The organism is Micromonospora sp. NPDC005171 (assembly GCF_040608575.1).
Lineage (GTDB): Bacteria > Actinomycetota > Actinomycetes > Mycobacteriales > Micromonosporaceae > Micromonospora.
In genome coordinates, this window is sequence record NZ_JBEXIM010000002.1 from 396,143 (window position 1) to 453,813 (window position 57,671).

Genomic DNA, 57,671 nt, shown 5'->3' on the forward strand with positions numbered 1-57,671 from the left:
AGCGGCTCGTACCATCGGAGCGAGGTCGCGTCCTGTTCCAGCTCGGCCCACGGCCGGAACCACGGCAGGTCACGACGGCGGAACGGCTCCGGCCAGAGGTCGGCCGCGTCCCGGCGCAGAACCTCGGCCACCGCCACCCGGGTACGCGGATGCGGGATGCGCCCCGAGGCGAGCCACCGCGCCGCCGTCTTGGGGTCGACGCGCACCTTCTCGGCCAACGACTCGACCGTCTCCCCCGCCTCGGCCATCGCCACCCGCAACGCCTCGTTCGCCACCGGATCCTCCCGCCGCTCCTCCGTGCCGTAGCTCTCACCGCCCCAGCAGGCAGGCTGCGACGTCGCTCGATGCACGTTGCGGCGGACGATAGCCACGCTGCGTGTCCGTGGCTGCGACCTACCGGCGTGTTGCGGTGGGACGTGTTGGCGCGCATCCAGGACGCCCCCCGACGGCCCCCGAACTGTCCCGCCGGCGTCCCAAGGCCCGCGTGACCCGACCCGGCCCGCGTGACCCCGACCCCCGCGCTTGATCCACTCGACTTCACCAATATCGCGGTATCAACCACGCCCGGATACCGCGATTTCAGCGAACCGGAGTGGATCAACCAGCCGGCAGCAGTGCGGATTCCGTTGCATCCGTGACGCCTGTGCGCTAAATCCGTCGCCAACTGACCGTGATACCGCCGATAACACTTGCTTCCGAGGTCGGGACTGTGCGATAACCGTTGGCAGAGCGGCCGGCCTCACCCCTTTGACCGGCCCGACGACCAATGGGGCTGACATGGCCAACGCCACCGACCACCTCTGGATGCACTTCACCCGGATGGCGAGCTACTCCGCCGGTGAGGTGCCGACCATCGTGCGCGGCGAGGGAGCGTACGTGTGGGACGCGCAGGGTCGCCGCTACCTGGACGGGCTCGCCGGGCTCTTCGTGGTCAACGCCGGCCACGGCCGCACCGAGCTGGCCGAGGCTGCCGCCAAGCAGGCAGGCGAGTTGGCCTACTTCCCGCTCTGGTCGTACGCGCACCCGAAGGCCATCGAGCTGGCCGAGCGGATCGCCGCTCTCACCCCGGGCGACCTCAACCGGATCTTCTTCACCACCGGAGGTTCCGAGGCAGTCGAGGCGGCGTGGAAGCTGGCCCGCGCCTACTTCAAGCGCACCGGGAAGCCCAACAAGTACAAGGTGATCAGTCGGTACATCGCCTACCACGGCACCTCCATGGGCGCCCTGTCGATCACCGGCCTGCCGGGCATCAAGAGCGACTTCGAGCCATTGGTGCCGGGCGCGATCAAGGTGCCGAACACGAACTTCTACCGCGCGCCCGAGCACGGCGACGACCCCGAGGCGTTCGGCCGGTGGGCCGCCGACGAGATCGGTCGGGCCATCGAGCGGGAGGGGCCGGACACGGTCGCCGCGGTCTTCCTGGAGCCCGTGCAGAACTCCGGCGGGTGCTTCCCGCCGCCGCCCGGCTACTTCGAGCGGGTACGGGAGATCTGCGACGCGTACGACGTGCTGCTCGTCTCGGACGAGGTGATCTGCTCGTGGGGGCGGTTGGGCGAGTACTTCGGCGCGGTGCGCTACGGCTACCAGCCAGACATCATCACCACCGCCAAGGGCATCACCTCCGGCTACGCCCCGCTCGGTGCGATGATCGCCAGTGACCGGTTGATGGAACCGTTCCTCACCGAGACCGGCATGTTCGCCCACGGGGTGACCTTCGGTGGTCACCCGGTCTCCTGCGCGGTGGCCCTGGCCAACCTGGAGGTCTTCGCTCGCGAGGACCTGGTCGGCCATGTACGCGCCAACGAGGACGCCTTCCGGGCCACCCTGGAGAAGCTGCACGACCTGCCGATCGTCGGCGACGTCCGGGGCGACGGCTACTTCTACGGGATCGAACTGGTCAAGGACAAGACCACCCGGGAGACTTTCGACGAGGCCGAGTCGGAGCGCCTGCTGCGGGGCTTCCTCTCCACCGCCCTGTTCCAGGCAGGCCTCTACTGCCGGGCCGACGACCGGGGCGACCCCGTCATCCAGCTGGCCCCACCCCTGATCGCCGAGCAGCAACACTTCGACGAGATCGAGCAGATCCTCCGCACGGTCCTAACCCAAGCCTGGACCAAGCTCTAACCCCCAACAGCCCCAAGTTGATCATGAAGTTATTGCCACGACACGCCGAGGCGCGGGGCAATAACTTCATGATCAACGCTGAAAGCGCGGGGGCGGGAGCGCCGGGAGAGCCGGCGCCAGCCGGGCAGGAGCACCAAGCCGGGCCCGCCGGGCCAGGTTGGGCTACGGGTTTAGTGGTTGGGGGGGATTACTCGGAGGTGGCCTCGGCGGCCGGTCTGGTGGGGGTTTTCGGGGCGGTTCTGGTCCGGCTCCGGCGGGCGAGGGGCCGGGCGGGCGGCTTCGCGGACCGCTTCGGCAAGCGCGACCAGGTCGTCCGTGGTGGGCGGCGGCGGCTCGAACTCGCCCTCGTGCCGGACGACGTCCCAGCCCCGCGGCGCGGTCAGGCTGCGGGCGTGCGGCTCGCACAGGTCGTACGTGTGCGGCTCGGCGAACGCCGCCAGCGGCCCCACCACCGCTGTCGACTCGTTGTAGACATAGGTCAATGTGGCGACCGCTTGCCGGGGGCAGCCGTTACGGGAGCAGCGCCGTGGTGACCTCACGTGCGGCAGGGTATCTCCATTACCGGGTCCAGCGCATCGCTTCGCGTTGCGACACGCCCGTCATGGTGATCACAGTCGACCGCCCTGGGCGCGCCGCGCCACGGGATCGGCGCTGCCGCTGGCCAGCCCGACACGGGCGCTACCCTTTGCCTCATGACGAGTCCGGAACACCGCCGCCCCGGCTCCGGCCGGCGTGCGCATCGTGACCGGCACGGGCGCGGCCTGCGCGGTCGGCTGGTGCCGGCCACCGTGCCGCTGGCGCGGACCAAGGCCGAGGTCTTCGACGACCTGGTTCTGGACACCGTCGAGACGCTGGAGCGTCGGTTCGCCAAGGAGCTGGCCGGGGTCGAGTTCGCGGTCGAGGACGTCCCGCCGGACCTGAACGTCTACGACTCCGATGTGCTGGAGGACGGCGAGGTCCCGCTGGCCCGGCTGCTGCCCGGTCGCCCGGGCCGGCAGGAGGTGCCGCCGCGGATCGTGCTGTACCGGCGGCCCCTGGAGTTCCGGGCGATGGACCGTGAGGACCTCGCCGATCTCGTCCATGACGTGATCATCGAACAGGTGGCGAACCTTCTCGGGGTGGACCCGGACGAGCTCGCCTGAGCTAACCCCCGAGCGGAGAGTCGGGCGGCCCCCACCGCCACGACCTCACACCGCTCAGGCGGCCACCGTCGCGACCTCGCACCGCTCGGGCCCCCACCGCCACGACGTGCACCGCTCAGGCGGCCCGCCGCTTCAACTTGCGCCGCTCCCGCTCGGAGAGCCCACCCCAGATGCCGAACCGCTCGTCGTGACCCAGAGCGTATTCAAGGCACTCGGTCTTGACCTCGCAGCGCGAGCAGATCCGCTTCGCCTCGCGGGTCGAGCCGCCCTTCTCGGGAAAGAACGCCTCGGGGTCGGTCTGCGAGCACAACGCCCGCTCCTGCCACTCCGGCGCGTTTCCGAGCAGGTCGGCCACCTCAAGCTGGCCGTCCATCAAATGCCTCCTTGTCGCGCACCGGCGTCATCGCCGCTGCAACCCCCCACGCGAAAGGCGTGCTTGTCCGTCCGGTCCCGTTTTGTTGCGTTCCGTGCGAACAACCCCATTCAAATTACACGCGTGTAATGCGTGCGCCGTCAAGCCAAACTTGATAATGGAGTCGCCCTCCCGACACCCCCGGCCGGCCACTCGGGCCGTCCAGCCTCGCAACCTGCCCTATCGATTCAGACCCCGGCCGAGTAACGCCCTCTCCGGCGAGTTGCCCGACTTTTCTGCCGTGGCGCTTCTCCGACGAGTCGCTGACCAGAAGGCACCAGAGACCTCCACCCCTAAGCTGATCTTGGTGGGGGACAGGTTAACGCGGCGCGGCGCAGACCGCCTGTCGAGCCGAGGACAGCACTCGCGCCCCGTCCACGATGTGGACGGGGCGCGGCGGTGAAACCGATGCGTCGGGGTCAGCCAGCGACCCCAGAACCGCTGCTCGGCCAGGCAAACTCGGCTATCTCTCCACCATGGACAGAGATCGTCCCGGCGGGCGTACGATCGTCCCACCAGACGGTATAAATTCCGCTCGGCAAATCCGGATAGACCGCGCTGTGCAACGAGCCGTCCCGCACCCGACGCTCGCGCACCGCCGAGTGGACCCGTCGATCATCGGCGCGACTGATCTCGATCTCCCGACCGTGCAGATCCCGACCCGTGTAAACGATCAGGGCGCCGGTGTCGCCGCCCAGATCGAGGACGACACTCCCGGTCTCCGACGGCCCGTACGCGTGTTCGTGCATCCGCTCGCTCCCCGCGCCGATCAGGACCCCGCCGGCGGGTTGTTGAACCCGTCGTACGGCGTACCCAGGTAGGGGAAGTTCCCGAGGAACGGCGCGGTCACGTCGGCGGCGCTCAGCCCCGGGGTGACCGCGGCGGCCGCCGCGTCCGGTTGGAACGTCTTGTCCACAAGCGGGACGGTGACCCCGGCGATCGCCCGCAACGCGATGCTGACCACGTCGTCACCGACCCGCCGCCCGTTCGGGAACCCGGCCAGGTCGCCGCCGAGCACCCCGAACCGGTCCGGACGCCTGGTCGGCGGGATCGCGGTGTTCAGTCGCAGCATGTCGGCCTGCACGTCGCCGGTGGCGTTGGTGAAGCCGTCGATCAGCCCGGCCGGCACACCGGTGAGCAGGATCGCCACCAGGTCGGCTCGGGCCTTCCTGGCCTTGGTGAGCTTGTCCAGGTTGGGGAAGACGTCCGGGTAGAGCGCCGGCAGCAACGCGGCCAGCTCCGGCTGCTCGACGAACTGAGCGAACCGCTTGTCCTCCGACGGCGGCAGCGAGTTCCACAGGTCCTTCTTGGACATCGGCACGATGACCTCGTTGAACAGTGGATTACCCAACCGCGAGACCTGGGTGAACGGGCCGGTGGCGGTGTCCGCCCCACCCCGGTCGCCGAGCACCCGCACCTGCCGGCGCGACGCCGACGTCCACACCCCGATCACCGATGCCCGGTCGCCGGCACCGTACCGGTTGGCGCGCCGACGCACCCGCTCCAGCGGCACCTGCACCGCGATGCTGTGCACATTCATCCGGTCAGTGGCGTTGACCGGCTCCCCCTCGGCCTTGAAGATCTTCTTCCCGGCGACGTGCAGCTGCTGGAACGGCCGCAGCGTGCCAAGGTCGAAGATCGCCCCGAGGTCGACGAAGAACCCGTCGGCGCGCTGCCCGGCGAAGACCCGCTCCCCGGTGGAGAGCGAGTAGCTGGCCTGCCGCACCAGGTCCGCGTACTTCGGGGTGGACAGTTGGCCGACGTTGCACGGCGGGCACTGCAGCTTGTGCGCCAGCCGGTGCTCGCGGCCGTCGGCCACCCGGGTCAGGCTGTAGAACTGCCGCCGGTTCCAGTTCCTGCTGTCCAGCGAATCGATCGGACCGGTGTTGTAGAGAAAACTATTCGGATTAGTGATCTCGGTGGTGAATTCGAACCGGTAGGTGACATCCGGACGACCGTCGCCGTCGTTGTCGATATGGATCTCGTACCGCACGTCGTCGCCGAACTCGAAGAAGTTCGGGCCCCCGGAAGGAAGCTGCAACGGCACGTAGTTGGCGATCAACGTGACCGTGTCGCGTGTGTCGGGGCTGACGAACGCGTACAGGTCGGAGCTGTCGGCGACCGGATCCTTGGCTATCTCCGGGGCCTCGCGGTGGGAAGACATGGCGGACCAACCTCACTGGGCGGGGACTGATGGCGGGACGAGCGGTCGGGTCAGCGCCGGGCGGCGCGTCGCAACCGGTCCGCCAGGCCGCGGTCGCGTACCTCGATCCGCGTCTCACCGACGAAGACGTCCATCGTTCCCGAGTCGGCGTGACGCAGGTGCACGACGATCGGTTCGTCGGCTCGACCGGCCGCGCCGGGGGCGTTCTGCGCGGCCGACAGGCCCGGCACGGTGAGCGCCGCGGCACCGAGAGTGGCGCTGGCCGCGGCGGTCAACGTCTGCCGGCGGGTCAGTCGCGGCCACTGCCGCTTCCGCTGATCACTGGTCATGGGCAACCTTTCCGGCGGTGGCGCGAGCGCGCCCGCGGAGACGGACGGGTCCGGTGCCGTCTCACGACGCCGCCGGGCCCCTGAGGGGACACCGGCGGCGGTCCTCGCCGCGACCGCCACCGGCACCGCGTGGTACGGCCGGTGGCGGGGAAAGGTTCGACGTCAGGGCCGAACGTGACCGTACGCAGTCGTTCGCTTGCGCGCCGGCCGACCGGCTGCCTTCGCGATGGCCCGCAACTGCTCCTCGGTACGCGCCGACCCGTTGTCGGAGCCGGCCATCCGGGAGATCGTCTCCTCCATCAGCGTGCCGCCAAGGTCGTTGCAGCCACCCTGGAGCATCGCGACTGTGCCCTCGTCACCGAGCTTCACCCACGAGCACTGGATGTTGTCGATCCGGCCGTGCAGCAGCAACCGGGACATGGCGTGCACCACCCGGTTCTCCCGCCAGGTCGGCCCCGGTCGGGCGATACCCGCCAGATAGATCGGAGCATTCGTGTGCACGAACGGCAGCGCCACGAACTCGGTGAACCCGCCCGTGCGGTCCTGCACCCCGGCCAGCACCCGGAAGTGCGCCAGCCACTGCCCAGGGTGGTCGACGTGGCCGTACATCATCGTGGAGCTGGACCGGATGCCCAGCTCGTGGGCGGTGCTGACCACCTCGACCCAGGCGGCGGCCGGGAGTTTGCCCTTGGTCAGCACCCAGCGCACGTCGTCGTCGAGGATCTCGGCGGCGGTGCCCGGGATGGTGTCCAGCCCGGCCTCGCGCAGTTGCAGCAGCCACTCACGGACCGGCACCCCGGCCTTCGCGGCAGCGGTGACGATCTCCATGGGCGAGAACGCGTGCACGTGCATCTCGGGCACCCGGGCCTTGATGGCGCGCACGATGTCGGCGTACCCGGTGACCGGCATCTTCGGGTCGATGCCGCCCTGGAGGCACACCTCGCTGGCGCCGGCCGCCCACGCCTGCTCGGCCCGGTCCGCGACCTGCTCGACGGAGAGCCGGTACGCGTCGGCGTCTCGCTCACGCTGCGCGAAGGCACAGAAGCGGCAGCCCACGTAGCAGACGTTGCTGAAGTTGATGTTGCGGTTGACCACGTAGGTGACGTCGTCGCCGACCACGTCACGGCGCACGTCGTCGGCGAGGCGGCACAACTCGTCGAGCGCCGGCCCGTCCGCGCCGAACAGCGCCAGCGCGGCGTCGGTGTGCCCGGGGTCGAGCAACGCCGCCGGATCGTCGGCGGCGAGCCGCAGCCCGGCCGTCAGGTCACGGTCCGCGCCACTCCCGGCCGGTGCCACGGGTACGCCCACCCGGCGGGCGGTCGCCTCCGGGGTGACCTTGCCGGCGACCTCGGACCAGTCGCCGTAGACGCTGTCGAAGTCGCCGCGCCGGTCGTCGGTGCGGCCGGTGGTGTCGATGGTGGCGTGCAGGTCGACCCGCCCGCCGAACAGCTCCTCCGGTTCCTGCCACGGACGCCCCTGCGGCATCGCCGACTCGACCGCCATGCCCGTCGCCGGGTCGGCCAGGGCACCGACGTGCGGCAACAGCCGTGGGTCGAGCCACGGGTCGCCCGCGCGCACGTACTCCGGGTAGATCGTCAGCCGCTCCCGCAACGTGAACCCGGCCAACTCGGTGTGCCGGGCCAACTCCTCGATCTGCGGCCAGGGACGCTCCGGGTTGACATGGTCGGGGGTGAGCGGGGAGACGCCGCCCCAGTCGTCGATGCCGGCGCGCAGCAGCAGGTCGTACTCGCCGGCGATGAGATTCGGCGGGGCCTGGATCCGGGCCTTCGGGCCGAGCAGCAGCCGGGCCACCGCCACAGTGGCGGCCAGGTCGTGCAACTCCGCGTCCGGCATGCCGCGCATCGCCGTGTCCGGCTTGGCGCGGAAGTTCTGCACGATCACCTCCTGGAGGTGGCCGTACTCCCGGTGGGCGCGGCGGATCGCGAACAGCGCGTCCACCCGCTCCGCCGGGGTCTCCCCGATGCCGATCAGGATGCCGGTGGTGAACGGCACCCCGACCCGGCCGGCGTCCTCGAGCACCCGCAACCGGACCGCCGGCTCCTTGTCCGGTGAGCCGAAGTGCGGGCCACCCGGCTCGGACCAGAGCCGGGTAGCGGTCGTCTCCAGCATCATGCCCATGCTCGGCGCGACCGGCTTGAGCCGTTGCAGCTCCGACCAGGACAGCACCCCGGGGTTGAGGTGCGGCAGCAGACCCGTCTCCTCCAGCACCGCGACCGCACAGGCCCGCAGGTAGTCAAGGGTCGAGTCGTAACCGCGTTCGTCCAACCAGGTCCGGGCCGCCGGCCAGCGTTCCTCCGGCCGGTCACCCAGGGTGAACAGCGCCTCCTTGCAACCCTGCGCGGCGCCGGCCCGGGCGATGGCCAGCACCTCGTCGCGATCCAGGAACGGCGCCGGCAGCCGATGCGGCACTGTCGCGAAGGTGCAGTAGTGGCAGCGGTCCCGGCAGAGCCGGGTCAGCGGGATGAAGACCTTCTTGGAGTACGTGACCACACCCGGCCGCCCGGCGTCCCGCAGCCCGGCGTCGCGGACCCCACCGGCGATCCGGAGCAGTTCGTCGAGCGCATCTGCTCGGGCGGAGAGCAGCGCGGTCGCCTCGTCGACGTCCAGCGCCCGCCCGTTCGCGGCCCGGCCCAGGGCCCGCCGCACGCTCGCATCGCTCGGGCCGGATTGGGTGCGATCAACCATCCACTCACCCTATGCGCAGTGCGACGCCACCCAACCAGTCCCGGCCCGCACCGTGGGAAACGGCACTGAACGAGCACGGCAGCGCCTACCGCGACGGGACGTAGCTGAGCCCGCCGGCGGCCATTCGTCTCCTGCCCGACCTCATCGATGATGGAAGTCGTGGTCGGCGACGGCTTCCGCCCATCCCCCCGCTTACCCGGCACCGTGCGATCGCCGCGCCCCAGGCCGCTTCGCCCCACAGCTGGCAATCTTGGACAATTTCCGTTAGCTCCGATGCCAGCCCCTCTCACGCCCGTCCCGGGCCCCGGGTCTGCCGATCGGGTCGGCGCTCGCGACCCCGAAAGTCGACGAGCGGGAGACGCCGACCGCGGTCCGCGCCGTTGGCGATGGCCCACGGCTGGGTCGCGCTCACCCAGTGCCGACCCGCGGTCCGCGCCGTTGGCGATGGCCCACGGCGGGGTCGCGCGCTGCCCACCGGCCGAACGTGAACCGGCCTCGTCACCAACCGCGCGGGGCTGCTGATCGTGGCGGACTCAGCGGGGCTGGTCGGGGTGGTCGTTGGGCTTGATGTGTTGGGTGCGGTCGGCGTCCGGCTCGGTGGGGTGGGAGATGACCTCGGTCGGGTCGGCGGACTGGCGCGGGATCGCCTGGGTGGGGTCGGCCGACGGCGGCTGCCCGAACGGCGGCGCGGCGGGCGGGGGCGTGGCCGGGGACGACGGCGCCGACTGCGGGGCGGGGTTCGCCGGCGGCGCGGCCTGGAACGGCGGCGCGGACTGCGGAAACGGCGGGGACGACTGCGGGGCCTGGAACGGCGGCGACGGCTGGCCGTACTGGCCAGCCTGCGGGTAACCACCCGACTGGCCCGGGGCCGGCCAACCGCCCTGCGGCTGCGGCCAGCCCGGCTGCGGCTGGCCATAGACGCCCGGCTGGGGCTTGGGTCGCGGCACGTAGTAGTGGGCGCGCCAGATGGTGTAGACCACCCACGCGGCGATCGCGAAGATCACCATCCAGGCGAACCGGGTGAGCACACCGAGCAGCGCGTCGAGCACCTCGGCCTCGGCCAACCGGCCCACCGTCCAGATCAGCATGGTCAGCGTGCCGAACAGGGCGCTGACCGCGTACTCGACGACAGCTGCCTGCGTGATCAGCTTCGCCTTCGCCAGCACCGGCGAGATGTGCGTGGCCAGCAGCACCGCCAGCAGTGGGAGACCCACCGCCTCCACCCCGATGAACGCGTAGAAGGCGCTGCCCGCCCGATCGGTGAAGGAGCTGTAGTCGTTCGGGGCGATGAGCCGGAGCAGGCCCACGAAGAGGAACACGGCGTTGGCACCCAGCAACGCGAGCGCGGCGAGCTCCCGTAGTGGCTTGGTCAGCTGGCGGGCCTGCGTCGCGTCAGCGGACGCGGGCTCGGCGGGGCTGGTCACGAGCTCCCCCTCGGGGCATGAACGGACAGGGCGACGTGAGCCTAGTCTCCCGGGCCACCGACGGATCGGAGGCGTCACGTGCGCGAGGATGGTCGACATGCGCATCGTGGTTCTGGCCGGCGGCATCGGCGGCGCCCGCTTCCTGCTCGGGGTCCGGGCGTACGCCCGTGACGTCGGCGCGGAGGTGACCGCCGTGGTCAACGTCGGCGACGACCTGTGGTTGCACGGGTTGAAGATCTGCCCCGACCTGGACAGCGTGATGTACACGCTCGGCGGGGGCGCCGACCCGGAACGGGGCTGGGGTCGGGTCGGCGAGAGTTGGACGGTCAAGCAGGAGTTGGCCGCGTACGGGGCACAGCCGACCTGGTTCGGCCTTGGTGACAAGGACATCGCCACCCACCTGGTCCGCAGCACCATGCTCAACGGCGGTTACCCGTTGAGCGCGGTCACCGAGGCGCTGGCCAGCCGCTGGGAGCCGGGCGTGCGCCTGTTGCCGGCGACGGACGACCGTCTGGAGACCCATGCCGTGGTCGAGGACGACCAGGGTCAGCGGGCGATCCACTTCCAGGAGTGGTGGGTGCGGTTCCGGGCCGACATCCCCACTCAGCGGTTCGTGTTCGTCGGCGCGGAGACGGCGAAGCCGGCACCGGGGGTGCTGGACGCGATCGCCTCGGCCGACCTGGTGCTGATCGCGCCGAGCAACCCGGTGGTGAGCGTCGCGCCGGTGCTGGCCGTACCGGGGCTGCGTGAGGCCGTGGCGGACGGCGCGGCGCCAGTGGTGGGTGTCTCCCCGATCATCGGCGGCGCGCCGGTGCGGGGGATGGCCGACCGCTGTCTGGCCGTGCTCGGTGTCGAGTGCAGCGCGGCGGGGGTGGGTGGCCTCTACGGCGGCCGGGCCAGCGGCGGTCTGCTCGACGGTTGGCTGGTTGCCGAGGAGGACGCGGGCACTGTGGTGCCCGAGGTGACGGTCCGCGCGGTGCCGCTGCGGATGACCGACGAGGCGGCGACGGCGGCTATGGTCCGCGCCGCGGTGGAGTTGACGTGAGGCTGGAGATTCTGCCGGTGCTCGGCATCGGCCACGTGACCGAGGGCGACGACCTGGCCGCGGTGATCGCGACCGCGGCGCCGTGGCTGCGCAACGGCGACGTGCTGGTGGTGACCAGCAAGATCGTTTCCAAGGCGGAGGGGCGGCTGGTCGACGTGCCGGCGGACGGGCCGGAACGGCTGGCCGCACGGGACGAGGTCCTGGCCGGTGAGACCGCCCGGGTGGTCGCCAGCCGGGGGGCGACCCGGATCGTGCAGACCCATCACGGCTTCGTGATGGCCTCGGCGGGGATCGACGCGTCGAACGTGGACAAGACCCAACTGGTGCTGCTGCCCGTCGACCCAGACGCCTCGGCGCGGGCGCTGCGGGACGCGCTGCGGGAACGCTACGACCTGGACCTGGCCGTGATCATCAGCGACACGATGGGCCGGCCCTGGCGCAACGGGCTCACCGACGTGGCGCTCGGCGTGGCCGGAATGCCCGCCATCCGCGACCACCGGGGCGAGGTCGACCCGTACGGCAACGAGTTGCAGTTGACCCAGATGGCAGTGGTGGACGAGCTGGCGGGCGCCGGCGAGCTGATCAAGGGCAAGTGCGATCAGGTCCCGGTCGCGGTGGTGCGGGGTTACCTGCCCGCCACCGACGCCGATGACGCTGGCGGCGCGCGGGCGCTGATCCGTGACGCGGCACAGGACCTGTTCTCGCTCGGTACCGCCGAGGCCCGCGCCGCCGGGCTGTCCGACGCCGCCACCCTGGCCGACGGTCCCGGCCCGACACCTGCCGACCTGGGCGCGGTGCGACGGGCGATCGACGCGGTCGCCGGGGTGGTCGCCCCCGGCACGGTTTTCACCCTGGTCGACGAGGCCGAGGTACGCGCCGGTCTGGTCGCCGAGATGCCCGGGTGGCCGGAGGGCGCCGCCCTGCTGCTCGGCTCGGCCCCGACGCCCGTCGAGCCGATCGGGCTGGTCCGCTTCGGCGCCGACCTGCACCGGCTGCGCGTCGCCCTGGCCGCCGAGGGCGTCGGGTCGACCCTGTTGCCGCCACCGCCCGGCAGCCCGGCGAGCGCCGCGCTCGCCCTGTAGCCCGGCGAGCGCCGCCCTCGCCCGGAAGCCCGGGAGCGAGCTGAAGCCCAGGCCCGGAAGCCCGGCGAGCGCTGCACTCACCCGGAAGGCCGGGGAGCGCGCTGAACCCCGAGGACGCCGCGCCCGTCCGGTGCCGGAACGGCCGGGTCACGCGTCCAGCATGGCCCGGCCCAGCGGGGTCAACGTGTGCAGCACGCTATTGCGTTCGCGGTGGCTGACCAGCAGGCCAGCGTTACGCAGCACAGTGGCGTGCTGGCTCGCCGCCGCGGGTGAGATGTTGAGCTGGCGGGCGACCTCGCCGGTGGTGCAGCCCTCGTCGCTGGCCTGCAACACCGCCGCCCTGGTGCGGCCCAGCAGCGCGGCGAGTGACTCGCGGGCAGCACCGGACGCGGGCCCGCCGTTGGCGTCGGGCGACACCAGCGCGCCCAGCCGGTCCACCGGGTAGACCAGCACCGGTGGCAGCGCCGGGTCGAGCAGTGCGACAGGGGTGGCCGCGCAGAAGAACGACGGCACCAGCAGCAACCCCCGGCCGTCCAGGTGCAGCTCCCGGCTGTGCGGATAACTCCGGACCTCCAGCACCCCGCTCTCCCAGCGCATGGCCGGCCGGAGGCTCGCGAGCAGGCCCTCGACACCGTCGTCGAGCAGCGCCCGCGCCCGCCGGGCGCGGTCCGCCGCCACCGCGGCCTGGATCCGACTCCAGTACGGGCTGATCGCCAGCGCCCGGTACTGCTCCATCGAGGCGGCCAGGTGGTGCAGCGCCGACACCTCTCCCCGGGCCAGCGCGGCCGCCGAGGAGGGCAGCTGATTCTCGGCGGCCAGCACGCTCAGGTCGCGGTGCAGCAACTCGGCGGGCGTACGGCGGAGCGCGTCCAGCCCGGCCTCGAAGCCCTCGACGCTGGCGTACGGGGTGAGGAAGTCGGGGAAGTAACCGCGTGGTGGGTTCAACGCGAAGAGCAGACGCAGCTGCTCGGAGGCGGCGTCCTGGCGCAGATCCCGGGCCACGCTGCGCCGCCAGTTGGCCGTCAACGGGTCGCGGGTGCGGCCGCGCAGCACGTGCAGGCTGAGGACCAGCTCCCAGACCGGGTCCGCCGCCGGCGCCACCCGGGTCCGGAGGATGTCCTCCCCAGAAAAGTGGATCTTCAGCATGGAGCGCTCCCGTGTCGCCGGCAGGGGGATGCCGGACGACCGTTCGACTCTACCTGGCCGGCAGTAATCTCCATCTTTAAGCCTGGACTGAAAAACCTCGACGCCTCCGCAGCCGGTTCGGCATGCTTCCCATGCCCGAACACGGCACCGCGCGTCCTGGACGCCCGCGCTGCCGGGGCACCGGGACCGGGGAGGCCCCGGTGATCGGACGGCACCACGAGGGTCTGCGGCCCTTGCTCCGCGGAGGTGCCGTCCGGTCATCCGCCCCCCCGGCGCCGACTCAGCCGACCCAGAGCGCGACCCGATGGTCCTCGTCGGTGACGTAGAACGGCCGCCCGTCCAGCTCCGCCACCCCCTCGACGTGGTGGAACGGCGCCATGTCCGCCACTTCCTCCCCGACGAGTCGACGCTCGTCGCCCGCCGCGCCGCCGGGAAGCCGGAAGCGGACGTGCCGGGAGGTGACCTCGCCCCCACCCGGATGGTCGTCGAGCAGGACCGACCCCTTGCCCAGCGCGTCGATCGAGCCGATCACGGCCGCGTACCCGCCGTCCACCGTCGGGGTGATCGCGCGGAAGCCGGTCAGCTGCCCGGGCGGGGTGACACCGGTCAACACGTACGCGCCCAACGCCTGCGGCCACGCCGGCTCGGCAGTGAACATGCCCGGCACACCGGCCACCTCGACCAGGATCGGCTCACCGGCGTCGGTGACCGGGAAACGCAGCCCGAGCAGCACCGTCCCGGCCGGGGTGAAGGCCGCCGCCTCCACGTTCAACGGCAGGTCGTCCGGGGTCAGCCGGCTCACCCAGCTCTTCTCCCGGACGGTCCCCCGCGCCAGCGTCTCCACGATGAACCGTTCCCGCACCCGGTCCCCCGCCGGCAGAAGTGTCAACGGCGACGCGGCGAGGGCGTCGTTCACCGCCCGGTGCAGTCGGAACGAGTTGCGCACCACGTGCACCGGCACCGGCCCGACTGCCGCGTCGTCCTCGCGGAACCGGGCCACGAAGGCCCGCCGAGGTCGCAGCGGGCCAGCCTTCGAGCCGAAGTGGGAGCCGAAGACGTACACCCAGCCGTCGTGGTGGGCGAGCGCCTCACCGTCCTCGGTCCGTCCGTTCTCCACACCGGCATCGGCGCGCACGTGCCGGGCCGTCCACTCGCCGTCGGTGCGCTCCAGCAGCAGCGCGAGGCAGCGCTCCACCGGCCCCTCGTCCAGCACCGTCCAGAAGCCCCGCCTGGCGTCGTACGCGCGCAGCAACGCCGCAGACCGCACCGGCAAGAGATCGCTGGCCTCGTTACCGGCTACCACGAATTCGACGAGTCGCAGGGTCACCGGGCCAGCGTACGGAGCACACGCTCGTACAGTGGCGGGGTGCCTGACACCGTGATCACCGGCCCGAGCGCCCAGACGACCGACCCCGAGACGTACGCGGCGCTGCACGCCGACGCCACCGCGTTGCTGGAGGGCTGGCAGCCCACCAGCCCGGACGCGGCCAACGCGCGGGACCGGACCCTCGCGCTGCTCGCCGCCGGCCCGGTGGCGATGAGCCGGCAACACCGCCCGGGGCACATCACCGCCAGCACGCTGGTGCTGGACTCCGCCGGCTCCCGGGTGCTGCTGTGCCTGCACGCCAAATTCGGGCGTTGGGTGCAGCTCGGCGGGCACTGCGAGCCGACCGACCAGACCCTGGTCGCCGCCGCGCTCCGCGAGGCAACCGAGGAGTCCGGCATCGCCGGCCTGCGCATCGACCCGGTGCCGATCGACGTGGACGTGCACCAGGTGCAGTGTCAGGGCGGCTCGGCGCACTACGACGTCCGGTTCGCGGTGCTCGCCCCGCCGTCGGCGGTGGAGCAGGTCAGTGACGAGGCCGAGGAGCTGGGCTGGTTCCCACCGGACCAGCTGCCCGAGCCGCTGGCCGGCGGGACCGCCCAACTTGTCGCACCGGCCCTCGCGGCCCTCAGACGTAGCCCTCTTCGCCTCGCTCCTTGAGCTCGTCGACCAGGGACTTGACGTCCTGCGCCCGGTCGCGCGGGCAGACCAGCACCGCGTCCGGGGTGTCCACCACGATCAGGTCACGCAGACCGAGGACGGCCACCAACCGACCCGACTGCGGCACGACCACGAGGTTGCTGCTGTCCCGCAGCAGGACGCCCGGCTTGGCCTCCGTGCCGAGCACCACGTTGTTCGCCTCGTCGGCCGGTAACACGTCGCCGAGGGTGTGGAAGTCACCGACGTCGTTCCAGCCGAAGTCACCGGGCACCGTCGCGACCCGGCCTGCCGTGGCCGCGCCCTCCATCACCGCGTAGTCCACGGAGATCTTCGGCAGGGTCGGCCAGATCGCGCCGAGGACCTCGTCCTGCTCCGGGGTGCCCCAGGCGGCGGCGATCGCCGCGACGCCGGCGTGCATCGCCGGCTGCTGGCGGGCCAGCTCGGCGAGGAAGACGTCGACCCGCCACACGAACATGCTCGCGTTCCACAGGTGCCGGCCCGAACGGACGTACGCCTCGGCGACCTCGGCGGCCGGCTTCTCCTTGAACTCGGCCACCTGCCGCCACGGCACACCCTCGGTCGGATCGCCGGTCTCCAGGTAGCCGTAGCCGGTCTCCGCGCGGGTCGGGGTGATGCCGACGGTCATCAGCATGCCCTGCTCGGCGCCGCGGACCGCCTCCTGCACCGTGCAGACCCAGCTGTCCGGGTCGCGGATCAGGTGGTCGGCCGCGAAGCTGCCCATCACCGCGTTCGGGTCGCGCGCCGCGATCACTGCCGCGGCCAACGCGATCGCCGCGCAGGAATCCCGGGGAGAGGGCTCGACCAGGATGTTCTCCTCCGGCAGCACGGTCAACTGCCGGGCCACCGCCGTGACGTGCGCGGCACCGGTGACCACAAGGGTCCGATCCGGTGTGGTCAGCGGCGCGAGCCGTTCCACGGTCGCCTGGAGCAGCGAGGCGCTGGTACCGGTCAGCGGGTGGAGGAACTTGGGATGGCCAGCGCGGGACAACGGCCACAACCTCGTGCCACTGCCACCTGCCGGAATGACCGCATAGAGCATCCGCACATCATGCCCGACGTACCTGCCGGAAGTGGCCCGGGTCACCGGCAGCGGTGCGGAGGGTCAGGAGCGGGCGCGACTCCACGCGGCGATGTGCACCTCGGCGCTGGACTCCCAGGTGAACTCCTTGGCCCGGTCGAACCCCGCCTTCGCCAGCGACAACCGCCGCTGCTCGTCGTCGAGCAGGGCGGCCAGGTCGGTGGCGATCTGCTCCGGGTCCTCCGAGGTGTACGCGACCGCGTCGCCGCCCACCTCGGGCAACGAGAGCCGAGGCGTGGTCAGCACCGGGGCGGCGCACGCCATCGCCTCCAGGATCGGCAGCCCGAACCCTTCGCCGTAGGACGGGTACGCGGCGACCAGGGCACCGCCGAGGAAGCCTGGCAGGTCGGCGTAGCGCAGGTAGCCGGGGCGCAGCAGACGCAGGTGCGACGGGACCTCGGCCACCGCCCGGTCGATGTCGTCGTCGTGCCCCTGCCCACCGGCGATCACCAGTGCCGGCGGGTCGGCGCGGTCGGCCACCGCGCGCGCCCACCCACGGATCAGGTTGGGCACGTTCTTGCGGGGCTCCTTGGCGCCGAGGAAGGCGACGTAGCTGCTGTTGCCCAGCCCCAGACGGGCGCGTACCCGGGCCTTCTCCTCCTCGGTGGGAGCGTGGAAGGCAGCCTGGTCGACGCCGTGGTAGGCCACGTCGATCCGGGTGGGGTCGGCGTCGAGCAGCCGGATCAGCTCGTCGCGGGTGGCCTTGCTGGGCACGATCACCCGGTTGGCGCGCCGCATCGAGGTCTTGATGGCGCTGCGGAAGAACGTGCGGCGGGACTTGTCGTAGTGCTCCGGCTCGGTGAAGAACGTCGCGTCGTGCACGGTGACCGTGACCGGGCATCCGGCCCGCAGCGGGCAGGTGTAGAAGGGCGAGTGCAGCACGTGCGCGCCGACCTGCTGGGCGAGCAGCGGCAGGCCGGTCTGCTCCCAGGCGAGCCGGGCCGGGCGGTGCGCCACGGCGGCCGGGGCGGGGATGATCTCCGCGCCGGGCAGCATGCGGGTGTAACGCTCCAGATCGGTGCGGAGGCTGACCACCGCCAGCTCCACCCCCGACCCGCACACCTTGCCGAGGGCACCGAGCAGACCGTCGACGTATCGACCGACACCACCACGGTCGGCGGGGACACTCGTGGCGTCGATGAGCACGCGGGGCGGGCGACCGGCGGTCACGGGGCGACTCCTTGTAATGGCGGGTCTGTGGGGAACAACACTCCGGGGGTCAAGCCTACGCCGGGGCGCGGGGCCGACGCTGACTGCGACCCGACGGTACGCCGACTTGTCATCGTCATCGAGTACGGCCCGCAGGGGCGTATCGTTCGCGCCGATGGCCGACAACATTGCCCGGGTGTTCGCCGACGCGATCGCGACCGACCCGACCCGACCGCTGCTCACCTGGTACGACGACGCCACCGGCGACCGCACCGAACTTTCCGGCGCCACCCTGGCCAACTGGGTGGCGAAGACCGCCAACCTTCTCGTCGACGAGGTAGGCCTCGCGCCGGGCACCCCGGCCGGGGTGCTGCTGCCGCCACACTGGCAGACCGCTGCGGTGCTGCTGGGCTGCTGGTCGGCCAAGCTGAGCGTGGTCGACACACCTGGCGACGTGGGGGTGCTCTTCGCCGCCGTCGACCAGTTCGACCAGGCCCAGTCCTGGTCGGCCGACGAGCGGTACGCCCTCGGGCTGGCCCCGCTCGCTGCCCCGCTACGGCAGGTGCCGCCCGGGTTCGCCGACTACGTCGTCGAGGTACGCGGGCACGGTGACGACTTCACTCCGCAGTCCGGTCCGGGCCCCACGGACGCGCACCTGCTGAGCCGCGCCGAGGCCCGCGCCACCGAGTTGGGCATCGAGCCCGGCGCGCGAATCTTCGTGGACGCCACCCGCTACCCCGACCCTGTCGACTGGCTCCTGGCTCCGCTGACCCGGGCCGCCACGGTGGTCCTCTGCGCCAACCAGGACCCGGCCCGGCTGGCCGACAGGCTGACCACCGAGAGAGTCACGCACTCCCTGCGGTAGTCCAATCGCCGTGCCCTGGGAGAGGTCGACGTCTGCGGCCCCGCGAGTGGGCCGAGTAGGTGTTGTTGCGCCCTTTGCTCTGCTGCGCGGACGCGAACCAGGGTGGGGACGGGACCGCCTCAGCCCAGCGCGGGAGGTGTCACGCGGGGGTGCTGTCCGTGGCTCGGCGCTGGGCGAGGGCGGCGAACGCTGTCAGCGACTCCGGGTTGGCCAGCGCGCCCTTCGCCGCGGCCTGGTCGACAGGGGTGCCGGTGAGGATCTTCTTGACCGGCACCTCCAGCTTCTTCGCCGAGAGGGTACGAGGCACCGACCGCACCTGGTGGATCTCGTCGGGCACGTGCCGGGGTGAGAGCGCAGTCCGCAGTTCACGGCAGATCTTCGCGCGCATCGGGTCGTCCAACTCCAGACCCTCGGCCAGCACCACGAAGAGCAGCAGCTCACCGGCACCGCCCTCGTCGTCCTCCAGGTGGACGACCACCGAGTCGAGCACCTCGTCGAGCCCCTCCACCACCGAGTAGAATTCGGCGGTGCCGAGGCGTACCCCGCCGCGGTTGAGGGTGGCGTCGGAACGCCCGGTGATCACGCAGCCACCGCGCTCGTTGATGGTGATCCAGTCACCGTGCCGCCAGACGCCCGGGTAGACGTCGAAGTACGCCTCGCGGTAGCGGGTGCCGTCCGGGTCGTTCCAGAAGCCCACCGGCATGCTCGGCATCGGTTCGGTGATCACCAACTCGCCCAGCTCGCCGATGACCGGGGTGCCGTCGGCGGAACGGGCCTCCACCTTGGCGCCCAACGCCCGGCAGGCGATCTCACCGGCGTACACCGGCAGCAGCGGGACCCCACCGACGAAACCGGTGCACACGTCGGTGCCACCGGAGAGCGACTGGAGCTGGAGCTGGTCGCCGACGGTCTCGTACACCCAGCGGAAGCCCTCGGCGGGCAGCGGCGCGCCGGTGGAACCCACGCCGCGCAGCGCCGACAGGTCGGCGACGTCCCGGGGAACCAACCCGGCCTTGCGGCAGGCCAGCAGGTACGGCGCGGAGGTGCCGAAGTACGTCGTCCCGGTCTCCGCCGCCAACCGCCACAGCCCGCCGAGGTCGGGCTCAGCCGGCCGGCCGGGCTCCGCCCGGACCCCGGGGTTGCCGTCGAAGAGCACGATGGCCGCACCCACCGCCGGGCCGGAGACCAGGAAGTTCCACATCATCCAGCCGGTGGTGGTGAACCAGAAGAACCGGTCCGCCGGGCCCAGGTCGTGGTGCAGGGCGAGCATCTTCAGGTGCTCCAGCAGGATGCCGCCGTGGCCGTGCACGATCGGCTTCGGCAGGCCGGTGGTGCCCGAGGAGTAGAGGACGTAGAGCGGGTGGTCGAACGGCACCGGCGTGAACGTCAACGGCTCGTCGGTGGGCGCGGCCAGTTCGGCCCAGCTCAGCGCGCCCTCGGGCGCGGGCGCTGTCGGGTCGAGGTAGCCGATGCTGACTGTGTGTCGCAGCGACGGCAGGGCGGCCCGGATCGCGGCCACCTCGGCACGTCGGTCCACCGGCTTGTCGCCGTACCGGTAGCCGTCCACGGCGACCAGCACTGTCGGTTCGATCTGCTGCCAGCGGTCGGTGACGCTACGGGTGCCGAATTCCGGCGCGCAGGACGAGAAGATTGCGCCCAGGCTGGCGGTGGCCAGCAGCAGGACGTACGTCTCAGCGATGTTCGGGGCGTACGCCGCCACCCGGTCACCGGCGGTGACGCCGAGCCGGCGCAGCCCGGCCGACACCCGGCGGACCTGCTCGCGCAGCTCCCTGGCGGTCAGCGTGACCGGCGCCCGGGTCTGCCCGTGGGAGATCACCACCGAATCGTCGTCGGCCCGCCCCGGCATCCGCAGCACGTTCTCGGCGTAGTTGAGCGTGGCGCCGGGGAACCAACGCGCGCCGGGCATCCCCCGCTCGGCCAGGGTGGCGGTCGGCGGGGTGTGCGCGATCACCTCGAAGTGGTCCCAGATCGAGCTCCAGAACCCGTCCAGGTCGGTGGTGGACCAGCGCCACAGCGCGTCGTAGTCGGCGAAGTCCAACCCGCGGTGCTCCCGCAGCCAGCGCAGGTAGGCACCGATCCGGGACCGCTCGCGTACGTCCGCCGGCGGCGTCCACAGCATGTCACCCACTGCTCCACCCTCCCCCTGGCCCGACACGACACTGTGACTGGGCCGTGGCGCCATCTTGCCCTACCTCGAAGCGCCATTCTGCGCACCGGGTAGGCCAACCGACGCGTGCCCGTCCCACACTCCACCCCGCCAACTCATGTGGGTCAGCCAGCGCGGTGAGCCTGGATGGCGCGGCGGCGGGCGAGACGGTGCGCTCGGCGGATCTCCGCCTCCTTGTACCGGCGCTCGTCCTCCGCCGTCTCCGGCAGCACCGGGCGGACCGCCCGCGGCGCCCCACCCACGTCCACACCGACGAAGACCAGGTACGCGGTGGCCACCCGCACCGGCGCGTCCTCGGCCGAGTCCCACCGCTCGGCGACCACCCGCACGCCCACCTCCATCGAGGTCTGGCCGGTCCAGTTGACCTGGGCGTGCGCGTGCACCAGGTCGCCGACCCGGACCGCCTCGGAGAAGACGATCTCGTCGATCGCCGCGGTCACCGCGGTTCCGCCGCTGTGTCGGGCGGCAGCGGCCCCGGCCACATCGTCGACGAACTTCATCAGAACCCCGCCGTGCACGGTGCCGTAGAGGTTCACGTCCACCGCGGTCATGATCTTGCTGAGAGTGACGCGCGAGTACGACGTCGGCTTGCCGTTCGGAGCGGCGGAGAGGTGCTCAGTCATGGCGAAAACGGTACGGTGCGCGGATGCGACATCTCTGGAGCTTCCTCGCCGGGCTGGTGGTGGCGCCCATCACCTGGGTGCTGGTCACACTGGGGCAGGACGGGTCGAGCCGGACGGTCGACCGCTGGGTGGAGATCGGCACGTTCAACACCGCCAACCTGATCGAGCCGGCCGTTTACCTCGGTGTCGGCGGTGTCCTGCTGGGCCTGCTGGGCACGCTGCGCTTCTCGCCGCTGGGCCCGATGGTGGCCGGGGCGCTGCTGGTCACCCCGTACATCGGGATGTTCGTGGCGCCCTTCTCGGTGCGGGACGCGATCCCGCACGAGTGGAAGGTGTTCGGCGATCCGCTGCCGCTACGACTGCCAGTGGAGAACGGCACGCTCTTCCTGATCGGCCTGCTGCTGCTGATGGCGGCGTTCAGCCAACAGCGTTGGCGGCAGTGGCCGAGCGCGGCGACCGAACCGGCCACGGCACCCACCCCCGCGTCGGACGGAGGCCCCCGCGACGACGACTTCACAATGACCGACTGGCCGGCCCCGGCGCCCACCGAGCGCGACAACGCGCCACTCACTCTGGGTTACCCGGCCGACTCGACACCTACCGAACCGTTGCCCCGCCGGGTGGGCGGCGAATCACCCTGGTCCGCCCCACCGCGCGGTCAGCCGCGCCCCGAGGACACCACCGAGATCCGCTGATCGTCAGGGCGGGCCGGTGGACCGGCCCGCCCTCCGTCTCTTCCGGGCTAGTGCAGCGCGACCGCCAGGTCCGGGTCGACGGTGCCGAGACTGGCGCGGGGCACGACGAGCAGCATGACGACCAGTGCGGCGGCCATGCCGCCCGCGATGACGATCGCCATCGGCACGCTTCCGGTGCCGAACAGACCGGCCAGCGGCGCCGACACCGCGCCGATGCCGAACTGCACCGCGCCGAGCAGCGCCGCGGCGGTGCCAGCGGCCTCGCTGTGCCGGCTCATGGCCAGCGCCGGCGCGTTCGGCAGGGCGAGGCCGGCTGCGGCCAGGACCAGCCACAGTGACGCAAGCAGGGTGCCCAGGCCACCGAAGCCGGTCGCCGCGAACATGACCAGCAGCAGGCCGGCCGCCGTGCCGGCGATCAGGGCGCTGACCAGGATCTGCCGCGGGGTGTAGCGGCGCAGCAGTCGCACGTTGAACTGGGTGGCCCCGATCAGGCCCACCGCGCCGGCACCGAAGGCGATGCCGAACTGCTGCTCGTCGAGGCCGTACTCCTGCTGGAGCACGAACGACGAACCCGAGACGTACGCGAACAGGGCCGCCATCGCCAGCCCGGCGACCAGTACCAGGCCGACGAACGCCCGGTCGTTGACCAACCCCCGGTAGTCGCGCAGGGTGGCGCGCACCCCGCCGTGCCGCCGACGCGCCATCGGAAGGGTCTCCGGGAGCCGGACCGCGGCCACGACGATCAACAGCGCGCCCAGCACCGCCAACGCCGCGAAGACACCCCGCCAGTCGGTCCAGCTCAGCAGGCCACTGCCCAGCGTCGGCGCGAGGATGGGCGCCAGGCCCATGACGAGCATCAGCCGGGAGAAGATCCGGGCGAAGGAGGCCCCGCTGAACAGGTCGCGGACCACCGCCGTCGCGACCACGGTGGCCGCCGCGACGCCGAGCCCCTGGAGTACGCGCAGCCCTCCGAGCACCGCGATGTTGGGCGCGAAGACGCACAGCACGGAGGCCACGATGTGCGCGGCCAACCCGGCCAGCAACGGCATCCGCCGCCCGACCACGTCGGAGAGCGGCCCGATCAGCAGTTGGCCCAACGCGAGGCCGACGAGCGTGCCGGTCAGCGTCAACTGCACCGCGGTCTCGGTGGTCTGCAGGCCCGCCGTGATCGCGGGCAGCGCGGGCAGGTACATGTCGATGGTCAACGGGCCGATCGCGATCAACGCGCCCAGCACGAGGACGAGTTGCGCCCGCTGACGGTTGGTCATCAGGTCGCCGGGCAGCACCTCCTGCACGACGGCGGGCTCGGGTCCGGTCTTCTCCACCAGCTGCTTCATCATCTCGATCTCTCTGCGGGTGCGTCGTCACGAGCGGCGGCGCGGGGCGTCACCGGGACCGCGGGGACGCGGCGGCACGGCGTGGGGTGCCCGGACGGTGGGCAGCGTGGACGTGACGAGGCAGGGGTCGTGGCGGGGGCGGCCGGGTGGGGCGATCATCCGAGGGTGATTCTCTCGTTCGGCAACACCTCGGCGGCGGGTGACGTTCCCGGTGTGTGGGGAGTCACCCCGCCCCGCCCAACCTCGCCGTGTGTGACCAGGGTCACAACGAAATCAGAACCGGGGTCGGGGCACGGGTCGTCTTGCCAGGTGTGAAACGAAGTCTGGACGGGCTCGACGAGGGTGAACTCCTTCGCCGCGTCGCGCGGGGCGACCGGCGCGCGTTCGACGCGCTGTACCGGCGTACCGCCCCGTGGTTGACCGCGCGACTGCGTCGGCGCTGCGCCGACGAGGACGTGGTGGCCGAGGTGCTGCAGGAGACGTACCTGGCGGTCTGGCGGTCTGCCGGCAGTCAGGCGCAGGCCTCCGTATCCGGCAGCGCGGTGGGCTGGTTGTGGACGATCGCCGCGCACCGGCTGATCGACGCGTTCCGCCACCGGGCCCGACGGGAGCGGGTCCCGTCGGTGCGGACCTTCGAGACCGTGGCGCCGGCGGCCGAGGACGAGGCGCTGGCCGGCGGGTTGGACGCCAACCTGGAGCGGGCCCTGCACGAGCTGCCTGCGGAACTCCGTCAGGTGCTGCGCTCGATGGTCCTGGACGGGTTGACCGCGCGGGAGACCGCGCTGCTGCTCGGCATGCCGGAAGGGACAGTGAAAACCCGCGCCCGCCGGGCCCGAATCGCCCTCCGGGAGGCGCTGTCATGACCACTCACCCGACGCCCACCCTCATCTCCCAGTACGCCTCCGGTGACGCCGACGTCGACGACACGGCCATCTGGGCGGTCGAGGCGCATCTGGAAACCTGCGCCGCCTGCCGAGCGGTGCTGGCCGACGCCGTCGACCCGGGCACGCGGGATCTGCTGGACCGGGTGGCGGACGACATCGCCACCGGCATCGCCACCGGCCCGGGTCCGGTACGCCGTCATTTGCTGCTGCGCACCGGGGTCGCCGCACGGGTCCTGCCCTGGCTGGTCACCGCCACCGGGCTGATGCTGGCCGCCGCCCTGTTCGAGTGGACGTTCGACAGCCTGCCGTCGCTGGTGCTGCTGATCGCGCCGGTGGCGCCACTGCTGCCGGTGGCCGCGGTCTGGAGCCGACGCCTCGACCCGGCCTGGGAGTTGACGGCCACCATGCCCCGCACCGGCTTGGCGCTGCTGATGCGCCGCACGTTGGGGGTGCTGTCGGCGGTGATACCGGTGCTGGCGGTGGCGGGCTGGGTCACCGGACACTCCCCCGGCCTCTGGTTGCTGCCCGTCCTGGGGTTCACCGCCGGCGCGTTGGCGCTGGGCACGGTGGTGGGGGTCGACCGGGCCGCACTCGCGTTGACCGTCGCCTGGTCCGCCGGTGTGGTCGTACCCAGCCTCGCCGACGGGCGACTCCCGACGATCCTCACGGACAACAGCCTGCCGTGGTGGGCGCTGGCCACCGTGGCGTCGACGGCCGTCGCGCTGGTGCGAGCCCTGCGCCGGCCGTACGACCCGCACCAGAACCTTCTGCACCGATGACGGCGTCGAGCCACTGCCGAATGGAGAGATCATGATGCGTACGGTCAGCGTGGCGGAGACCGCTCCGTCCACCTATCCGTGGGCGGTGCACGCCGAGAAGTTGCAGGTCCGGGCCGGCCGACACCTCGCGGTCAACGAGCTCGACCTGAGGTTGGGCACCGGTGTGCACGGGCTGCTCGGCCCCAACGGCGCCGGAAAGACGACGTTGATGCGAGCCCTGGCCACTGTGGTGAAGCCGGCCGGTGGGCGGCTGACCCTGCTGGGCGGCGAGGTCACCGGCAACGCGGACCTCCGCCAGGTACGCCGCGGCCTGGGCTACCTGCCGCAGCACTTCGGCTTCTACCCGCGCTTCACGGTCCGGGAGTTCGTCGAGTACATCGCCTGGCTCAAGGAGATGCCGAAGGCGGTCATCCCCGGCGCGGTGCAGCGGGCCGTCGAACGGGTGGGTCTGGCGGACCGCGCCGACTCCCGGATGAAGACGCTGTCCGGCGGGATGCTGCGCCGTGCCGGCATCGCCCAGGCGATCGTCAACGACCCGGCGGTGCTGCTGCTCGACGAGCCGACGGTCGGTCTGGACCCGGAGCAACGCCTCGACTTCCGCGAGCTGCTGCGGGAGATCGGCCTGGACAGCTGCGTGCTCGTCTCCACCCACCTGGTCGAGGACGTGGCGGTGGCCTGCTCCGACGTGGTGCTGGTCAGTGAGGGCCGGCTGGTGTGGCAGGGCACCACCGGGCAGCTCACCGAGCAGGGTGGCGCCGGCGACGCCGGTGACAGCGCCGCCGAACGTGGCTACTCGTCGGTGCTGCGCGCCTACCGTGGGCGGGTGTCGGCATGACGGGACGCATCCTCCGCATCGAACTGCGCCGCTCGGCGGCGCTGGGCGTCGCCCTGTTGCTGCTGGTGACCGGCGCGGCGTTGCTGCTGTCGTCCACCCAGTTCTTCGCGGGGCGGTGGATGCAGCTGGCGGTGCTCGCCCGGTCGACGCTGATCGTGCTGCTGCCGCTCGCGTTGGCCGGTGGGGCATGGCTGGGCCGGCGCGACGCGCGCCACCGGGTCAACGAATTGTTCGCCAGCACCGTCCGGCCGCGGTGGCAGCGCGTCGTCCCGACCGCCGGCGCTCTGGCGGTCTCGGTGGTGACCGCGTACCTCCTGGTGTTTCTCATCGCGGCCGGATGGGTGGCGCCCACCTCGGGTTACTTCCCGAGCGCGACGATCGTCGTCACAGCGGTCGGCGTTCCGGCGCTGATCGCCGCGGGTTGGCTGGGCATGGCCGCCGGCCGGGCCGTACCCCGGGTGATCACCGCGCCGGTCCTCGCCGTGGTCGGCTTCGTCCTGGTGGGGTTGGTGCCGGAGTTGGCCATGTCGTCCGCGATGACCACGGACCTCACGCACGCGCCGCCGGAACCGGCGGCGGTGCTGCTCGTGCCGACGATCACCGGCCTGGACGACTTCCAGACGATCGCGACACGGGTCAGCCTGCTCCAGGCGCTGTGGCTGGTGTCCCTCGCCGCGACCGGCCTGCTGCTGCTGGGCGCGGTCCGTCGCCGCGCGATCGCGTTCGCCGTGCTCCCGGCTCTGCTCGGCGTCGCGGTCGCCCTACCGCTCCTGCCCGTCGGCGGAGCCCGCGGGGCGGCGGTCGTCGACCCGGTCGCCATCGAGTTGGTCTGCGACAACGACGGCCCGCAGGTCTGCGTGACGCGGGCACACGCCGGGCTGCTGCCCGCCGTCGTCGGCCCCGCCCGCCAGGCGCTCGGCATGATGGCGGCGAAGCTGCCAAACGCGCCGGTCCGGGCGGTGGAGACCCAACAGGTCACCTACTGGGCACGGCTGGACCCGGACCAGGCACCGCCCCGGCACTCCGCCGACACGATCGTCTTCGACACTCCCACCATCGACCGCCTCGGCCGCGCCGACCTGTCCGACGACTACTTCCTGCCGTCCCTGCTGGAGGCCGCCTGGCAGCAGGAGTGCGGCGACCAGTCGGTTCGGGGCGACGTGTACCGGGCCCGGATGGTCGCCGCCGCCTGGCTGACCGGTCGACCACCGGCCCCGCAGCCCGGTTGGGCACCCGAGGAGACGGCGCTGCTGGAGAGCGCGTACCAGGCGCTGGCGAGCCTGCCGGAGGTCGAGCAACGACGCCGGATGGCCGCGGTACGCGATGGCGTACTGGCCTGCCGGGACGACGAACTGGTGGCGATCCTGCCGAAGGGTCAGCCGTGAGGTGGCTTCAGCTGCACCTGCGTTCCCGCCGGGTCCCGCTCGCCCTGGCCACCGTGACCGCCTCGATCGCGCTGGCGTGGGCGCTGTCGCTGGCCTACACCGATTCGGCGACCATCAACGCCCGGACGGCCAGCCTCGCCATCATGCTGGCGGTGGTCGCGGTCGGCACCACTCTCAGCGGCGCCGACGGCGCCCTCGACCACACCATGGCGGTCAACTGGCCGGTACGCCGCGCCGGGCACCTGCTGCTCGCCGCCGCCGCCATCACCGCGCTGCTATCCCTCAGCATGATCACCGACACGCGCTACGAACCGTTCGCCCTGGTGCTGCGCAACACCGCGGGGCTGCTCGGGCTGACCGCGCTCGGCGCCACAGTGCTGGGCGCCGCCCTGTCCTGGATCGCCCCGCTGACCTGGACCCTCATCGCGGCACTGCCGATGATGGGGCCCAGCCGGGAGCTGAAGATGCAGGTCGCCGGCTGGCTGATCCAACCCGCCGGCACCACCGCCGCCACCGCCTGCGCCGCCGTCCTGGCGGCGACCGGTCTGCTCGCGTACGCCCTGCGGGGTTGCCCAGTGCGGCCGGTGAGCGAGACCGGCCCCGACCGGTGACGGACAGTCCGGTGCTCCGGAACCCCGGAGCACCGGAGCACCGGAACCCGTCCTAGACGACGCCCGCCAGCAGTTGCCGCGCCATCACGATCCGCTGCACCTGGTTGGTGCCCTCGTAGATCTGAGTGATCTTGGCGTCCCGCATCATCCGCTCGACCGGGTAGTCCCGCGTGTAGCCGTAGCCACCGAGCAACTGCACCGCGTCGGTGGTGATCTCCATGGCGGCGTCCGAGGCGAAGCACTTCGCCGCCGCACCGAAGTAGGTGAGATCCGCGTCGCCACGCTCCGACTTGCCGGCCGCCGCGTAGGTGAGCTGCCGGGCCGCCTCCAGCTTCATGCCCATGTCGGCGAGCATGAACTGGATCCCCTGGAACTCGGCGACCGCCTTGCCGAACTGTCGACGCTCGGCCACGTACCCCTTGGCGTAGTCGAGCGCGCCCTGCGCGATCCCGACGGCCTGCGCGGCGATGGTGACCCGGGTGTGGTCCAGGGTCTTCATCGCGGTCGCGAAGCCGGTGCCCTCCGCGCCGATCATCCGGTCGGCCGGGATACGCACGTTGTCGAGGTAGACCTCGCGGGTGGGCGAGCCCTTGATCCCGAGCTTCTTCTCCGGCGCGCCGAAGCTCACCCCGGGGTCGGACTTCTCGACCACGAAGGCCGAGATGCCACGGGACCGGGCGGCCGGGTCGGTGACGGCGAAGACGGTGTAGAACTCCGAGACGCCGGCGTTCGTGATCCAGCGCTTCACGCCGTTGAGCACCCAGTGATCCCCGTCACGTACCGCCCGGGTCGTCATCGACGCCGCGTCGCTGCCCGCCTCCGGCTCCGAGAGGCAGTACGAGAACATCGCCTCACCGGCCGCGACAGGCGTCAGGTAACGACGCTTGAGGTCGGCGGAACCGGACAAAAGCAGTGGCATCGTGCCGAGTTTGTTCACCGCCGGGATCAGCGAGGAGGACGCGCAGGCGCGCGCCACCTCTTCGATGACAATGGCGGTGGCCAGCGCGTCCGCGCCCGCGCCGCCGTACTCCTCGGGGATGTGCGGGGCGTGGAAGTCGGCCGCCCGCAGCGCGTCGTACGACGCCTTGGGGAACTCCCCGGTCTCGTCGGCCTCCGCGGCGTGCGGAGCCACCTTCGCGGCGCACACCTCACGCACCGCTTCCCGGATCGCCTGGTGCTCCTCGGGCAACCGGTAGACGTCGAACGACTCCCCTGCGGCCATCTCGGCCCTCCCCTTCACCACTATCATGCGCAGTCTGTGACGACTCCTGACCGCCGACCGCGCAGACTGAAGACTAGCGACTGCAGTTCAGGTGATGTTACCGGCGCGTAGGTATGGGCAAGATGGTGCACCTAACGCGCTGGGCGATGATGGAGACCGAGACAGTGAGCCACCCTCCGGTGCCCCGCCCAGGCGCCGCAGCAGAATGCGACGCGACGACGCGACGCCAGTGCGAGCGGAGAAGACAGGCGTGACGATCCCCTACCCCACCATCCAGCCGACCCCCGCCATCGCCGCGGTGACACCGCCCTCAGGCGCACCCCGGCCGCGGGTGACGTTCCTGGGGACTGGTTACCTCGGTGCGACGTACGCCATCTGCTACGCCGAACTGGGGTACGAGGTACTCGGCTTCGACGTCGACGCGGACAAGATCGCGATGCTGAACGCCGGTCAGGTGCCGATCCACGAGCCCGGCCTGGACGAGCTGCTCAAGCGCAACCTCGCCGCCGGCCGGCTCCGGTTCAGCACCGACATCGCCGAGACCGCCGAATTCGGTGACGTGCACTTCATCTGCGTCGGCACCCCCCAGCGGGCCGACGGCATGGGCGCCGACCTGTCGTACGTCGAGGCGTCCGTCACCAGCCTCGCGCAGCACCTGACCCGCAAGGCGTTGATCGTCGGCAAGTCCACCGTGCCGGTCGGCACCGCCGAGTGGGTCGAGCAGCTCGTCGGCAAGCACACCCCCCACGACCTGGACGTCGAGGTGGCCTGGAGCCCCGAGTTCCTCCAGGAGGGCTTCGCCGTCGACGACGTCCTGCGACCCAACCGGATCGTGGTCGGCGTCAAGAGCGAGTGGGCCAACGGCATGCTCTACGCCGCGCACAAGGGCGTGTTCGACCTGGCCGCCACGGAGGACCGCGAGGTGCCCCTGGTGGTCACCGACTTCTCCACCGCGGAGCTGGTCAAGGTCGCCGCGAACGCCTTCCTGGCCACCAAGATCTCCTTCATCAACGCGATGGCCGAGGTCTGCGAGGCCTCCGGTGGCGACGTCACCCAGCTGGCCCGTGCGATCGGCTACGACCCGCGGATCGGCAACCGGTTCCTCCAGGCCGGCCTCGGCTTCGGAGGCGCCTGCCTGCCCAAGGACATCCGGGCCTTCCAGGCCCGCGCCCAGGAGCTGGGCGCCGGTGAGGCGCTGCGCTTCCTGCACGAGGTCGATCTGATCAACCTGCGTCGGCGTACCCGGGTGCTTCAGCTCGCCGCGGACCTGCTCGGCCGCCGCTCCGGGCCGGCCGGCCCGGACTTCTCCGGCACCCGGATCGCCGTGCTCGGCGCTACCTTCAAGCCCAACACCGACGACGTCCGCGACGCCCCGGCGCTCGCCGTCGCCGCACTGTTGCAGAAGGCCGGCGCCGACGTGCACGTGTACGACCCGCAGGGCACCGAGAACGCCCGCCGCGCGGTTCCCGAGTTGACCTACGAGGGCAGCATCAACGAGGCGGTCAGCGACGCCGACCTGGTCTGCGTTCTCACCGAGTGGGCCGACTTCCGCAACGCCGATCCGGTCGCCCTCGGCGAGTTGGTGAAGGGTCGCAAGGTCGTCGACGGCCGCAACTGCCTCGACCCCGCACTGTGGACCCAGGCGGGCTGGGAGTACCGGGGCATGGGTCGCCCCTGACGCAACCGACGCCCACCGGCCGGTCATCGAGCATCTCGATGGCCGGCCGGTGTCGTTGTTTGCCCCGGACCCGCCGACAAGAGTCGAAATCCGCGCCAGCTTTGGGCATGCTGCGACAGTGGAAGTCCACAGTGCGGGTGGAGGGGTGTCGTGGCGACCTTTCAATGCTCCTCGTGCGGCCGGGAGATCAAGCCGGCCGTCCGATGCCCGCACTGTGGGGCAGACCAACCACAGTGGGTCGAGCACCTGGCCGACATTGAGCGTTCGATCGCGGAGATGAAGGCGCGCGACGCCGCCATCGCCCGCGAGCAGCGGCAGATCGCCGCCAAGATGCAGGCCGCGCTCTTCCAGCGGGACATCCTCGCCCACGCCGGCGAGGAGCGGATCAAGCAGGCCACCCGGCCACGGCGGGTGCTCCGCCGTCGCCCCGGCCGACGGCCACCGACCGCCACCATGGGAGCGCCGCCCCGGGTGCCCCGCCAGGGCACCCCACCCGCCCCGGAGGATCCGCCGCCACCCCCGCCCCGCGCCGCCTGGCTGGACGTGGACGACCCGGAGCACCCGCCGGAGGCGTCCTCGCGCGAGGTGCAGAACATCCCCCTCGGGCTGGGCGCGCTGCTGCTCGCAGTGGCCGCGGTGGTCTTCGCCGCGGTGGCAACCAGCTCGATGGACGCGCTCGCCCGGCTCGGCATCCTGCTCCTGGCCACCGTGCTGATGCTGCTCGCCCCACCGACGCTGGCCCGGCGCGCGCTCACCTCGACCGCCGAGACCATCGCCGCCGTCGGCCTGCTGCTGGTGCCGCTCGCCGGCAACGCCCTCTGGGCGGTGGACCGGATCGGCACCGGCAGCGGCTCCGGAACTGTCTTCGCCGGGGTCATCTTCGCTGTCACCGCCGCCGTCGCCTTCGGGTACGCCGGTTGGACGGGTCTGCGCGCGCCCCGCTTCGCCACCGTGCTCGCCGCGCAGCCGGTGCTGCCTCTGCTGGCGTACGACCAGATCACCGGTCCGGGTGGCTGGGCGCTGGTGCTGGCAGTGGTCGCCCTGGTCAACCTCGGCCTGGCCCGCTCCGGCGTGACAGTCGAACGCCCCGTCCGGCAGGACCTGCCGTCGCCGGCCACGCCGTCCGCGCCGCGCGAACGTGACGGCGAGAGCCGGCCGGAGGGCGACCCGGAGGAGGCCGCCGAGCTGATCGACGCCAGTGCGGGTTCCGCCGAGCCGCAGCCGACCCGCCCGGTGCCGGGGCTGCGTGAGCTGACCTGGTTGCTGCACGCTCTGGCTGTCGCCGTCTCGCTGGCGTACGCGGTCACCGCCCTGCTGCGGGCGGAGACCGTGCCGACCGCGACCGGCGCCGGGGTGGTGCTGCTGCTGGCCGCCCTGATCGGGCTGGCCGGCGCGCTGGTGCTGCGTCGCCCGCCACTGCCCGACGTGGCGGCCGGCATCGTCACCCTGGCCGTGATCGGCGCGCTCAGCCGAATCGCCTCGGTGGCACTCCCCGGCCGGGCGCTGCTGCTGATCGCGGCGGTCATCACGGTGACCGGGCTCGCGGTGCGCGCGGTCCCGGAGGCGGCCCGACGGGGCCCACAGATCGCCTCCGCGGTGGCACTGACCGTCAGCGGTCTGGTGGTCGCCGGCGGCGCGCTACGCGCCGGGGTGGCACCGGTCCGGGCGGCGCTGCCCGCCTGGGACCCCGACCTCAGCCGGTACCAAGACGAGTTGGCCGCCGCGGTCGGGCCGACCACCTGGCAGCTCGCGGCTGCGGCATTCCTGCTCACCATCGCTGCGGTGCTGGCCCTGCCCACCGAGATCCGCCGGGAGTTCGCTGTCGCCGGGGCGGCGTTGACCGCGCTCGCCGTCCCGGCCTCGTTCGGTCTCGGCTGGGCGATCGCACCCTGGCCCATGGTGATCGCCGCGATCGGCATCGGGGTCATCGGGCTCTCCGCCCGCACCGACCGTGCCGCGGTGGCGCACGCCGTCGGGGCGGCCGCTGTCGGCCTGTTCGGGGCGGGTGCCAGCCTGTCCAGCCCCACCCTGACGGCCGCGGTCCTGATCACCCTGTTCGTGGCCGGCACGGTGGTCGCGCTGGCGCCCCGGGTCCGGATCGCCTCGGCCGCCTCCGACACGGTCACCGCCTGGGCGGCCGGTGGCGCCGCGTTCGCGCTGCCCGGGGCGGTGGCCGCGTTCGTGGCCGCCACCATGCCGAGCGACCCGACCCCCACCCCGGCGAGCCTCCGCGAGGTGACCGTCCCGGTCCTGGCGGCCAGCTTCCTGGCAGTCTGCGTGACCCTCGGCTACGCCGCCGTCGTGCAGGTCTCCCAGCGCCACATCCCCGCGCCGCTGTCAGTCGGCACCGGGCTGGGCGCGCTGATGGTCACCGCCGCCGCGTTCGGGGCGCCCGGCGCGACAGTCGCCGACGCCTGGGTGGGCGCGTTGCTGCTGGTCGCGGCGGTGCTGCTCTTCCTGGCCCCCTCCATCGACGCCGGCCGGCGCGCCGACCTCACCCTGGACGGCTCGGACCTGGCCGCCGCCGCGGTCACCACCGCCCTGATCGCCACGCTGGTACGGATCGGCGCGGTACTCGCCCCGGGCGGGCAGCTGGCGGTGGCCGCCGCCCTGCTCCTGGTGGTCGCCGTGGCGGCTCGCAGCATGCCGGAGGAGTGGCGACGCGGGCCGATCCTGGGCCTCACCGTCGGCGGCGCCCTGATCGGCGTCCTCGCCGGGTGGACGGCGGTGCGCGGCGGGGTGGGCGTGCTGGCCACCCCCGGCCCGATCTGGAGGGGCGACCTGAGCGACTGGCCGGCCGCCCCCGTCGGCGGCGCCACCTGGCAGGCGCCGGTCGCGCTGGCGCTGCTGGCCCTCGCCGCCGGCATTCTGCTCCCGCCGCCCTGGCGCTGGGACGTATCCGGGGTGGCGGTGGTGCTCGCCACGATCGGCGCGCCGGCCGCGTTCGATCTGGCCTGGTGGTCGCCGGTCCTGGTCGGCGGAATGGTGGCCACCGTGTTCGGCATGGCCGCGGTGGCCACGGAGGAGGCGCGCGCCGGACTGTCCCGGGCCACGGTGGCCGGGGTAGTCGCGCTGCACGCCGCCGGAGCCGGACTGGTCCGCCCGTGGACCACGGCGCTGGCGCTGGGCAGCATCGCCCTGATCGGCGTGGTGGTGGCCACCCTGGCCCGCGTCCTCGCCGGCCCACAGGTCGCCGACATCGACACCGACGGAATGCCGCCGCACCTGGCGCAGATCGGTGGCGCGGCGATCGGTGCCGCCCTGCTGGCCCTCCCCGGCGCGGTGGCGGCACTGGCCGCCGAGTTCGAACACTCGGCGCAGGTGGTGCTGACCGCCGCCCTCGCGGCGACCAGCCTCGGCCTGGCCGCCGTGGCCGCGGTCCGCAGGCAGGTGCCGCAATATCTGCCCTGGGTCAGCGTGGCGGTGGTCGGCGGGGCCACCATCAGCGCCCTCGCCGCCATCCCCACCGGCCTGGCCGCCGGCGTCTACGCGGCCGCCGCCGCCCTGCTCGGCGTACTGGCCGAACTGATCCGCGCCGCCACCGTCCCGCCGACCGGCGCAGCCCAGCCGGTCCGGCGTTGGGCGGTACGCCTCGACGGCGCCCTACGGCGGCTTCCGGACGACCCGGAGCGACGACGGTGGCGGGTCAACCCCGCCGCGGGTGCGCTGGCCGCGGCGGCGCTGCCGACCGCCCTGGCGCTCGCCTCGATCGCACCCGCGCTGGTCACCGCCCTGGTCGAGCCGCACCGCACCCTGACCCGGATCTGGCAGGGCCCACCGCCGGAACTGCTCACCCCACCGCCGGACGTGGTCAACCCGACCCACGTGCTGACGGCGTTGCTGCTCACCGCGACCGCCGCGCTGGCCGCCACCGGGTTCAGCGGTGGGCGGCGGTCCCGGGCCGTCCCGGTGGTGCTGCCCGGGACCGCCGTCACGCTGCTCATCGCACCCATCGCGCTGGGCCAGGGCTGGCCCGCCAGCACCGTCGCCGCGCTCTCCGTCTTCACCATCGCGATGCTCGGTCTCGCACTGACCCCACCGCCGCCGCTGGTCGAGCGGGCCCGCTCGCTGCGGCTGGCCCGGGTGCTGGTGTTCGCCATCGGTCTGGCCGGTGGCAGCGCCGGGCTCGCCGGCAGCCTGGCCGACCGGCAGATGACAGTGTTCACCCTCGGCAGCGCGGTCGCGGTGGGCGCGGTGGCGGCGCTGTTCGGCACCACCCAGCGGGCGCGGATCCTCGGCTGGCTCTTCGCCTCACTCATGGCGCAGCTCTTCGTGCTCACCGTCGGCCTGGTCGCCGGGTTGGCGGCGGTCTGGTCCGCGTTCGGGGTGCTGGCCGTCGGTGCGGTTCTCCAGGTGCTCGCCGCGACCCTGCCTCGGTTGCGCCGCCCCGAGGCGCAACGGGAGGCCTCCACGGTGGAATGGAGCGGGTACGCTGCCGCGCTGATCGCCCTGGCCCTCGCCTTCGACTCGCCCCGACACATCGCCGCCCTGCTGGCCGCCTGGGGCGCTGTCCTCGGGGTGGCGGCGACCCGACCCGGCCGCCGCCCGGTGGAACGCCGGATCCTGTTCTGGGCGGTGGTGGTCTGTGAGATCACCGCGTGGTGGATCCTGATGCGAGTCGCCGACGTGGCGCTGCCCGAGGCGTACACGCTGCCGTTCGCCGCGTTGGCCCTCCTCGTCGGCGTCCTGGAACTGCGCCACCGACCAGACATGAGCAGCTGGGTGGCGTACGGCCCGGCGTTGGTAGCGGCCTTCGTGCCGACGCTGGCCATCGTGCTGGCCACCGAGTCCAGCACGATGCGGCAGATGCTGCTGCTGCTCGGCGCGGTCGCGGTGCTGATCTTCGGCTCGTCCAGTCGGCAGCAGGCGCCGGTGATCGTCGGTGCGTCGGTCACCGCGATCACGGCGATCCACGCCCTGTTCAGCCTGGGCCCGTGGCTGGCGCTGATCCCGGTGGGCATCCTGCTGCTGGTGCTCGGCGCGAGCAACGAGCGTCGCCGCCGCGCCCAGGAACGCCTACAGACCGCCCTGCGCGGCATGAGATGAACCGGAGGGTCCCTGCGGCGTGGGTGAGTGGGCGCGGTGAGTGGGCGCGGTGAGTGGGCGCGGTGAGTGGGCCGGCCCGCGCCGCCACCCGCCGCCACGCGCCGCCACGCGCCGCCACGCGCGATCTTGCGCTTTCCGTGGCGACATAAGGCGTGAACGCCACAGAGCGACAACCCGAAGTGCAAGATCCGGAGGGCGAGCCGGCCCGGGCCGGCCCGGGGCAGGGCAGGGCAGGGCAGGGGCGGGGAAGGTTAGCTCAGGGTGGCTTGGAGGGCGGCTTCCTTGTCTGCCACCAGCTTCTCCAGGTCCTGCTGGTAGGTCGCCATCTTGGCGCGCAGGCCCTCGTCGCTGGCGCCGAGGATCCGTACGGCGAGCAGGCCGGCGTTGCGGGCGTTGCCGATCGACACGGTGGCGACCGGGATCCCGGCCGGCATCTGCACGATGGACAGCAGCGAGTCCATGCCGTCGAGATGCTTCAGCGGCACCGGCACACCGATCACCGGCAGCGGCGTCACCGAGGCGACCATGCCGGGCAGCGCGGCGGCACCCCCGGCCCCCGCGATGATCACCTTGATGCCCCGGTCGGCGGCGTCGCGCCCGTACTCGATCATCGTGACCGGAGTCCGGTGCGCCGAGATCACCCGCACCTCGTACGCCACGCCGAAGTCGTCCAACACCTCGGCGGCGGCCCGCATGGTCGGCCAGTCCGAGTCGCTACCCATGATCAAGCCAACCGTGCTCACTGCGGCCCTTTCGTCGTTCCCGAAACCGTTGCTCACTCGTGGCCCTCGCGCAGCCAACGCGCGGCCCGTGCGGCCCGGGCCCGCAGGTCGTCCAGGTCGTCGCCGAGCACCGTGACGTGGCCGATCTTGCGGCCGGGTCGCACCTGCTTGCCGTACAGGTGCACCTTGGCACCCGGCTCCGCGGCGAAGAGGTGGTGCAACCGTTCGTCGATCGACATCCCGCCCGGCTCGCCGCCGAGCACGTTCGCCGACACGACCACCGGGGCGGTCAGCGCTGTGTCACCCATCGGGTAGTCCAGCACAGCCCGCAGGTGCTGCTCGAACTGTGAGGTCCGGGCACCCTCGATCGTCCAGTGCCCGGAGTTGTGCGGACGCATCGCCAGCTCGTTGACCACGATCGCGGGCCGGCCGGCGTCGTCGCGCACCTCGAACAGCTCCACGGCCAGCAGACCGATCACACCGAGCGCGGTGGCCAGGTCGATGGCGAGCTGCTGCGCGGAGACCGCCAGCTCCTCGTCCAGGCCGGGCGCCGGGGCCAGCACCTCCACGTTGATGCCGTCGCGCTGCACCGTCTCGACCACCGGGTACGCGGCCACCTGACCGAACGGCGAACGAGCCACCTGCACGGCCAACTCCCGTCGCAGCGGCACCCGCTCCTCGACGATCAGTCGGGTGCCGCCGGCGAGCAGCGTGGTCGCCAGCTCGGTGGCCTGGGCCGCGTCGTCGACCATCCAGACACCCCGGCCGTCGTAGCCACCCCGAGCCGCCTTCAGCACCACCGGCCAGCCGACCTGCTCGCCGAAGCCGACCAGGTCAGCGGGCTCGCCGACCGGCCGCCAGGCCGGGTTGGGCGCACCCAGCTCAGTCAGGCGTTCCCGCATGACCTGCTTGTCCTGGGCGTGCAGCAGCGCGTCCGCCGGCGGGTACAGGGGCACCCCTTCCGCCGCCAGCGTGCGGATGTGCTCGGAGGGCACGTGCTCGTGGTCGAAGGTGACGACGTCGCAGCCCTTGGCGAAGGTGCGCAGGGCGGCCAGGTCGGTGTGGTCGCCGTACTGGACGTCGGCGGCGACCAGCGCCGCGCCGTCGTCGGGGGCGGTCGCGAGCACACGCAGTGACTGGCCGAGGGCGATCGCGGCCTGGTGGGTCATCCGGGCCAACTGGCCGCCACCCACCATGCCGACAACTGGCAGACCGGTACGGGAATCCATAGCGCGGCCAGCCTATCCGGGCCGCCGACGGGCCCAGCCGGAGGGCTGGCGACCCGCCTTGGAAGCGCTGGCGGGACCACCCGTTGCGCGGCACTGACGACTACCGGGCGTGGCGGTGCGCTCAGCCCAGCTCGGCGACCAGGTCCTCGACCGAGGTGACCGGCCGCTGGCAGACGAAACCCCGGCAGACGTACGCGGCGGACCGCCCGTCGACCAGCGGACGGTCAGCGAGCAGCGGCACACCCGGCTGGTCCGGACGCCCGGCGACGACCACCGCTCCGGGCGGCGCGTGCCGGCGGGCGGCGGTCACCAGGGGGTCACCGGCCGGGTCGTCGGTGACCACGGCGATCTCGTACGGCCCGGAGAGCAACGCCTCGCCGACCATGGCCGCGTAGCCGGTGAACCGGGGGTGCTTACCGACGATCGGCGCGACAGTGCCGAGGGCCGCTTCGGCGGCCTCCCGGTAGCGCGTCTCCCCCGTCAGCGCCGAGTACGCCACCAGCCCGGCGATCAACGCCGACCGGCCGGACGGGGTGGCGTTGTCGGTCGGGTCGGCCGGCCGGGCGACGAGCCGCTCGGCGTCGTCGGCGGTGTCGTAGAAGGCGCCACCGGGCGCGGCGAAGTGTGCCAGGGCGGTGTCCAGCAGGTCGCCCGCCAGGGTGAGCCAGCGGCCCTCCCCGGTGAGCTGGTGCAGCGCGCAGAAGGCCTCGGCCACACAGCCGTAGTCCTCCAGGACACCGGCCGGCTCGCCGACCTTGCCATCCCGGGAGACCCGGCGCAGCCGGCCGTCCACCAGGTGCACGGTGGCCAGGTGCTCGGCGGCCTGGCGCATCGCCCCGTCGGCGACGATGGTGACGCCGTCCATCAGGTTGGCATCCTCGTCCTGAGGAGACGCGTACACGGCGGCGACCTGCTGGAATTCGGCGATGGCGGTGATCGCCAGGCCGTTCCAGGCGGCCACCACCTTGTCGTCGAGGGCCGGTTGCGGGCGGGTGTCCCGGGCCGCGAGCAGCCGCCCGACCACCTGCTGCCAACGGGCGCGGACCTCGGGCGCGGCATCGTCCACGTCCCGGGCGAGCTTGAGCACGCTCATGCCGTGTTCAAAGGTGCCGTCGGTGGTCACCGTGAACAGGTCGGCGGCGAGCCGGCCGTCCTCCTCGCCCAACGCCTCGACGAGTTGGGCGGGCGTCCAGGCGTAGGTGAGCCCCTCGACGCCCTCGGTGTCGGCGTCCAGCGCGGACGCGAACCCCTGCCCGGGCCGGTGCAGCTCGTCGGCGAGGAACCGGGCGGTGTCCCGGGCAACCCGGCGGGCCAGCGGGTCGCCGGTGAGTCGCCACAGCTGGGTGTAGACCCGCAGCAGCAGCGCGTTGTCGTAGAGCATCTTCTCGAAGTGCGGCACCGTCCAGTGCGCGTCCACCGAATACCTGGCGAAGCCGCCGGCGAGTTGGTCGTAGATGCCGCCCCGGGCCATCGCCTCGGCGGTGTGCCGGGTGATCTCCAGGCTGCCCGGGTCGCCGGTGCGCTGGTGGTGGCGCAACAGGAAGAGCAGGTTCATGTGCGGCGGAAACTTCGGCGCGCCACCGAACCCGCCGTTCGTCGCGTCGTACTCGCTGGCCAGCTTGGTGGCCGCCGCGTCGAGCAGCGGGGCGTCCAGTGGGGCGGTGGGGCCACCCACGGCCTGCGCGCCGCCGATCGCCTCGACCACCGCGGCGCCCTGGCCCAGCACCGCCTCGCGCTGCTCCCGCCAGGCGGTGGCGACCGACTGGAGCAACTGGACGAAGTTGGGTCGGGGGAAATAGGTGCCGCAGAAGAACGGGGTGCCGTCCGGGGTGGCGAAGACGGTCATCGGCCAACCGCCCTGGCCGGTCATCGCCTGGGTCGCGGTCATGTAGACCGCGTCCACGTCCGGGCGCTCCTCACGATCCACCTTGATCGACACGAAGTTGTCGTTCATCAGGGCGCCGACCTGCGCGTTCTCGAACGACTCGTGCGCCATGACGTGGCACCAGTGGCAGGCCGCGTAGCCCACCGAGATGAGCACCGGAACGTCGCGGCGCTTCGCCTCGGCGAACGCGTCGTCCGACCAGGGCCACCAGTCGACCGGGTTGTCGGCGTGCTGGAGCAGGTACGGGCTGGTGGCGTCGACGAGTCGGTTCACCTGACGACCATAGCCAGCCCTGGCGCGGACCGCGCGGGCTCCGCCCGGACGGTCGAATGCCCGCCACCGCACCGGGCGCGGTAGGCCGTCACACCCGACACCGATCAACCGAGGTGGCGCCGGCTGCTGACGTCGCGCCGGCTGCTCAGGAGGCGCCGTCGGCGCGGAGTCGGAACACGTTCGACTCCGCCGAGTCGCGCAGCGACCCCAGCACCGCGCCGATCTTGTCCGCCGGCATCGGCTTGAAGAAGTGGTAGCCCTGCGCGGAGGTGCAACCCAACTCGGCCAGGGCCATCCGCTGCTCGGCGGTCTCCACGCCCTCGGCGACCACCCGCAGCCCCAACTCGTGGGCGAGCCCCACTGTCGTCCGGACGATCGCGGCGGCCTCCGGCGAGTCGGCCATCCGGATGACGAACGAACGATCCACCTTCAACTCGTCCACCGCGATGCGGGTGAGGAAGGTCAGCGACGAGAAGCCGGTGCCGAAGTCGTCGACAGCGAGTTGCACGCCCATCGACCGGAGCGTCGCCAGCACCTCGTCGATGACCTCCAGCTCGCTCATCACCACCGTCTCGGTGATCTCCAGAACGAGCCGGTGCGGCGGCACCTGATGGCGGCGCAACGCGTCGGCGATCTCCGCCGGCAGCCGGGGGTCGAGCAGGCTGCGCGCTGAGAGGTTGACCGAGATCGGAACGTCCAACCCCTCCCGGGCCCAACCGGCGGCCACGCTGAGCGCCTTGTTCAGCACGTAGCGGGTGAAGGCGCCGAGCTGCTCGCTGTTCTCCACCGGCCGGATGAAGTCGGCCGGGTTCAGCCACCCACGCCGGGGGTGCTGCCAACGGATCAGCGCCTCCACCCCGGTGGGGGCGCCCGTGGCCAGGTCGACCGCCGGCTGCAACGCCAGCACCAGCTGATCGTCGACCTTCAACGCCTCACGCAGCTCGGCCAGCAGGGCGAGCTGGTCGGTGCTGGCCGCATCCCGCGCGCCGTCGTACGCGGCGACGTTGCCGCCGCCTTCCTTGGCCTGGTACATCGCGATGTCGGCCCGACGCAGCAACTCGGTCAGGTCCGCGGCGCCCGCGGCGGCCACCACCACACCGACCGAGACCTCGATGGACATCCGTACGCCGGCCACCTCCGTCGGCGCGGCCAGCCGCTCGGCGATCTCGCGGGCCTGGCGCAACGCGTGGGCCAGCGGGGCGGCCCGGTCTCCGAGCACCGGCACCGCAGTGAGCAGCAGGGCGAACTCGTCGCCGCCGAGTCGGCCGAGCAGGTCGCCGCTGCGGACCAGCGCGTTGAGTCGGTTCGCGGTCAACCGCAGCAGCTGGTCACCCGCCGCATGGCCGAGGGTGTCGTTGACTTCCTTGAACTGGTTGATGTCCAGCAGCAGCAGCGCCACCGGGTGATCGTGGCTGAGCTGTCGCAGCGACTGGTCGCCCTTGGTCAGCATCGCCGCCCGGTTGACGAGGCCGGTGAGCGGGTCGTGCACCGCTTCGTACGACGAACGGGCGGTCACCAGCCGCAGTTCGTGATGGGTCGCGGCGTCGTGCAGCGCGGCGGCGAGCGCGTCGCCGAACGCGGCCACCGCGTCGTGTTCCCGGGCGGTGGGCGGGGCCGAGCGGGGGAAACGCACCCGCAGCCGACCGACCGGCGCGGCGCCGACCGACAGCGCCCGGCTCAGCTCGTGCTCGTCCGGCTCCGGCTGGTCCGGTGGGCCCGTCTCCCGGTCGACCAGCTGACCGCCGGCGTCGCCCCGGTAGCGGTGCCACCGGCCGTCGGCCCGGGCCACGTCGACGTCGACCAGCTCGGCGTTGAACAGCGTCAGGGCGCCGGTGACCGCCGCGCTGGCCACGCCCCGCTCGTCGAGCTGGTTGAGGGCCGCGGTGGCCTCGGCGAAGGCGCCCCAGGTGCGGCGCTCCTGATCGGAGCGCAGCCGGTAACGGTAGGTCTGCTGCAACAGCCACAGCAGCGGCGGCAGCAACAGCAACCAGCGCGGGTCCAGCTCGAGCAGAGCGATCACCACGAGGCCGACCGCAACATTGCCGACGAACATCAGCAGCTTGCCGCGTAGCGCGGCGAGCAACGGTGGCCCGATCGGCAGACCGTGCCGCAGACCCAGCGTCACCCCACCCAGCCAGGCGGTCACCAGGAGGTACGTCACCGCGCCGGCGATGACGGCGAGCGCCAGCATCGGGGTGGGCGGGGAGAGCAGCGGCCGACCGAGCGCGGTGGTCACGGAGACGGCCAGCGCCGACGCGGCGGCCAGTGACGCGGCGATCCGGACGATCTCCAGGGCCGGACGGCGGTCGTTGTGTAGTGACAGCAGGGTCCAGGCCAGCCCGGTGCCGAGCAGCGTGGCCGACGGGAGCCAACCGGCTGGGGTCAGGTAGAGACAGACAATCAGGGCGGCCTCGCCCCAGGTGATGCTGACCATGCCCGCGGCCGAACGGAACCGCAGCCGGGCGAGCTGGGCGAGGGCCAGGACGGCGACGGCGATGCCGAAGCGGGCCGGACCGCCGAGGGGGTCGTCGGCCGGCAGCCGGACCGGGAGGGTCAACCCGACCGCGGCGGCGGCCAGGGCGGTAAGCGTGACGGCGGCGGTGAGCACGAGCAGCCGGCCCGGCGTGCCACGCACCCCGAGCCGATCGAACGGGTCGTCGGCCGCACCGGAGGTCATCGACCTCCCCCGTCAGCCGACCGACCGACGTGGCGGCGGGCGGCCGGTGCTGTGCTGGTCATCGGCGCCTCCTCCCGCACACGGCTCGGAGACTTTTGGTCCCCCCGGCGGAAGGCTAAGCCAAACCGGGTGGCCGCAACAGGGGGCGACCAACCGGTTCGGCGTGATTCATGCGCGGACTACCCGTTCAGGTGCTGCTGGTGCCCGTTGGGAGCGGGGGTGGATGAATCACGCGCCCCGGTCCCGTCTGTCGGATCGACGACTGCCGCATCGGCCCTGGTGGGGTCGGTCGGCCCGGACTGCTGGGGGAAACGATCCGGCAGCCGGCGCAGCCGAGCGTTCATGTTGCGGATCAGCAGGATGGTCGCGGTGGCCAGCAGCAGGATGAGGAAGAGGCCCATCGGCCCGGCCAGACCACCCGTGCGGGTGTCCCCGAAGTTGTTCTCCGCGAGCACCTGGGCAGCGGTCAGCATGGCGTTCCTCCGATGTGCGGTTGGTAACCAGGGTAGCCCCGTCGGGAATCAGCGTGCGTGCGCCGTCTCCCGCACCCCCGCGAAGAGATCGGACTCGGGCAGCGGGCTGTCGACCATCGAGCGGGCCAGCTCGTAATCCTCGGTCGGCCAGGCGCGTTTCTGGAGCTCCATCGGCACGTGGAACCAGAAGCCGTCCGGGTCGACCTGGGTGGCGTGGGCGCGCAGCGCGTCATCGCGGACCGGGAAGTATTCGGCGCACTCCACCCGGGTGGTGATGCGGGGACCCTTGTCGGGACGGTCCTCCCACCGCTTGAGCCACTCCTCGTAGGGCGACTCCAGCCCGGCGGCCAGCATGCCCTCGTGCAGGGCCATGATCTTGCCCTTGGAGAAGCCGATGTCGTAGTAGAGCTTCAGCGGCTGCCAGGGCGCGCCCAGCTCCGGGTAGCGCTCCGGGTCACCGGCGGCCTCGAACGCGGCAACGCTCACCTTGTGGCACATGATGTGGTCCGGGTGCGGGTAGCCGCCCTCTTCGTCGTACGTGGTCACCACGTGCGGACGGAACTCGCGCATCAGCCGCACCAGCGGACCCGCGGCGACCTCGACGTCCTGGAGGGCGAAACAACCCTCGGGCAGCGGCGGCAGCGGATCGCCCTCGGGCAGACCCGAGTCGACGAAGCCCAGCCAGGCCTGGTCGACGCCGAGGATCGCCCTCGCAGCGTCCATCTCGGCACGCCGGATCTCGCCGATGTTGGCCCACACGTCGGGCCGGTCGAGCTTGGGGTTGAGCACGCTCCCGCGCTCGCCGCCGGTGCACGTCACGACCAGGACGTCCACCCCCTGAGCGACATATTTCGCCGTTGTCGCCGCGCCCTTGCTCGACTCGTCGTCCGGGTGCGCGTGCACGGCCATGAGACGCAGTTGCTCTGCCAACTTCGGCGCTCCTCGTCTGTGCCGGACGGTGGACCCGACCGGGCTCGACCGGCTGACCTGCCGGGATCTTTCCTCACCGCACCCTGTCGCCGGCCACCAGCGCCGGGCATGACCTGCCATTCCTGCCGCTGGGCCGGGTGGGAGGATGGGACTCTGCCATTCTTGCCGATGCCGCCGACAACAACGCCAGGAGATACCCGCCGGTGACCGAGACGCACGCCACAATTTCACCAGGCGCGCCGGTATTCCCGGCCGGGCGCTACGGCCGCCGTCGGGCACCGGGCGGTAGGCGCCGCCGTACGCTGCTGGCCGCGCTGGCGCTGCTGGCGCTGGTGGCCACGCTGACCGTGATCTCGGTCCGGCTCTACCGCCAGTATGGCGACCCGGCCTACGACGCTCAGGTGATCACGTACACCGACATCACGGACAAGCAGGTGCTTGTCGACTTCCGGGTGACGGTTCCGCCGGGTGGATCAGCGGTCTGCGTGCTGCGCGCCCGGGACCGTGCCGGTGCCGAGGTGGGCCGCGAACAGGTCACCGTGACCGCCGACCCCGGGGATCGGCACGTCACGACCCGGCACCGCCTGGCCACCACCGCGCGGCCGTTCATCGGCGAGGTTCTGCGCTGCCGACCACCGTCCTGAGCTGCGCGAACAGCACCGAAAGCGGGGCCGGCGGGGCGCCTACCGCGGGTGTCGGATCCGGACACCGGCGGTGATGGCCGACACGCTGTGTCGTACCGCACTGGTAACTTGGTAGTTCACCTGTCAGCCAGCCACGCACAACTGAGGAGAACGCCTGTGTCCACTGGCAACGAGGCGCCCGCCACCTGGCTGTCGCAGGACGCGTACGACCGCCTCCAGGCCGAGCTCGACGAGCACATCGCCAACCGCCCGGCGATCGCAGCCGAGATCAACGCTCGGCGCGAGGAGGGCGACCTGCGGGAGAACGGCGGCTACCACGCCGCCCGCGAGGAGCAGGGCAAGGCCGAGGGTCGCATCCGCTACCTGCAGGAGCTGCTGCGCACTGCGAAGGTCGGCGAGGCTCCGACCGCCGACGCGGTGTCGCCGGGCATGGTGGTGACGATCTACTTCGACGACGACACCAACGACACCGAGACCTTCCTGCTCGGCTCTCGGGAGATCGCGGCCACCACCGACCTGACCGTCTACAGCCCCGAGTCCGCGCTGGGCAAGGCGATCCTGGGTGGCCGGGCCGGGCAGACCTGCACCTACACGGCGCCCAGCGGCGCCGACATCAAGGTGACAGTGGTCAGCTTCGAGCCGTTCTCCGGCTGACCGTCGCCAGCCGCGCCATCCACTGCCGGCCGGGCTTTTCCGTCGCCGGCACCCGCTCCGAAGCACCGCGCATCCGAGGCGTGGCACCTACCGGTGTCACGCCTCGGCCGCGAAGACCACCTGGTAGCCGCTCGCCCGCAAGGCGCTGATCAGCGTGTCTGAGTGCTCGACGCCCCGGGTCTCCACCGACAGCGCCACCTCCACCTCGCCGAGACTGAGGTGCGGGTTGGCCCGCTGGTGCTCCACGTCCACCACGTTCGCCCGGTGCTCGGCGATCTGGCTGAGCAGCGACGCCAGCTGCCCCGGCCGGTCCGAACAACGGACGGTCACCCGCAGGTAGCGACCCGCTGCGGCCAACCCGTGCTCGATCACCCGCATCATCAGCAACGGGTCGATGTTGCCGCCGGAGAGCACCGCGACAACCGGGGTCTCCACCTCGACCACGCCGGCCAGCAGCGCGGCGACACCGACCGCCCCGGCCGGCTCGACCACCTGCTTGCCGCGCTCCAACAGCATCAGCAGGGCCCGGGAGATGTCCTCCTCGGAGACCGTGACGATCTCGTCGACCAGCTTGCGCACGTGGTTGAAGGTGATCTCGCCCGGCCGGCCGACCGCGATGCCGTCGGCGATGGTGGAGAAGACGGGCAGCCGGACCGGCTCTCCGGCCACCAGTGAGGGCGGGAACGCCGCAGCCCCGGCCGCCTGCACGCCGATGATGCGAACGTCCGGCCGCAACGCCTTCGCGGCCACCGCCATGCCCGAGATCAGACCGCCGCCGCCCACCCCGGTGATGATCGTCTTCACGTCCGGGCACTGTTCGAGGATCTCCAGCGCCACAGTGCCCTGCCCGGCGATCACATCGGGGTGGTCGAACGGGTGGATCAGCACCGCCCCGGTGCGCTCGGCGTACGTGTGCGCGGCCACCAGCGACTCGTCGACGGTGTTGCCAGCCAACTCGACCTGCGCGCCGTACCCCTTTGTGGCGGCCACCTTCGGCAGCGGCGCGTTGACCGGCATGAAGACTGTGGCGTGCGTGCCGACCAGGCCGGCGGCGAGGGCCACGCCCTGCGCGTGGTTGCCCGCGCTCGCCGCCACCACACCGCGTTCCCGCTCCGCCGCCGACAACCGGGAGATCCGCACGTACGCGCCCCGCACCTTGTACGAGCCGGCGCGCTGCACGTTCTCGCACTTGAGCCACGTCGGCCCGCCCAGTGCCGCGCTGAGCGGGCGGGACGGCTCCAGCGGGGTGGTGCGGGTGACGCCAGCGAGCAACTCCCGTGCGGCCCGCACGTCGTCGAGACCGACCAGTTCCGTCATGCCCCGATCGTGCCACCCGTGCTCCCCGACCAACCCGCGGGCCAGGCCGACCGGGGCGCGGGCCGACCGGAACCGGTTGATCCACTCGGTATCCCGGAAAGCGCGGTATCCGGGCTGCCCGGATACCCCGACTTCAATGATCCCGAGTGGATCACGAAGCTGGCGCGACCCCCGGCACCTCCAGGGCGGGCCGGGCCGCCGGAGCCGGCTGGGCCGCCGGAGCCGGCTGGGCAGGCGGGGCGGCGGGCCAGGTCTGGCCCGGCCAGACCGGGGCGGTCGGCCACGGGGGGATGCCGCCGGTGATCCGGGCCTCCTGGGCAGCGGAGATCCGTTGGATCAGCAGGATCAGCGTCACCGCCGCGATCACGCCCTAGACGATCATGCGACGGCCGGCGACCCCGTTTCGATCCGGGGGTAGCCGGGAGCGTGGCGCGTCCACGGTGCGGCCATCTCGAACTGGCCGGCCACACCGAGCAGCAGCAGCTCCGAGCCGGGCGGGCCGACCAGTTGCACGGCGACCGGCAGGCCGTCCGGGCGGCGGCCGACCGGCACGACGACAGCCGGCAGGCCGGCGATGTTCCAGGGCGCGGCGTACGGGGCGTACCGGATGTTGGCTGTCATGTTCGCCCGCCAGGAGCGCTCCGACCAGCGGGCCGCCTCCGGTGGCGCGCTGGCCAGCGCAGGGGTGAGCAGCAGGTCGACCGAGTGGTCGGTGAAGAAGTCGACCGACCGTTGCCGCCAGGCGGCCCGGTCCGCCTCCCGCACGTAGCCGCGACGTTGCGCCCACTCGCCCAGCGCGACGTGCCGCCGGGTACGCCGTTGCAGACCACGGCGGTCCAGGCCGGCGGCCCGGACGTCGGTGGCGGCGGCGGCGAACCAGGTGGCGATGCCCTGCAGGCCGAGCGCGGTGGGGTAGACCGGATCGGCGGGCACCGTGTCGTGCCCGGCGGCGGCGAGGAGTCGGCCGGCGGCGGCTACCGCGTCCCGGTTGGGCGCGTCCGGTGTGACACCTCGCACCGGGGAGCGCAGCGAGACGCCCACCCGCAGACGCTGCGGGGGGACCAGCTTCTCCGGACGCCGGCCGGCGAGCACCGAGAAGCCGACCGCCGCGTCGGCGACCGTGCTGGTCAGCATGCCGTGCTCGGTGAGGCCGAACCAGTCGTCCGCCCCGAGCTGGCAGGGGACCACACCCTGGCCGGGCTTGAGCCCGACAAGTCCACAGCAGGCCGCCGGAATCCGGATCGAGCCGAGCCCGTCGTTGGCGTGCGCGATCGGCACCAGCCCGGCGGCGACCGCGGCGGCGGCACCACCCGAGGACCCACCGGGGGTACGCGTGCTGTCCCACGGGTTACGGGTCACCGCGCTGTCGTCGTCGGTCAGGGCCCACAGCCCCAGCTCCGGCATCCGGGTCACGCCGAGGATCACCGCGCCGGCGCCACGCAGCCGACGCACCACCTCGTGGTCGGCCTCCGCGACGTCGGTGCGGGCGGCGGCCGACCCGTTCCAGGTGGGCAGGCCGGCGACCGGGGTGTTCTCCTTGACCGCCACCGGAACCCCGGCCAGCGGCAGGTTGGCCAGGTCCTCCTGCTCGTCGACCTTCTCCGCCTCGGTGATCGCCTCGCCACCACGAACGGCGCGGAACGCGGCCAGCTCGCGGTCGGCCCGGGAGATGTACTCAAGGTGGTCGGCGACGACCTGGGTCGCCGACACGTCACCTCGGCGTACGCCCCGGGCGATCTGCTTGGCGGTCGCTCCAACCCAGGTCGCCATGATGTCCTGCACGGCCATCCTCCCCCAGCGGTCAGCCCAGCGCCTGCTCCAGATCGGCGAGTAGGTCGTCGACCGTCTCGATGCCGACAGACAGTCGCACGAGATCGCCGGGAACTTCAAGCGGCGAGCCGGCAGCACTTGCGTGTGTCATCCGACCCGGGTGCTCGATCAGGGATTCCACCCCGCCCAGCGACTCGGCGAGCACGAAGAGCTTGGCCCGGTTGCAGATGTCCACGGCGTGGTCCTCACCACCGGCGGCGCGGAACGAGATCATGCCGCCGAACCGCCGCATCTGCTTGGCGGCCACCTCGTGACCGGGGTGCGAGGGCAGCCCCGGATAGATCACCTGGGCGACCTTGTCGTGCCCGTCGAGGTACGCGGCGAGCCGCTCGGCGTTGTCGCAGTGCCGGTCCATGCGTACCCCGAGGGTCTTGATTCCCCGCAGGGTGAGCCAGGCGTCGAACGGGCCGTTGATCGCGCCCATCGCGTTCTGGTGGTAGCGCAGCTCCTCGCCGAGCCCGGCGTCGGCGACCACCAGCGCGCCACCGACCACGTCGGAGTGACCGCCGATGTACTTGGTGGTGGAGTGCACCACCACGTCCGCGCCGAAGGCGATCGGCTGCTGCAGGTACGGCGAGGCGAAGGTGTTGTCCACCACCAGCAGGGCGCCCGCGTCGTGGGCCACGGCCGCCAGGGCGGCGATGTCGGCGATGCCGAGCAGCGGGTTGGTCGGCGTCTCCACCCAGACGATCTTCGTGCGGCCGGGTTGCACGGCCGCCCGGATCGCCTCCGGGTCGGAGACCTTGGCCGGGCTGAACTCCAGGCCCCAGCGCTGGGCGACCCGGGCGAAGAGCCGGTACGTGCCACCGTAGGCGTCGTCGGGGATCACCACGTGGTCGCCGGGCTGGCAGACGGCCCGCAGCAGGGTGTCCTCCGCGGCGAGGCCGCTGGCGAAGGCGAGCCCCACCGGCCCGCCCTCCAGGGCCGCCAGGCACTCCTGGAGCGCGTCACGGGTCGGGTTGCCGGAGCGGCTGTACTCGTAGCCGAGGCGGGGTGCGCCGACGGCGTCCTGGGCGTACGTGCTGGTCTGGTAGATCGGTGGGATCACCGCGCCGGTGCGGGCCTCAGGGTCCTGACCGGCGTGGATGGCGAGCGTCTCGAAGCCGTGACTCATTCTGGTGAGGCTAGTGCCCCCGTCCCGAAGGCTGGAACGGAACCCGCGCTCCGAGGCGGGGGTCGGGCCGCCAGCGCCGCCGGCATAGCCTGGCCCAATGAGCGGTTGCGTGTTCTGCGGGATCGCGGCGGGCGCGGTGCCGGCGTTCCGCGTGGCCGACACCCCGGACGGGGTGGCGTTCCTGGACACCCGGCCGGTGTTCAAGGGGCACGTGCTGGTGGTGCCCCGGGTGCACCTGGTGACCCTGGCCGAGTTGCCGGCCGATCTGCTGCCCGGCTACTTCGCCATGGTCCAGCGGCTGGCGGTGGCGGTGGAGACCGCTCTCGGCGCCGGTGGGACGTTCGTGGCGATGAACAACAAGGTGTCCCAGTCGGTGCCACACCTGCACACCCACGTGGTCCCGCGCACCAAGGGTGACGGGTTGCGCGGCTTCTTCTGGCCGCGCACCCGGTACGCCGACGACACCGAGGCCCAGACGTACGCGGACCGGGTCGCCGCGGCGTTCCCGGGTGGGGCCTGACTCACCCGCGCGCGGGTAAGGAAGCAGAACCCTCCGGTGTTGCACGCTGCGAGCGGTACGAGAGGAGATCCCCACCGTGTTTTTGCGCCGTATGAACGCCGAGATGGTGACGCCCGACCAGGCCCTGCCGGGCCGCCCGATCGCCATGCCGGTCGCCGACCGTCACGAGGTGCTGGGCACCCCGTTGAAGGGTCCGTTCCCTGAGGGCCTGCAGGTCGCGGTCTTCGGCATGGGCTGTTTCTGGGGCGCCGAGCGACTGTTCTGGACGCTGCCGGGCGTTTACACCACCTCCGCCGGCTACGCGGGTGGCATCACCAAGAACCCGACGTACGAGGAGACGTGCTCCGGCCGGACCGGGCACGCCGAGGTCGTCCAGGTGGTGTACGACCCCAGCAAGATCAACTATGAGGACCTGCTGAAGGTCTTCTGGGAGAACCACGACCCGACCCAGGGCATGCGCCAGGGCAACGACGTGGGCACCCAGTATCGCTCGGCGATCTACACCACCACCGACGAGCAGCGGACCATCGCGGAGTCGTCCCGGGACGCGTTCCAGCCGATCGTGACGCGGGCCGGCAAGGGTGAGATCACCACCGAGATCGCCCCGCTCGGCAGCTACTACTTCGCCGAGGACTACCACCAGCAGTACCTGGCCCCGACCAAAAATCCGAACGGTTATTGCAACCACGGCCCGAACGGGTTGAGCTGCCCGGTCGGCGTGGCCCGAGTCGGCGGCTGACCACCACGCACCACCTCTGCGGGGCGCGGCGATCGCCGCGCCTCGCAGTTCGCCCAGGTCGATGAGGCCGGGCATTCCCGTTCGGCCCTGTGATCGAAATCCGTTGCCGAGCCCGACGAGAACTCGATAACGTGGCCGTACACGTGAAAGGAGGTGGTCCAGACTTGTATAGCAATCGGACTCGTGAGGTGGCTGTCAGCTAGCCGCTGTCCTCGACAGTGATCGGCTCGTCGCGAGGCGGGCAACAGCACAATCGTCGAGACCGTGTGGCAGCGGTGCGGCGAATCCACGACAGCCACCCGACCCCCGGGGTGCCGGCCAAGTCCAGCCGGCCCGCGCACATGCGCGGAGCGCCCCGGGGGTCGCTCCATATCCACAGGAGTGGCGATGTCCATGCGCGAGCTGGTGGTGCTGGGGACGGCCAGCCAGGCGCCGACCCGTCAGCGCAACCACAACGGGTACGTGCTGCGCTGGGACGACGAGGTGATCCTCTTCGACCCGGGCGAGGGCAGCCAACGTCAGCTCCTGCACACCACCGTCACCGCCACCGACCTGACCCGGATCTGCGTCACCCACTTCCACGGCGACCACTGCCTCGGCCTGCCCGGCACCATCCAGCGACTCTCCCTGGACCGGGTGGCGCACCCGGTCGCCGTGCACTTCCCCTCCGGCGGCGCCGAATACTTCACCCGGCTGCGGTACGCCACCTCCTTCTACGAGACCGCCGAGCTGCGGGTCGAGCCCATCGAGGCCGACGGGCAGCGGATCGCCCTGCGCTGCGGCACGCTGGAGGCACGCCGGCTCCGGCACCCCATCGAGACGTACGGCTACCGGTTGGTCGAGCCGGACGGGCACCGGATGCTGCCGGAGAAGCTGGCCGCGTACGGCATCGCCGGGCCGGCCGTCGGCGAGCTGATCCGCGTCGGGCACCTGGACCTCGACGGGCGCCGCGTCACCCGGGCCGAGGTGAGCGTGCCCCGGCCGGGGCAGCGGTTCGCGTTCGTGATGGACACCGGCCTCTGCGACGGGGTGTACGGCCTCGCCGAGCACGCCGACCTGCTGGTCATCGAGTCGACGTTCCTGGAGTCGGAGGCCGCGCTCGCCGCCGAGGTCGGGCACCTGACCGCGGCGCAGGCCGCCCGGGTGGCGACCGAGTCCGGGGTACGCCGACTCGTGCTCACCCACTTCTCCCAGCGCTACCCCGACCCGCGCCGGTTCCACGACGAGGCGCGCGCGCACTTCGACGGCGAACTGATCATCGCCGAGGACCTGACCACGGTGCAGCTTCCGCCGCGCCGGGTAGCCTCGGCCGGGTGACCGTCACGCTCCGCCCTGCGACTGAAGGCGACCTGATGGCGGTGGGTGCCCTGCACCAGCGCTCCCGGGTCGCCGCGTACTCCGCCTTCCTGCCGCCCGAGGCGCTGGCCGACCCGACACCGGAGGCGATGGGGCGGTACTGGGTCGAGCGGTGGATCTGGGAGCGGGACACCCACCGGATGACCGTGGCCGAACGGACCGGGACGTTGGTCGGGTTCAGCCACCTCGGCCCGGACGACGAGGACGCCCCGGCCACCGGGCTGCTCAACGCGATCCACCTCGACCCGATCGAGCAGGGCCGGGGCACCGGTCGCGCCCTGATGGTGGACGCCCTGGACGCCATGCGGGCGCAGGGCTGGCACCGTGCCGTGCTCTGGGTGCTCAAGGACAACGCGCACGCCCGTGCGTTCTACGAGCGCGGCGGCTGGACCCCGACCGGGGCGGAGCGTGAGGAGCACATCGGTGTGGCCCTCGCCCCGCAAGTCCGCTACACCCGCCCCCTCTGAACTGCCCGGCCCGGCAGAGGCGCAGGCACCCCAGCGCAAGGCCGCGCCCACAGCCCCAGCCAGGGTCAGGACTCACTCGTCTAGTGGGCCCCGAGGTGGGACAGGAGGTCCTGGCGGGTCAGGACGCCCTTGGGCTTTCCATCGACCAGCACCAGCGCGGCGTCCGACTTCTCCAGCATGCCCACCGCCTCGCTCACCGGCTGACCACCGCCGATCATCGGCAACGGGTCACCCATGTGCCGCTCGATGGTGTCGTGCAGGTGGGCCTGACCGGTGAACAGCGCGTCGAGCAGGTCCCGCTCGGCGATCGAGCCGGCAACCTCACCTGTCACCACGGGCGGCTCGGCCTTGAGCACCGGCAGCTGCGAGACGCCGTACTCGCGCATGTAGTCGATCGCGTCGCGGACGGTCTCGGTCGGGTGCACGTGCACCAGCTCGGGCAGCCCGCCCGGCTTGCTGGCCAGCGCGTCGGCCACCGTCGGCTCGGCACCGGAGTTGTCGAGGAAGCCGTACCGGGCCATCCACGAGTCGTTGAAGATCTTGGAGAGGTAGCCACGACCGCCGTCGGGCAGCAGCACCACCACCACGTCGTCCGGGCCGGCCCGGCGGGCGACCTCCAGTGCGGCGACCACCGCCATTCCGCAGGAACCGCCGACCAGCAACCCCTCCTCGCGGGCCAGTCGCCGGGTCATCTCGAAGGACGCCTTGTCGGAGACCTCCACGATCTCGTCGGCGACACCCCGGTCGTACGTCTCCGGCCAGAAGTCCTCGCCGACACCCTCCACCAGGTACGGCCGGCCGGTGCCGCCGGAGTAGACCGAACCCTCCGGGTCGGCCCCGATGACGCGCACCCGGCCCTCAGACGCCTCCTTGAGGTAGCGCCCGATGCCGGAGATGGTGCCGCCGGTGCCCACGCCCGTCACGAAGTGGGTGAGCCCGCCGTCGGTCTGCTTCCACAGCTCCGGGCCGGTGGTCTCGTAGTGCGAACGCGGGTTGGCCGGGTTGCTGTACTGGTTGGGCTTCCAGGCGCCGGGAATCTCCCGGGTCAGCCGGTCGGAGACGTTGTAGTACGAGCGCGGGTCCTCCGGGGCGACGGCGGTCGGGCAGACCACCACCTCGGCGCCGTACGCCCGGAGCACGTCCTGCTTGTCCTGGCTGACCTTGTCGGGGCAGACGAAGACACACTTGTAGCCCTTGAGCTGGGCCACCAGGGCCAGCCCGACACCGGTGTTGCCGCTGGTCGGCTCGACGATCGTGCCGCCCGGCTTGAGCAGGCCGGCGGCCTCTGCGTCCTCCACCATCCGCAGCGCGATCCGGTCCTTCACCGAGCCGCCCGGGTTGACGTACTCCACCTTGGCCAGCACGGTGGCCTGGATGCCCTTGGTGACGTTACGCAGACGCACCAGTGGGGTGTTTCCGATCATGTCGACGACGTTGTCGTAGTACTGCACGGTGTGCCCTTCGTTGCGGCGCCGGCGGTGGGCGGCCGGGAAGACTTTTCCTCGTCGCCCAGCGTACGTGTCGTCAGGGCACCAGCCCCCCGGGGATGACCGAGCTGCGGCGGGCCTCCCACTCCAGGAACCGATCGGTCTCGGCGAGCACGCTGCCGGCCAACCAGGTGACCATGACCGCGTCGTCGGCCAGCCCGAAGATCGCCAGCGGGATCTCCGGGAGCAGGTCGATCGGCGAGACGATGTACGCCGTCGCCGCGGTCATCAGGGCCAGCCGAAGGCCACCGTCGTACTCCCCCTTGGTGGTGGCTCGGATCATCCGGGGCAGCGCGGCCAACCGCGTGCCGATCGACGGCCCGTTGCGGGCCCCGGCCGCCAGGGCCCGCGCCAGGGCCGTGAACGCCGCGCTGCGCTTCAGTGTCTTACCCATCGTCGCGCTCCTCTCCGCCGGATCAGCGTGGCGGGTCGGCGCAAGTCGGCCGGCCTCTGGGACTCAGGTACCCCGTCGCGTCGGTTTCCAGGCACCCGGGTGCCGTCACGACGACAGCGGTGTGTCGGGCCAGCGCGATAATGTCGCGGTATGGGGGTGGCACATTCCGTCGTACCCGGTGGTGAGCGCTGGCGGCAGGCCCGGCGGTTCTTTTGGCTGGCAGCCATCGGGACAGGCGCCACCGCGGCGGCCGTGGTGGCGACCGGCGGGGTGCTGGTCGGTCAGGCCCGCCAGGCTCGACGGACCATCCCGATGGCCGAGGCGCCGCCGCCCCGCTGCGACGGGATGTACGGCGCGAAGTTCCCCGGTCCAGCGCTCACCATGGTCGTGCTCGGTGACTCGTCCGCCGCCGGTTACGGGGTGCACCGCCGTCGGGAGACGCCCGGGGCGCTGCTCGCCACCGGCCTGTCCCGTCGACTGCACCGGCCGGTGCAGCTGCACCGCTTCGCTGTGGTCGGCGCCATCTCGGCGGCGCTGCGCCACCAGGTGGAGGCGGCGCTGGAGTGCCGACCCGACGTCGCGGTGATCCTCATCGGGGGCAACGACATCACCAACCGCACCCCACGCGGCCTGGCGGTGCGCTACCTGGTCGAGGCGGTGCACAGCCTGCGCGACGCGGGCTGCGAGGTGGTCGTCGGCACCTGCCCCGACCTGGGCGCGATCCGCCCGATCCAGCCACCCCTGCGGTGGCTGGCGCACCGCTGGAGCCGCCAGCTCGCCGCGGCCCAGACGGTGGCCGTGGTCGAGGCGGGCGGCTGGACGGTCTCCCTCGGCGACCTGCTCGGCCCCCGGTTCGCGGCCGAGCCGACCCGGATGTTCGCCTGGGACCGGTTCCATCCCTCCGCCGAGGGGTACGCGATGGCCGCCGCCGCGCTCCTGCCCACGATGCTCTCCGCCCTCGGCGCGACCCCGGAACGACGGGCCACACCGACAGTCGGCGGGGGCGTACGGTCGCTGCCGGAGGCCGCGCAGGAGGCGGCTCGACACGCCGGCACCGAGGTCAGCGGCGTCCAGGTCCGGGGCCGCGACCGAGGGCCGGCCGGCCGGTGGGCGCAGCTGCGCCGACGGGCGTTCTTCGGTGTCGGCGCGGTGCCGCAACACGGGTCCGCCTCGGACACCTCGACAGTGGAGGGACTGGCATGAACGAGCGCAGCGCGCGGAGCGTGACCTCCGGCCTCGCCGGCCGACTGGGTCGGGCGGCGGCGTTCTCGCTGCTCGCCGGCACCGTCGGGGGCGCCGCCGTCCTGGCCGGTGAGGCGTTCGTCGCCCGGCACCGACGCTACGCCGAACCGGAGCTGGGCCTGGCCCTGCGCGCCACGATCGGCCGGGCCGGCGCTGCTCCGCTGCGACTGGTGCTGCTGGGCGACTCGTCGGCGCTGGGCGTGGGTGTCGACCGGCTGGAGGACACCATCGGCGGGCAGTTGGCCAATCTGCTCGCCGAGGGCCCGACCGGCCGCCGGGTGCACCTGTCCAGCGTCGGCGTCTCCGGGTCCCGCTCGACGGACCTCGCCACCCAGGTGGCCCGGGCCCTGCTCGGTGAGCGGCCCGACGTGGCGTTGATCCTGATCGGCGCGAACGACGCCACCGGGCTGCGCCGGCCGTCCGACGCGGCGGCCTATCTCGGCGCGGCGGTGCACCGGCTGCGGGAGGCGCGCGTCGAGGTGGTGGTTGGCACCTGCCCCGACCTCGGGGCGGTGCGGGCCATCGCGCCTCCGCTGCGCCAGGTGGTCGGATGGTCCGGGCGTCGGATGGCCCGCGCGCAGACCACTGCCGTGCTGGAGGCGGGCGGCTCGGTGGTCGACCTGGCCACCGAGACCGGGCCGGTGTTCCGGGCCGACGCGGGAACGCTCTGCCCGGACGGTTTCCACCCCTCCGCCGACGGCTACCGGGTGTGGGCGCACGCGTTGCTGCCCGCCATCCTCGCCGCGGCGGCGGCCACCACCCGGCGCTAGATCGTCCCCGCCACTGGTGACATTTCCCGCCGGGCCCGCTTCTTCCGCGCCATGTTACTGGCGGGTTAACGTTGGTCCATGCCGATTGAGTCGTCCCGCGACGCCGTCATCGTCGCCACCGCCCGCTCCCCCATCGGCCGGGCGCACAAGGGGTCCCTGCGCGACGTCCGCTCCGACGACCTCGCCGCAACCATCGTCCAGGCCGCGCTGGACAAGATCCCCGCGCTCGATCCGACAACCATCGACGACCTCTACCTCGGGTGCGGCCTGCCCGGCGGCGAGCAGGGCTTCAACATGGCCCGGGTGGTGTCCACCCTGCTCGGTCTGGACACTGTCCCCGGCGCCACGCTGACCCGTTACTGCGCCTCGTCGTTGCAGACCACCCGGATGGCGATGCACGCGATCCGGGCCGGCGAGGGCGACGTGTTCGTCTCCGCCGGGGTGGAGATGGTCTCCCGCTACGCCCGGGGCAGCTCCGACGGGCTGCCGCCCGAGGCGCAGGCACTGGTCGGCGGCGGCTGGGAGAACCCGCGCTTCGGGTCGGCCAGCGAGCGCTCGAAGCGCCGCGCGCAGGGCGGCGCCGAGGTGTGGACCGACCCGCGCGACGCCGGTGAGCTGCCCGACATCTACCTGACCATGGGGCAGACCGCGGAGAACCTGGCCCAGGTGTACGACGTCACCCGCGCCGACATGGACGAGTTCGGCGTACGCAGCCAGAACCTCGCCGAGAAGGCCATCGCCGACGGTTTCTGGGCCCGGGAGATCACCCCGGTCACCACGCCGGACGGCACCGTGGTGAGCACCGACGACGGGCCCCGGGCCGGCGTCAGCCTCGACGCGGTCGCCGGCCTGAAGCCGGTGTTCCGCCCGGACGGTCGGATCACCGCCGGTAACTGCTGCCCGCTCAACGACGGCGCGGCCGCCGTGGTGGTGATGAGCGTCCAGCGGGCCGAGGAGTTGGGGCTCACCCCGCTGGCCCGGATCGTCTCCACCG

At 72.2% G+C, this 57,671-nt stretch carries 51 protein-coding genes (2 of these 51 running past the window's edge); 23 read left to right on the top strand and 28 right to left on the bottom strand.

Translation table 11 applies throughout. The features are described 5' to 3' along the window. On the bottom strand, positions 1-248 hold the 5' end (the start) of the coding sequence (locus ABZU74_RS05810; protein WP_355419147.1) for a Scr1 family TA system antitoxin-like transcriptional regulator. It extends 496 nt beyond the left edge of the window; the window shows 248 of its 744 coding nt (coding positions 1-248); it begins with the start codon at positions 246-248; its stop codon lies off the left edge, out of view. A gap of 529 nt (positions 249-777) precedes the next feature. Here ABZU74_RS05810 and ABZU74_RS05815 point away from each other — a divergent pair. After that, on the top strand, positions 778-2,124 hold the full coding sequence (locus ABZU74_RS05815) for an aspartate aminotransferase family protein (protein ID WP_355418907.1): 1,347 nt from the start codon (positions 778-780) through the stop codon (positions 2,122-2,124). Between the two features lie 170 nt (positions 2,125-2,294). On the opposite strand, the gene ABZU74_RS05820 is transcribed toward ABZU74_RS05815, so the two are convergent. After that, a complete protein-coding gene (locus ABZU74_RS05820) occupies positions 2,295-2,663 on the bottom strand; it encodes a DUF3499 domain-containing protein (protein WP_091394110.1) in 369 nt (122 codons plus the stop codon). A 153-nt stretch (positions 2,664-2,816) separates the two neighbouring features. On the opposite strand from ABZU74_RS05820, the gene ABZU74_RS05825 reads away from it, so the two are divergent. After that, entirely contained in the window at positions 2,817-3,266 is a 450-nt protein-coding gene (locus ABZU74_RS05825; RefSeq protein WP_074316962.1) for a metallopeptidase family protein, read from the top strand. 115 nt (positions 3,267-3,381) lie between these two features. Here ABZU74_RS05825 and ABZU74_RS05830 read toward each other — a convergent pair whose 3' ends face one another. The 6 genes from ABZU74_RS05830 to ABZU74_RS05855 form a co-directional block, all read right to left on the bottom strand. Continuing rightward, positions 3,382-3,639 carry a WhiB family transcriptional regulator gene (locus tag ABZU74_RS05830; RefSeq protein WP_007455784.1) on the bottom strand — a complete coding sequence of 86 codons (258 nt, stop codon included), beginning with the start codon at positions 3,637-3,639 and terminating at the stop codon, positions 3,382-3,384. 458 nt (positions 3,640-4,097) lie between these two features. After that, a complete protein-coding gene (locus tag ABZU74_RS05835; protein ID WP_355418910.1) occupies positions 4,098-4,427 on the bottom strand; it encodes a phospholipase in 330 nt (109 codons plus the stop codon). A 20-nt stretch (positions 4,428-4,447) separates the two neighbouring features. After that, the gene (locus ABZU74_RS05840; protein ID WP_355418912.1) at positions 4,448-5,842 is read right to left on the bottom strand and encodes a DUF4331 domain-containing protein; all 1,395 of its coding nucleotides are present in this window, start codon (positions 5,840-5,842) and stop codon (positions 4,448-4,450) included. 50 nt (positions 5,843-5,892) lie between these two features. After that, on the bottom strand, positions 5,893-6,171 hold the full coding sequence (locus ABZU74_RS05845) for a hypothetical protein (RefSeq protein WP_355418914.1): 279 nt from the start codon (positions 6,169-6,171) through the stop codon (positions 5,893-5,895). Positions 6,172-6,333: 162 nt separating this feature from the next. Continuing rightward, positions 6,334-8,877: a bifunctional FO biosynthesis protein CofGH gene (locus tag ABZU74_RS05850; protein ID WP_355418916.1), complete on the bottom strand. Its 2,544-nt coding sequence runs from the start codon at positions 8,875-8,877 to the stop codon at positions 6,334-6,336. 533 nt (positions 8,878-9,410) lie between these two features. Next, complete coding sequence (locus tag ABZU74_RS05855) at positions 9,411-10,301, bottom strand: hypothetical protein (protein ID WP_355418918.1); 891 nt, start codon at positions 10,299-10,301, stop codon at positions 9,411-9,413. 97 nt (positions 10,302-10,398) lie between these two features. On the opposite strand from ABZU74_RS05855, the gene cofD reads away from it, so the two are divergent. After that, complete coding sequence (gene cofD, locus ABZU74_RS05860) at positions 10,399-11,346, top strand: 2-phospho-L-lactate transferase (protein WP_355418920.1); 948 nt, start codon at positions 10,399-10,401, stop codon at positions 11,344-11,346. Continuing rightward, complete coding sequence (locus tag ABZU74_RS05865) at positions 11,343-12,428, top strand: coenzyme F420-0:L-glutamate ligase (RefSeq protein WP_355418922.1); 1,086 nt, start codon at positions 11,343-11,345, stop codon at positions 12,426-12,428. Before cofD ends, ABZU74_RS05865 begins: the two co-directional genes overlap by 4 nt. Positions 12,429-12,575: 147 nt before the next feature. Here the strand turns inward: ABZU74_RS05865 and ABZU74_RS05870 are convergent, their stop codons facing one another. Then, the gene (locus ABZU74_RS05870; RefSeq protein WP_355418924.1) at positions 12,576-13,574 is read right to left on the bottom strand and encodes a winged helix-turn-helix domain-containing protein; all 999 of its coding nucleotides are present in this window, start codon (positions 13,572-13,574) and stop codon (positions 12,576-12,578) included. A 280-nt stretch (positions 13,575-13,854) separates the two neighbouring features. Beyond that, entirely contained in the window at positions 13,855-14,901 is a 1,047-nt protein-coding gene (locus tag ABZU74_RS05875; RefSeq protein WP_355418926.1) for a hypothetical protein, read from the bottom strand. Between the two features lie 39 nt (positions 14,902-14,940). Here ABZU74_RS05875 and ABZU74_RS05880 point away from each other — a divergent pair, with 39 nt between their 5' ends. Continuing rightward, the gene (locus ABZU74_RS05880) at positions 14,941-15,558 is read left to right on the top strand and encodes an NUDIX hydrolase (protein ID WP_355418928.1); all 618 of its coding nucleotides are present in this window, start codon (positions 14,941-14,943) and stop codon (positions 15,556-15,558) included. Here the strand turns inward: ABZU74_RS05880 and ABZU74_RS05885 are convergent. Then, entirely contained in the window at positions 15,527-16,618 is a 1,092-nt protein-coding gene (locus tag ABZU74_RS05885; RefSeq protein ID WP_355418930.1) for a sugar phosphate nucleotidyltransferase, read from the bottom strand. The two genes, ABZU74_RS05880 and ABZU74_RS05885, sit on opposite strands and share 32 nt — an antisense overlap. A gap of 63 nt (positions 16,619-16,681) precedes the next feature. Then, on the bottom strand, positions 16,682-17,827 hold the full coding sequence (locus ABZU74_RS05890; protein ID WP_355418932.1) for a glycosyltransferase family 1 protein: 1,146 nt from the start codon (positions 17,825-17,827) through the stop codon (positions 16,682-16,684). 154 nt (positions 17,828-17,981) lie between these two features. Between ABZU74_RS05890 and ABZU74_RS05895 the strand changes: the two genes are divergently transcribed. Beyond that, positions 17,982-18,671 carry a TIGR03089 family protein gene (locus ABZU74_RS05895; protein ID WP_355418934.1) on the top strand — a complete coding sequence of 230 codons (690 nt, stop codon included), beginning with the start codon at positions 17,982-17,984 and terminating at the stop codon, positions 18,669-18,671. 139 nt (positions 18,672-18,810) lie between these two features. Here ABZU74_RS05895 and ABZU74_RS05900 read toward each other — a convergent pair whose 3' ends face one another. Together ABZU74_RS05900 and ABZU74_RS05905 are read right to left on the bottom strand one after the other, a co-directional pair. Beyond that, positions 18,811-20,820, bottom strand: coding sequence for an acetoacetate--CoA ligase (locus ABZU74_RS05900; RefSeq protein ID WP_355418936.1), 2,010 nt, complete (start codon positions 20,818-20,820; stop codon positions 18,811-18,813). A gap of 143 nt (positions 20,821-20,963) precedes the next feature. Next, positions 20,964-21,482: a hotdog domain-containing protein gene (locus tag ABZU74_RS05905; protein ID WP_030337966.1), complete on the bottom strand. Its 519-nt coding sequence runs from the start codon at positions 21,480-21,482 to the stop codon at positions 20,964-20,966. Positions 21,483-21,505: 23 nt separating this feature from the next. Between ABZU74_RS05905 and ABZU74_RS05910 the strand changes: the two genes are divergently transcribed. Continuing rightward, positions 21,506-22,177 carry a hypothetical protein gene (locus ABZU74_RS05910; protein WP_355418938.1) on the top strand — a complete coding sequence of 224 codons (672 nt, stop codon included), beginning with the start codon at positions 21,506-21,508 and terminating at the stop codon, positions 22,175-22,177. Positions 22,178-22,224: 47 nt separating this feature from the next. On the opposite strand, the gene ABZU74_RS05915 is transcribed toward ABZU74_RS05910, so the two are convergent. Further along, positions 22,225-23,517, bottom strand: coding sequence for a multidrug effflux MFS transporter (locus tag ABZU74_RS05915; RefSeq protein WP_355418940.1), 1,293 nt, complete (start codon positions 23,515-23,517; stop codon positions 22,225-22,227). A gap of 308 nt (positions 23,518-23,825) precedes the next feature. Here ABZU74_RS05915 and ABZU74_RS05920 point away from each other — a divergent pair, with 308 nt between their 5' ends. Genes ABZU74_RS05920 through ABZU74_RS05940 form a run of 5 tightly spaced genes read left to right on the top strand, consistent with a single transcriptional unit; the run spans position 23,826 to position 28,008 of the window. Then, positions 23,826-24,377 carry a sigma-70 family RNA polymerase sigma factor gene (locus ABZU74_RS05920; RefSeq protein ID WP_355418942.1) on the top strand — a complete coding sequence of 184 codons (552 nt, stop codon included), beginning with the start codon at positions 23,826-23,828 and terminating at the stop codon, positions 24,375-24,377. Continuing rightward, positions 24,374-25,177 (top strand): zf-HC2 domain-containing protein, encoded by an 804-nt coding sequence (locus ABZU74_RS05925; protein WP_355418944.1) that lies wholly within the window; start codon positions 24,374-24,376, stop codon positions 25,175-25,177. The genes ABZU74_RS05920 and ABZU74_RS05925 overlap by 4 nt, the downstream gene beginning before the upstream one ends. A 34-nt stretch (positions 25,178-25,211) precedes the next feature. Beyond that, the gene (locus tag ABZU74_RS05930) at positions 25,212-26,012 is read left to right on the top strand and encodes an ABC transporter ATP-binding protein (protein WP_355419149.1); all 801 of its coding nucleotides are present in this window, start codon (positions 25,212-25,214) and stop codon (positions 26,010-26,012) included. Continuing rightward, entirely contained in the window at positions 26,009-27,397 is a 1,389-nt protein-coding gene (locus ABZU74_RS05935) for a hypothetical protein (RefSeq protein ID WP_355418946.1), read from the top strand. The genes ABZU74_RS05930 and ABZU74_RS05935 overlap by 4 nt, the downstream gene beginning before the upstream one ends. Beyond that, positions 27,394-28,008, top strand: coding sequence for a hypothetical protein (locus tag ABZU74_RS05940; RefSeq protein ID WP_355418948.1), 615 nt, complete (start codon positions 27,394-27,396; stop codon positions 28,006-28,008). The genes ABZU74_RS05935 and ABZU74_RS05940 overlap by 4 nt, the downstream gene beginning before the upstream one ends. A 52-nt stretch (positions 28,009-28,060) precedes the next feature. Here ABZU74_RS05940 and ABZU74_RS05945 read toward each other — a convergent pair whose 3' ends face one another. Then, positions 28,061-29,230, bottom strand: a complete 1,170-nt coding sequence (locus ABZU74_RS05945; protein WP_355418950.1) for an acyl-CoA dehydrogenase family protein — start codon at positions 29,228-29,230, stop codon at positions 28,061-28,063. Between the two features lie 250 nt (positions 29,231-29,480). On the opposite strand from ABZU74_RS05945, the gene ABZU74_RS05950 reads away from it, so the two are divergent. Together ABZU74_RS05950 and ABZU74_RS05955 are read left to right on the top strand one after the other, a co-directional pair. Continuing rightward, complete coding sequence (locus tag ABZU74_RS05950; protein ID WP_355418952.1) at positions 29,481-30,908, top strand: UDP-glucose/GDP-mannose dehydrogenase family protein; 1,428 nt, start codon at positions 29,481-29,483, stop codon at positions 30,906-30,908. A 150-nt stretch (positions 30,909-31,058) separates the two neighbouring features. Next, the gene (locus tag ABZU74_RS05955; protein ID WP_355418954.1) at positions 31,059-35,954 is read left to right on the top strand and encodes a permease; all 4,896 of its coding nucleotides are present in this window, start codon (positions 31,059-31,061) and stop codon (positions 35,952-35,954) included. 251 nt (positions 35,955-36,205) lie between these two features. Here the strand turns inward: ABZU74_RS05955 and purE are convergent, their stop codons facing one another. The 6 genes from purE to mca all read right to left on the bottom strand — a co-directional run bounded on the left by purE (position 36,206) and on the right by mca (position 44,143). Beyond that, on the bottom strand, positions 36,206-36,697 hold the full coding sequence (gene purE, locus ABZU74_RS05960) for a 5-(carboxyamino)imidazole ribonucleotide mutase (protein ID WP_355418956.1): 492 nt from the start codon (positions 36,695-36,697) through the stop codon (positions 36,206-36,208). A gap of 32 nt (positions 36,698-36,729) precedes the next feature. Further along, positions 36,730-37,905 (bottom strand): 5-(carboxyamino)imidazole ribonucleotide synthase, encoded by a 1,176-nt coding sequence (locus ABZU74_RS05965; protein ID WP_210863297.1) that lies wholly within the window; start codon positions 37,903-37,905, stop codon positions 36,730-36,732. 121 nt (positions 37,906-38,026) lie between these two features. After that, positions 38,027-40,063, bottom strand: a complete 2,037-nt coding sequence (locus ABZU74_RS05970) for a thioredoxin domain-containing protein (RefSeq protein WP_355418958.1) — start codon at positions 40,061-40,063, stop codon at positions 38,027-38,029. A gap of 145 nt (positions 40,064-40,208) precedes the next feature. Then, positions 40,209-42,740: a bifunctional diguanylate cyclase/phosphodiesterase gene (locus ABZU74_RS05975; protein ID WP_355418960.1), complete on the bottom strand. Its 2,532-nt coding sequence runs from the start codon at positions 42,738-42,740 to the stop codon at positions 40,209-40,211. A 179-nt stretch (positions 42,741-42,919) separates the two neighbouring features. Continuing rightward, positions 42,920-43,213, bottom strand: a complete 294-nt coding sequence (locus ABZU74_RS05980; protein ID WP_355418962.1) for a hypothetical protein — start codon at positions 43,211-43,213, stop codon at positions 42,920-42,922. Positions 43,214-43,261: 48 nt separating this feature from the next. Next, positions 43,262-44,143, bottom strand: a complete 882-nt coding sequence (mca, locus tag ABZU74_RS05985) for a mycothiol conjugate amidase Mca (RefSeq protein WP_124854725.1) — start codon at positions 44,141-44,143, stop codon at positions 43,262-43,264. A gap of 203 nt (positions 44,144-44,346) precedes the next feature. Here mca and ABZU74_RS05990 point away from each other — a divergent pair, with 203 nt between their 5' ends. Both ABZU74_RS05990 and greA read left to right on the top strand, forming a co-directional pair. Further along, positions 44,347-44,787: a DUF4307 domain-containing protein gene (locus ABZU74_RS05990; RefSeq protein ID WP_355418964.1), complete on the top strand. Its 441-nt coding sequence runs from the start codon at positions 44,347-44,349 to the stop codon at positions 44,785-44,787. 156 nt (positions 44,788-44,943) lie between these two features. Next, complete coding sequence (gene greA / locus ABZU74_RS05995) at positions 44,944-45,441, top strand: transcription elongation factor GreA (RefSeq protein WP_091394193.1); 498 nt, start codon at positions 44,944-44,946, stop codon at positions 45,439-45,441. Between the two features lie 96 nt (positions 45,442-45,537). Here greA and ilvA read toward each other — a convergent pair whose 3' ends face one another. From ilvA to ABZU74_RS06015, 4 genes are all read right to left on the bottom strand, one after another. After that, on the bottom strand, positions 45,538-46,758 hold the full coding sequence (gene ilvA, locus ABZU74_RS06000; protein WP_196921139.1) for a threonine ammonia-lyase: 1,221 nt from the start codon (positions 46,756-46,758) through the stop codon (positions 45,538-45,540). A gap of 151 nt (positions 46,759-46,909) precedes the next feature. Beyond that, the gene (locus ABZU74_RS06005; protein WP_355418967.1) at positions 46,910-47,125 is read right to left on the bottom strand and encodes a hypothetical protein; all 216 of its coding nucleotides are present in this window, start codon (positions 47,123-47,125) and stop codon (positions 46,910-46,912) included. 11 nt (positions 47,126-47,136) lie between these two features. Continuing rightward, positions 47,137-48,546, bottom strand: coding sequence for an amidase family protein (locus ABZU74_RS06010; RefSeq protein WP_355418969.1), 1,410 nt, complete (start codon positions 48,544-48,546; stop codon positions 47,137-47,139). A gap of 13 nt (positions 48,547-48,559) precedes the next feature. Then, positions 48,560-49,702 carry a cystathionine gamma-synthase gene (locus ABZU74_RS06015; protein WP_355418971.1) on the bottom strand — a complete coding sequence of 381 codons (1,143 nt, stop codon included), beginning with the start codon at positions 49,700-49,702 and terminating at the stop codon, positions 48,560-48,562. A gap of 97 nt (positions 49,703-49,799) precedes the next feature. On the opposite strand from ABZU74_RS06015, the gene ABZU74_RS06020 reads away from it, so the two are divergent. From ABZU74_RS06020 to ABZU74_RS06035, 4 genes are all read left to right on the top strand, one after another. Continuing rightward, positions 49,800-50,222, top strand: a complete 423-nt coding sequence (locus ABZU74_RS06020) for an HIT family protein (protein WP_355418973.1) — start codon at positions 49,800-49,802, stop codon at positions 50,220-50,222. 76 nt (positions 50,223-50,298) lie between these two features. Beyond that, positions 50,299-50,961, top strand: coding sequence for a peptide-methionine (S)-S-oxide reductase MsrA (gene msrA / locus ABZU74_RS06025; protein ID WP_355418975.1), 663 nt, complete (start codon positions 50,299-50,301; stop codon positions 50,959-50,961). A 387-nt stretch (positions 50,962-51,348) separates the two neighbouring features. Beyond that, complete coding sequence (locus tag ABZU74_RS06030) at positions 51,349-52,278, top strand: ribonuclease Z (RefSeq protein WP_355418977.1); 930 nt, start codon at positions 51,349-51,351, stop codon at positions 52,276-52,278. After that, positions 52,275-52,784 (top strand): GNAT family N-acetyltransferase, encoded by a 510-nt coding sequence (locus tag ABZU74_RS06035; protein ID WP_355418979.1) that lies wholly within the window; start codon positions 52,275-52,277, stop codon positions 52,782-52,784. The genes ABZU74_RS06030 and ABZU74_RS06035 overlap by 4 nt, the downstream gene beginning before the upstream one ends. A gap of 80 nt (positions 52,785-52,864) precedes the next feature. Here ABZU74_RS06035 and ABZU74_RS06040 read toward each other — a convergent pair whose 3' ends face one another. Next, complete coding sequence (locus ABZU74_RS06040) at positions 52,865-54,235, bottom strand: cystathionine beta-synthase (protein WP_355418981.1); 1,371 nt, start codon at positions 54,233-54,235, stop codon at positions 52,865-52,867. A gap of 73 nt (positions 54,236-54,308) precedes the next feature. Next, positions 54,309-54,665, bottom strand: a complete 357-nt coding sequence (locus ABZU74_RS06045; protein WP_112582466.1) for a YkvA family protein — start codon at positions 54,663-54,665, stop codon at positions 54,309-54,311. A 150-nt stretch (positions 54,666-54,815) separates the two neighbouring features. On the opposite strand from ABZU74_RS06045, the gene ABZU74_RS06050 reads away from it, so the two are divergent. The 3 genes from ABZU74_RS06050 to ABZU74_RS06060 all read left to right on the top strand — a co-directional run. Beyond that, entirely contained in the window at positions 54,816-55,868 is a 1,053-nt protein-coding gene (locus ABZU74_RS06050; RefSeq protein ID WP_355418983.1) for an SGNH/GDSL hydrolase family protein, read from the top strand. Further along, positions 55,865-56,677 carry an SGNH/GDSL hydrolase family protein gene (locus tag ABZU74_RS06055; RefSeq protein WP_355418985.1) on the top strand — a complete coding sequence of 271 codons (813 nt, stop codon included), beginning with the start codon at positions 55,865-55,867 and terminating at the stop codon, positions 56,675-56,677. Before ABZU74_RS06050 ends, ABZU74_RS06055 begins: the two co-directional genes overlap by 4 nt. Positions 56,678-56,755: 78 nt before the next feature. After that, positions 56,756-57,671: the 5' portion of an acetyl-CoA C-acetyltransferase gene (locus ABZU74_RS06060; protein ID WP_355418987.1), read on the top strand. Its footprint extends 347 nt past the window's final position; 916 of the gene's 1,263 nt are visible here — the first part of the coding sequence; the start codon lies at positions 56,756-56,758; the stop codon falls past the right edge of the window.

Bases quoted from the DNA above. Each gene is read 5' to 3' on its own strand.
- ABZU74_RS06050 (WP_355418983.1), top strand. From the start codon at position 54,816: ATGGGGGTGGCACATTCCGTCGTACCCGGTGGTGAGCGCTGGCGGCAG.
- ABZU74_RS05905 (WP_030337966.1), bottom strand. From the start codon at position 21,482: ATGACTGAGCACCTCTCCGCCGCTCCGAACGGCAAGCCGACGTCGTAC.
- ABZU74_RS05930 (WP_355419149.1), top strand. From the start codon at position 25,212: ATGCGTACGGTCAGCGTGGCGGAGACCGCTCCGTCCACCTATCCGTGG.
- cofD (WP_355418920.1), top strand. From the start codon at position 10,399: ATGCGCATCGTGGTTCTGGCCGGCGGCATCGGCGGCGCCCGCTTCCTG.
- ABZU74_RS06055 (WP_355418985.1), top strand. From the start codon at position 55,865: ATGAACGAGCGCAGCGCGCGGAGCGTGACCTCCGGCCTCGCCGGCCGA.
- ABZU74_RS06020 (WP_355418973.1), top strand. From the start codon at position 49,800: ATGAGCGGTTGCGTGTTCTGCGGGATCGCGGCGGGCGCGGTGCCGGCG.
- ABZU74_RS05895 (WP_355418934.1), top strand. From the start codon at position 17,982: ATGGCCGACAACATTGCCCGGGTGTTCGCCGACGCGATCGCGACCGAC.
- ABZU74_RS05975 (WP_355418960.1), bottom strand. From the start codon at position 42,740: ATGACCTCCGGTGCGGCCGACGACCCGTTCGATCGGCTCGGGGTGCGT.
- ABZU74_RS05845 (WP_355418914.1), bottom strand. From the start codon at position 6,171: ATGACCAGTGATCAGCGGAAGCGGCAGTGGCCGCGACTGACCCGCCGG.
- ABZU74_RS06030 (WP_355418977.1), top strand. From the start codon at position 51,349: ATGTCCATGCGCGAGCTGGTGGTGCTGGGGACGGCCAGCCAGGCGCCG.
- ABZU74_RS05830 (WP_007455784.1), bottom strand. From the start codon at position 3,639: ATGGACGGCCAGCTTGAGGTGGCCGACCTGCTCGGAAACGCGCCGGAG.
- ABZU74_RS05850 (WP_355418916.1), bottom strand. From the start codon at position 8,877: ATGGTTGATCGCACCCAATCCGGCCCGAGCGATGCGAGCGTGCGGCGG.
- ABZU74_RS05885 (WP_355418930.1), bottom strand. From the start codon at position 16,618: ATGCTCTATGCGGTCATTCCGGCAGGTGGCAGTGGCACGAGGTTGTGG.
- ABZU74_RS05870 (WP_355418924.1), bottom strand. From the start codon at position 13,574: ATGCTGAAGATCCACTTTTCTGGGGAGGACATCCTCCGGACCCGGGTG.
- ABZU74_RS05980 (WP_355418962.1), bottom strand. From the start codon at position 43,213: ATGCTGACCGCTGCCCAGGTGCTCGCGGAGAACAACTTCGGGGACACC.
- ABZU74_RS05840 (WP_355418912.1), bottom strand. From the start codon at position 5,842: ATGTCTTCCCACCGCGAGGCCCCGGAGATAGCCAAGGATCCGGTCGCC.
- ABZU74_RS05925 (WP_355418944.1), top strand. From the start codon at position 24,374: ATGACCACTCACCCGACGCCCACCCTCATCTCCCAGTACGCCTCCGGT.
- ABZU74_RS05915 (WP_355418940.1), bottom strand. From the start codon at position 23,517: ATGATGAAGCAGCTGGTGGAGAAGACCGGACCCGAGCCCGCCGTCGTG.
- ABZU74_RS05945 (WP_355418950.1), bottom strand. From the start codon at position 29,230: ATGGCCGCAGGGGAGTCGTTCGACGTCTACCGGTTGCCCGAGGAGCAC.
- ilvA (WP_196921139.1), bottom strand. From the start codon at position 46,758: ATGACGGAACTGGTCGGTCTCGACGACGTGCGGGCCGCACGGGAGTTG.
- ABZU74_RS05825 (WP_074316962.1), top strand. From the start codon at position 2,817: ATGACGAGTCCGGAACACCGCCGCCCCGGCTCCGGCCGGCGTGCGCAT.
- ABZU74_RS05965 (WP_210863297.1), bottom strand. From the start codon at position 37,905: ATGGATTCCCGTACCGGTCTGCCAGTTGTCGGCATGGTGGGTGGCGGC.
- ABZU74_RS05835 (WP_355418910.1), bottom strand. From the start codon at position 4,427: ATGCACGAACACGCGTACGGGCCGTCGGAGACCGGGAGTGTCGTCCTC.
- ABZU74_RS06045 (WP_112582466.1), bottom strand. From the start codon at position 54,665: ATGGGTAAGACACTGAAGCGCAGCGCGGCGTTCACGGCCCTGGCGCGG.
- ABZU74_RS06015 (WP_355418971.1), bottom strand. From the start codon at position 49,702: ATGAGTCACGGCTTCGAGACGCTCGCCATCCACGCCGGTCAGGACCCT.
- ABZU74_RS05910 (WP_355418938.1), top strand. From the start codon at position 21,506: ATGCGACATCTCTGGAGCTTCCTCGCCGGGCTGGTGGTGGCGCCCATC.
- ABZU74_RS05935 (WP_355418946.1), top strand. From the start codon at position 26,009: ATGACGGGACGCATCCTCCGCATCGAACTGCGCCGCTCGGCGGCGCTG.
- ABZU74_RS06010 (WP_355418969.1), bottom strand. From the start codon at position 48,546: ATGGCCGTGCAGGACATCATGGCGACCTGGGTTGGAGCGACCGCCAAG.
- ABZU74_RS05815 (WP_355418907.1), top strand. From the start codon at position 778: ATGGCCAACGCCACCGACCACCTCTGGATGCACTTCACCCGGATGGCG.